The organism is Caenispirillum bisanense, from assembly GCF_900230255.1.
Classification (GTDB): Bacteria; Pseudomonadota; Alphaproteobacteria; order Rhodospirillales; family Rhodospirillaceae; genus Caenispirillum; species Caenispirillum bisanense_A.
In genome coordinates, this window is sequence record NZ_OCNJ01000010.1 from 1 (window position 1) to 55159 (window position 55159).

Below are 55159 nucleotides of genomic sequence, written 5' to 3' on the forward strand. Positions count from 1 at the left end.
TTCAATCCGGTGCTGAAGATCTTCTACGAGCGCCTGATCACGGAGAACCGCCGGCCCGGACGGGTCGCCCTGACGGCGGTGATGCGCAAGACCCTGGTCATCCTCAACGCCATGGCCCGCGACGACCAGCCGTGGAGGTACGCCGCGCCCTCGTGAGGCCGTCCCGTCGAAGGCCGACGCTCGGCGCTCCGCGCCGACGTCATGGCCGGCCCCCGAACCGGGCGCGCGGACGCGTCAAGGCCGAAGCCGCCCGCAGGGCGGGCGCGCCCGCCGCGCGCCTTGACGCGGAGCACGCCCGGTTCACTCCGACGCCGGCCACCCAGCGACTGCCCTTGACGCTGAACACGGAAGATGCCCGGATCAAGTCCGGGCATGACAAGGTATTGATATATCAAGATGAATTGTCATGGCCGGGCTCGACCCGGCCATCCACGGGCGTCTCCAGCGGCAGGCATGGGCGGCGTCCTCCACGGCGGGTGTCGTGCACGCCGTGGATGCCCGGCTGGGAGGCTGGGCATGACAACCTATTGATAAGAAAGCCAAAATTGTCATGGCCGCGCTCGACCCGGCCATCCACGGCGTCCTCGGAGGTCGCCGCTGGCTCTGTCCTCTTGGTGCCCCTTGGTGTCCTTGGTGCCTTGGTGGTTACTCACCACCACCACCGCCGCCGCCTCAGCCGCGCCGCAGCACGAACACCGCCTGCTCGGCGAACAGGTTGGCGAGCCGGTGCGTCGCCGTCAGGCGGCTGCGGCGGCCGGCGGAGTCGAGGGCAAAGCTGGTTTCCACCGTCACGCCCATCTCGCGGCACAGCATCTCGAAGTCGCGGATGGTGCACAGGTGGATGTTGGGCGTGTCCCACCACTGCGCCGGCAGGCAGGGCGTCACCGGCATGCGGCCCTTCACCACCAGGTGCAGGCGGCTGCGCCAGAAGCCGAAGTTGGGGAACGACACGATGGCCCGCCGCCCGATGCGCAGCAGTTCCGTCAGCACGCCGCGCGGCTCGCGGGTCGCCTGCAGGGTCTGCGACAGGATGGCGTAGTCGAAGGCGTGGGCCGGGAAGTCCTTGAGGTCGGTGTCGGCGTCGCCCTGGATCACCGACAGGCCCTGCGCCACCGCCGCCTGCACGCCGTCCATGGACAGTTCGATGCCGCGGCCGTCCACCCGCTTGAAGTGCCACAGGTAGCTGAGCAGCGTGCCGTCGCCGCAGCCGACATCGAGCACCCGCGCCCCCGGCTCCACCAGATCGGCGATGATCTGCAGGTCGACGCGAATGCTGCTGGCGGCGGTGCTGCTGCCGACGGTCGCCGCGGCAGCCGGCGGCGGAGCCTGGTGGGTCATCGGGCTCATCCCTCCACCCGGCGCGGCAGGCCGCGGTGCTCGGCGGCGCCGTCGAGGAAGCCGGCGAGCGTTTCGTGGAACTCCGGCTCGTCGAGCAGGAAGGCGTCGTGCCCCTTGTCGGACTGCACCTCGACGAAGGACACGTTGGCCGCCACCGCGTTCAGCGCATGCACGATGGCACGGCTTTCCGAGGTCGGGAACAGCCAGTCCGACGAGAAGCTGATGAGGCAGATGCGCGTCTTCACGTCCGTGAAGGCGTCGGCCAGCCGCCCGCCGTGCTCCTCGGCGAGGTCGAAGTAGTCCATGGCGCGGGTGATGTAGAGGTAGGAATTGGCGTCGAAGCGGTCGACGAAGCTGGAGCCCTGGTAGCGCAGGTAGCTCTCCACCTGGAAGTCGGCCTCGAAGCCGTAGGTGATGGCGGCGCGGTTCTGCAGCTTGCGGCCGAACTTGCGGTGCAGCGCCTGTTCCGACAGGTAGGTGATGTGGGCCGCCATGCGGGCGACGGCGAGGCCGCGCTCCGGCCGGCGGTCGTGCTTCAGGTAGTCGCCGCCGCACCAGTCGGGATCGGCGGTGATGGCCTGCCGGCCGACCTCGTTGAAGGCGATGTTCTGCGCCGAGTGGCGGTAGCTGGTGGCGATGGGCACGGCGGCGAACACGCGGTTCGGGAAGGCGTGGACCCATTCCAGCACCTGCATGCCGCCCATGGAGCCGCCGATCACCGCGAACAGCGTGTCGATGCCCAGGTGGTCGAGCAGCCGCGCCTGCGCCTGCACCATGTCGCCGATGGTGATGACGGGAAAGCGCAGGCCCCAGGGCTCGCCGGTGGCGGGGTCGATCTCCTTCGGTCCGGTCGAGCCCATGCAGCTGCCGATGACGTTGGAGCAGACGACGAAGTAGCGGTCGGTGTCGATGATCCGCCCGGGGCCGACCACCTCGTGCCACCAGCCGGGCTTGCCGGTCACCGGGTGCGGGTCGGCCACGTAGTGGTCGCCGGTGAGCGCGTGGCACACCAGGATGGCGTTGGACTTGTCGGCGTTGAGGCGGCCGTAGGTGGTGTAGGCCAGCGTGAAGGGGCCGAGGTCGACGCCGCAGTCGAGGCGCAGCGGTACGTCGTGGCCGAGCGTGACCGTCAGCCCCTTGCCGCGCGGCAGGGCGGCGGGAGCGGCGGAGGCGGCGTCGTGCGGCCGGCTGTCGACCTGGTTGGGCACCGGCAGGATCCCTTCCCACGGCAGGAACCGAACGCCGCCGCCGGCACCCGGAAAGGGGCCGGCGGCGGGGACCTCGAAACCTATGGCCCGGCGCGTCGACTTTCAACGTTTTCTTTGCTTTCGCAGGGGCGCACCGGTAAGACTATGCGGCATTTTTTGGAACGCCGACCACACGCCATGACCGACGACGTCCAGTCCCTCGACACGCTCCGCCAGGAGATCGACCGCATCGACGATGCCATCCATGACCTCATCATGGAGCGCACCGCCATCGTCGAAGGCATCCGGGCGGCCAAGCGCAACGGCGTGATCCTGCGCCCGGGGCGGGAGGCGTCGATCATCCGCCGCCTGCTCGCCCGCCACGACGGCCATTTCCCGGCCGCCAGCGTCGTGCGCATCTGGCGCGAGATGATCTCGGCGCTGACCAACTTCCAGGCGCCGCTGACGCTGGCCGTCTACATGCCCGAGCGCGGCGCCGGCTACCTGGCGCTCGCCCGCGACCAGTACGGCGCCTATACCCCGTCGCAGGCCTATGCCAGCGCCGGCCAGGTGGCCCGTGCGGTGATGGACGGCGAGGCCAGCATCGGCATCCTGCCGGTGCCGCACCTGGACGACGATCAGGCCTGGTGGACCATGCTGGTGGGCACGAGCCCCGACCTGCCGCGCGTCGTCGCCCGCCTGCCGTTCCACGGCCCCGGCCCCGGCCGCGGCGACGGGCTGGAGGCCATGGCCGTCGGCAAGCTGCCGCTGGAGCCCACCGGCGACGACCGCACCATGCTGGCCGTAGAATGCTCCAACGCGCTCAGCCGCGCCGGCCTGCGGTCGCACCTGGAGGCGGTGGGCCTCAAGCCCAACCACCTGTGGGATACCCGCGAGAACGGTCCCGACGCCCGCATCGACCTGATCGCCGTGGAAGACTTCGTCGCCGCCGACGACCCGCGCCTGACCGCCGCCCTGAACCGGCCGGAGGGTGAGGTCGCCCATCTGCACGTGATCGGCGCCTACGCGACGCCCTATCCGGTCTGACCGGACGGGCGCCGCCGCCGGCGCCCGCCGTTCCCGGACCCCTCGGCCGCCGCGGCGGCCGCCCGCGTTCCCCCCGCGTATCGCACATCATCCAGGAAGAGAGCCATGAGCAGCCTCACGCCGCGCCCCGGCATCCTCGACATCGCTCCCTACAAGGGCGGCGAGTCCAAGCTCCAGGGCGTTTCCCGGGTCATCAAGCTGTCCTCCAACGAGGGCGCCCTCGGGGCCAGCCCCAAGGCGCAGGAGGCCTACCGACACGCGGCGGCGGAGCTGTATCGCTATCCCGACGGCGGCGCCACCCGCCTGCGCGCCGCCATCGGCGCCCGCCACGGCCTCGACCCCGAGCGCATCGTCTGCGGCTGCGGCTCCGACGAGCTGATCGGCCTGCTGTGCCGGGCCTACGCCGGGCCGGGCGACGAGGTGCTGTACTCGCAGCACGGCTTCCTCATGTACTCCATCTACGCCAAGGGCGTGGGCGCGACGCCGGTGACGGCGGCGGAGGTCGACCTGCGCGGCTCCGTCGACAACCTGCTGGCGGCGGTGACCGAGAAGACGCGCATCGTCTTCATCGCCAACCCCAACAATCCGACCGGCACCTACATGACCGACGCCGAGGTCAAGCGCCTGCGCGCCGGCCTGCGCCCGGACATTCTGCTGGTGGTCGATGCCGCTTATGCGGAATACGTCAGCCGCAACGACTACACCGACGGCCGCGAGCTGGTGGACGCCCACGACAACGTGGTGATGACGCGCACCTTCTCGAAGATCCACGGCCTCGGCGGCGTGCGGCTCGGCTGGGCCTACGGGCCGGAGGGCATCATCGACGTGCTCAACCGCCTGCGCAGCCCGTTCAACGTGGCGAGCCCGGCGCTGGCCGCCGGCGAGGCCGCCATCGCCGACGCCGAGTTCACCGACCTGGCGCGCCGCCACAACGACTATTGGCTGCCGTGGGTGACGGGCAAGCTGCGTGACCTCGGGCTCGAGGCGACCGACTCGGTCGGCAACTTCGTGCTGGTGAAGGTGCCGGACGCCGCCAAATGCGACGCCTTCCTGCGCGGCGAAGGCATCATCGTGCGCGCCATGGGCGGCTACGGCCTGCCCGACTGGCTGCGCGTGACCATCGGCCGCGAGGACGAGAACCAGGCCTTCGTCGAGGCGCTGGGCCGCTTCATGGAGCAGCAGCGATGACCGCCGACAGCGCCCCAGCGGCCGGCGGCGCCCCGCTGTTCGGCCGCATCGCCTTCATCGGCATCGGCCTCATCGGCTCGTCGCTCGCCCGGCTGGTGGCGGAGCAGGGCCTGGCGGGCAGCACCGTCTGCACCGCCAGCGACCCGCAGCACCTGGCCGAGGCCGCCGAACTGGGCCTGACGACGGAGACGGCGCCCACCATCGCCCAGGCGGTGGCGGGGGCGGACCTGGTGATCGTCGCCACGCCGGTCGGCGCCTACGAGGCCGTCGGCGCCGCCATGGGGCCGCACCTGAAGCCGGGCGCCATCGTCACGGACGTCGGCTCGGTCAAGCAGGCGACCGTGCGCGATCTCGGCCCCTTCATCCCCGAAGGCGTCCATTTCGTGCCCGGCCACCCCATCGCCGGCACCGAGCATTCCGGTCCGCGCGCCGGCTTCGCCGACTTGTTCCGCGACCGCTGGTGCATCCTGACCCCGCCGCCCGCCACCGATCCGGCGGCGGTGGACAAGGTGGCGGCGCTGTGGAAAGCGGGTGGCTCCATGATCGAGATCATGGACCCCGGCCACCACGACCGGGTGCTGGCCATCACCTCGCACCTGCCGCACCTCATCGCCTATACCATCGTCGGCACGGCAACGGACCTGGAGGAGCACCTGAAGCAGGAGGTCATCAAGTTCTCGGCCTCGGGCTTCCGCGACTTCACCCGCATCGCCGCCTCCGATCCGGTGATGTGGCGCGACGTCTTCCTCAACAACCGCGAGGCGGTGCTGGAGATCATCCAGCGCTTCACCGAGGACCTGACCGCCCTGCAGCGCGCCATCCGGTGGGGCGAGGGCGACAAGCTGGAAGACCTGTTCACCCGCACGCGCACCATCCGCCGCGCCATCATCGACGCCCGCCAGGCGTGAGGGCCGGTGGGGCGGGGGCGAAGGCGGCCGGTGCGGTTCGACCGTCCGGCGTGACGCGGCTGTGACGCAGGGCCGGTGGCCTCGCCTCAGAACACCACCGTGCCCCGCATCCAGGTGTCGATGAGCCGGCCCTGGTAGAGCGTGACGTCGTTGGCGCGGCCGAAGGCCACCGCGTCGTCGCTGTCGCAGCGGGCCAGGATCAGGCGGCCGGGCGGGATGGCGCGCATGGCGTCGAGCGCCGGCTTGCCCTGGGGGCTCGCCAGGATGCGCGGCAGGTCCGGCGTCCACGACAGCTTCACCAGTTCCACGCCGAGGCGCTTGGGGTCCACGTAGGGCAGCGAGCGCCACGTCACGCCGTCCAGGCACACGCGGTAGCCGCGCTGGCGGACGAAGTCGCGGGCGAAGGTATAGGCCGCCAGGTCGGCGAAGATGTCCTCCGCCCGCAGCTCGATCACCACCGTACCGTGGCTGCCGGCCGCCAGTTCGTCGTCGAAGGCGAGGAATTCGTCGGACAGGATGGAGGCGACGTTCAGGTTCAGCGAGAACCCCTTGGCGAGGCTGCCGTCGTCGCGGTGGGTGAGCAGCGCCAGCACACGGCGGTCGAGCGTCTGGGTCAGGCGCTGGAACAGCCACGGGTTGGAGGCGAGGTCCACGGTCGGCAGCAGCGTCTCGCGCAGGTCGCCGATGGAGACGAAGACTTCCGTGAACATGACGCTCGGCCGGCCTTCGCCGACCATCACCGCCACCGCCTGACGGCGCACGTGGCTCGCCAGGTTGGCGTTGGCGAGCATGCTCTCGATCTTGCCGAGCAGGCCGGCGGTCAGCGGCTCGCCGCGCGGCCGGCGGTCGAGCCCGCCGCCGAAGCCGCCGCGGGCGCCCGGGCCGGCGGTCGGGTCGTCGGCCTGGCGGATGACGCGCTCCTCGGCCTCCTGCAGCAGGTCGGCGTAGTGGTCGGCGAAGGGGCGCCGCGCCGTCAGGTCGGGCGAATCGGCCAGCGGGTCGGTGCCGAGCACGAAGCGCAGGCGCACCACCGCCGCCTCGAAGTCGTCGGCGGTCTTGTCGGCATAGAGGGCGAGCAGATCGCCGGTGCGCGTCCAGTAGGTCTTCACGCCGGCGTCGAGCGCCTGGGCGAAGGCCTCGTCGATGTCGCGGAACAGGTGCTCGTGCCGCGTATCCGGGTGCAGGGCCGAGAGCCGCAGGGTGGCGAGCGTGCGGCCGCGGGTGTCGCCCTCCAGGCGCCGCAGGTCGGCCAGCAGCATGCGCTCGTGCGAGGCGCCGAGAGGGTGTTCGATGGGGCTGCTCACCGTCTGCCCTCCTGCTTCTGCTTGCGGCGACCGGGGGCGGCGAAGCTCTGCACCGCGTCGAGGCCGGGCGGGTTGGGGCAGGCGGCGCGGCCCGGCCCGGCGACCGCCGAGCGGCGGCCGGCGCACTGGCTGAGGCTGCACTGGGCGGAGGCCTTGCAGGCATCCATGGTGACGGTGCCGAGCACGGCGTCGATGAAGCGGCCCTGGAAGACGCGGATGCCGTTCTCCAGCCCCCACAGCACCGCCGCCTCGGTGTCGCAGCGGGCGAGCACCACGCGCTCGGGCCCGACCGCCTTGACCTCGGCGGCGAAGGCGGCGGACTTGTCGGCCGTCTGCTCGCTGGCGAGGTCGGCGTTCCACAGCACCTTGGCGTAGTCGGGGTCGAGCCGGCGGACGTCGAGCAGGCGCAGGGTGACCGGGCTGAGGCCGTCGATGAGAACCTTGTGGCCGGCCTCGCGCAGGGCGTCGCGCGCCGCCTCGTAGCCGGCGATGTCGGCGAAGACGTCGATGACCTGCACCTCGACCACCATGCCCTGCTTGCGCCCGAGCGAGGCGACGAAGCGCTCGAAGAAGGGGTCGCGGGTGCTTTCCAGGTTGAGGTTGAGGCTGATGGTCCCCGGCCTGCGGGCCAGCGGCTGGGTGGTCAGCACCTGCAGCATGCGGCGGTCGAGGGCGCGCGAGAAATCCTGGAACAGCCAGCGGTCGGCGGTCAGCACCACGTCGGGCGCGAGGCCGCGCTGCAGGTGGCCGATGGAGACGAAGAACTCCTCGAAGGCGATCTCGGCGACGCGCGCCTCCGTGATGCGCACCGCCGGCTGGCGGCGCATGTGGGCGGTGATGTCGAAGCCTTCGAAGGCGGTCAGCACACGGTCGAGGGCGCGCGGGTCGATGGGCTCGGGCCCCGCATCCTTGGGCGCCGACCAGCTGAAGGGGCTGACCGGACCGCCCGACCCCTGGCGCTGCAGGGCGGCGAGGCGGGCCTCCTCCAGCCGCGCGATCTCGTCCGACAGGGCGCGCCAGTCGGTCATCAGGTCGAACCACGAGACGAAGGGGTCGTTCGGATCGTTCCACCCGCGTCCCGCGTAGGTGACGGGATCATGTTCGAACAGGGATCGCACGCGGTGGACGATGGTATCGATCTCGTTGACGGGCAGCGCCCGGCCGAGGATCACCAGATCGTCGTTGGACAGGCGATAGACGTTGGCGCCGTGGCCGGTTTCCAGCGACTTGAACATGCGCGCCACCACGCGGATGCGCACCGGCAACCGGTTGACCGGCAGCAGACGGGACAGGTGCAGGTGGACGGCACGGCCGCCGCCGGCCTTGCGGCGCAGGCGGTCGATGGCGTCGAGCAGCAGCCGTTCCGCCTGGATTCCCTCACGTGCGCGCATGTGCGCAGCCATCCCCCGAGCCATCCCCCAAAAGTACCGCTATTATAAAGATCTTTCGCGTTCGCGGAAGCATCGTCGGTGGCGACCGTTCGACAAGGAGACGACCTGCATGCCTTCAAGCCTTCGCATCCTGGTGACCGGCGGGGCCGGATTCATCGGCTCCCACCTGTGCGAGCGGCTGCTCGACGCCGGGCACGAGGTGCTCTGCGTCGACAATTTCTACACCGGCCGGCGCATGAACGTGGCGCACCTGATGGACGACCCGCGCTTCGAACTGATGCGTCACGACGTGACCTTCCCGCTCTACGTGGAGGTCGACCAGGTCTTCAACCTCGCCTGCCCGGCCAGCCCCGTCCACTACCAGACCGACCCGGTGCAGACGCTGAAGACCAGCGTCCACGGCGCCATCAACATGCTCGGCCTCGCCAAGCGCAAGCGGGCGAAGATCCTGCAGGCCTCCACCAGCGAGGTCTACGGCGACCCGGAGGTGCATCCGCAGCCCGAGGGCTACTGGGGCAACGTCAATCCCATCGGCACACGCGCCTGCTACGACGAAGGCAAGCGGGCGGCGGAGACGCTGTTCTTCGACTACAACCGCCAGTACGGCGTGCGGGTGAAGGTGGCGCGCATCTTCAACACCTACGGCCCGCGCATGCACCCCGACGACGGGCGCGTCGTCTCCAACTTCGTCTGCCAGGCCCTGCGCGGGCAGGACATCACCGTCTACGGCGACGGCCTGCAGACGCGCTCGTTCTGCTACGTCGACGATCTGGTCGACGGCCTGCTCGGTCTGATGGACACCGACGACACGGTCGTCGGGCCGCTCAACCTCGGCAACCCGGGCGAATACACCATGCTGCAACTGGCGGAGGCGGTGATCCGCCTGACCGGTTCGCGTTCGCGCCTCGTCCACAAGCCGCTGCCGGCCGACGATCCCAGGCAGCGCCAGCCCGACATCACCCGCGCCCGCGACCTGCTGGGGTGGGAGCCGCGGGTGGCGCTGGACGAGGGCTTGCGCAAGACCATCGACTACTTCCGCGGCGTGGTCGACTGACGGCAGTGCGACGGGGACTGAAAAGCGCCATGTTTTCCGTTATACCGTCGGCACCGACCGCTCATCCGGAACCAGCGACCCCATGACCGACCAGTCCGTCCTCGCCGCTCGTGCCGCCGCCCTGCACACTGCCACCGTGCTGTGTGCCGGCGACGTCATGCTCGACCGCTTCGTCTACGGCGACGTCGACCGCATCTCGCCGGAAGGGCCGATCCCGGTCCTCCGCATCCGGCGCGAGGCGGCCATGCTGGGCGGCGCCGGCAACGTGGTGCGCAATCTGGTCGGCCTGGGTGCGGCCGCCACCTTCCTCACCTGCGTCGGCGACGATGCGCCGGGGCGCGAGGTGGCGGGGCTCATCGCCGCGCTGCCGGGGGTCGATCCGGTGCTGCAGGTGGCGCCCGGCCGCCAGACCACCATCAAGACCCGCTTCGTCGCCGGCAACCAGCAGCTGCTGCGCGCCGACGAGGAGACGCTGGCCCCCGTCGCCGACCTCGCCCTCGACCGCCTGCTGAGCGAGGCGGCCGGGCAGATGGCGCGCAGCGGCGCGCTGGTGCTGTCCGACTACGGCAAGGGCGTGTTGCCGCCGCGCGTCACCCGCGGCCTGATCGAGGCGGCGCGCGCCGCCGGCGTGCCGGTGGTGGTCGACCCCAAGGGCGCCGACTGTGACCGCTACCGCGGCGCCACGGTGGTCACGCCCAACCGCAAGGAACTGGCGGAAGCCGCCGGCCTGCCCACGGGCTCCGACGCCGAGATCATCGCCGCCGCCCGCGCCCTCATCGACCGCTGCGGCCTCGACACCATCCTGGTCACCCGCAGCCAGGAAGGCATGACGCTCGTGCCGCGCGACGGCGAGCCGCGCCATCTGGCGGCCCAGGCGCGCGAGGTCTACGACGTCTCCGGCGCCGGCGACACGGTGGTGGCAACGGTCGCCGCCGCGCTCGCCTGCGGGGCGGACCTCGAGGAGGCGGCGCGGCTCGCCAACGTCGCCGCCGGCATCGTCGTCGGCAAGGTCGGCACCGCCGCCGTGGCCGTCGAGGAACTGCTCCACACCCTGCGCCGCCAGGACCTGGAGGAAGACGAGGCCAAGGTGCTGCAACTGGCCGCCGCGCAGGAGAAGGTGGCCCAGTGGCGCGCCCGCGGCCTGTCGGTCGGCTTCACCAACGGCTGCTTCGACCTGCTGCACCCCGGCCACGTCTCGCTGCTGGCCCAGGCCAAGGCGTCGTGCGACCGGCTGGTGGTGGGGCTCAATTCCGACGCCTCGGTGAAGCGCCTGAAGGGCGAGACCCGCCCGGTGCAGAGCGAGGCGGCGCGGGCGACGGTGCTCGGCTCGCTCGCCAGCGTCGACATGGTGGTGATCTTCGGCGAGGACACGCCGCTGTCCCTGATCCAGGCGCTGCGCCCCGACGTTCTGGTCAAGGGCGCCGACTACACGGTGGAAACCGTGGTCGGCGCCGACATCGTGCAGGGCTACGGCGGCCGTGTCATGCTGGCGAAGCTGGAAGACGGCTTCTCCACCACCGCCACCATCGCCCGCATGAACCGCTGAGGATCCACAGCCGCAGGAGACACCGCCCATGCGCCGCGCGCCGACCGCCACCGTCCTCGCCGCCGCCCTGACGCTGGCGGCCTGCGCCTCGGAGCCGCCGCCGCCACCCGAGCCGCCGCTGGAACGGCCGCCGGCCACCGCCAGCGCCGAAAGCCTGGAGGCCTGCGGTGCCGGCGATCTGGCGGGCGCCATCGGCGGGCGGCTGGTGCCGGGCGAGGCGGCGGCCGGGGAACTGTCCGTCGCCGACCTGCCGCGGCCCTATCGCGTCATCGCGCCGGGCACGCCGACCGACCTGTCGTTCCGCCCCGACCGCCTGACGGTGACCCTCACCGGCGACGGCACCATCCGCCAAATGACCTGCGGCTGACCGGGAGACCCGCCATGCGATTTCTCGTCCCCCTCGCGCTCACCCTCGCCCTGGCCGCCTGCGCCGAGGCGCCGCGGCAGGAGACCGCCACCCCCGAGCCCGCCGCGGCGGCGGAGGGGACACCGGACGACCTCTCGTCCTGCGGCGCCTCGGCCCTCGCGGGCTCGGTCGGCGACTTCCTGGTCGCCGGCACCGCCGGGCCGGGCGAGGTGAACGTCGACGACCTGCCGCAGCCCAACCGCATCATCGGTCCCGGCATGGCCATGACCATGGACTACCGCCGCGACCGCCTGACGGTGGAAGTGGACGGTCGCGGGCGCATCCTGTCGCTGCGCTGCGTGTGAGGCGGCGGCCGTGGACGCCTGGGGCGCCCACCTGCTCTACGCGCTGGCCTGTGCGAGCTTCGGCGCCGGTCACAGCCTGTTCGCCGGCAGCGGCCTGCGGCGCCTGTTCGGGCGGGCCGACCGCCTCGCCTTCAACCTGATCGCCGTCGTTCACCTGCTGGCGGTGCTGGCGGTCGGCGTGGTGCTGCTGGGCGGCCGGCCCGATTTCGGCCTGCCGTCGGCGGTGGCGGCGGTGATGACGGGCGTCAGCCTGCTCGGCGCCGTGCTGCTGCTGTGGTTCCTGCGCTGGTACGACCTCGGCCGGTTCTCCGGCCTGACGCAGTTGCGCGCGCCGGCCGTCGCCGCCGAGCCCGAACCCCTGTCGACCACGGGGCCGCACGCCTGGGTCCGCCACCCGCTCTATGCCGCCGGCTTCCTGCTGCTGTGGGGGCGAGCCGTCGATCCGCTGCACCTGGCGACGGCGGTGTGGGCGAGCCTCTACCTTGTCGTCGGCGCCCGGATTGAGGAACGCCGCCTGCTCGCGCTCTACGGCGAGGCCTATGCCGCCTACCGCCGCCGCGTCCCCGCCTTCGTGCCGTGGCGGGGACGGGCGGCCTGAGGATCACGCCCGGATGTGGGCGAGGAAGGTCTGCGAGCGGTCGCCCATCTGGCGCGCCTGATCGGCCAGATCGCGCGCCCCCGACAGCACGGCGGCGGCGGCGGAGCGTTCGGCGCCGGTGGAGGCGGTGACCGCGTCCACCTGCCGCGCCGCCTCGCGCACGCCGTCGGCCGCCCGCTGGACGCCGCGGCTGATGTCCATGGTGGCGGCGTTCTGCTGCTCCACGGCGGCGGCGATGGACTGGGCGATCTCGTCCAGTTCCTGGATGGTGCCGCGGATGCGGTGGATGGAGTCCACCGTCTCCGCCGTCACCTGCTGGATGCTGCCGACCTGCGCGGCGATTTCCTCCGTCGCCCGCGCCGTCTGGCCGGCGAGGTTCTTCACTTCGCTGGCGACCACGGCGAAGCCCTTGCCCGCTTCGCCGGCGCGGGCCGCCTCGATGGTGGCGTTCAGGGCGAGCAGGTTGGTCTGGTCGGCGATGTCGGTGATGAGGGTCACCACCTCGCCCACCCGGTCGGCGGCGGTCTTCAGGCCTTCCACGGTGGTGGCGCTGTGGTCGGCGTCGGCGACGGCACGCGCCGCCATCTCGGCCGAGCGGGCGGCGGCGCGGCCGATCTCGCCGATGGAGGCGGACAGTTCCTCCGCCACCGAGGCGACACCGTCGACCTCCACGCTGGCGCCGGCGGCGGCTTCGGCGACGCCGGTCATCTCGCCCTGGATGGCCTCGGCGAGGCGGGTGAGGTCGCCGGCCCCCTGCTGCAGGTCCGTCGCCGCGACGCCCACCGAGTCCACCACCGCCCGCACGTCGGCCTCGAATTCGTCGGCGAGCGCCGCCATGGCGGTGCGGCGGTCCTCGGCGGCGCGCTGCTTCAGGGCCTCCTGCTCCGCTTGCAGGAGACGGTTGTCGCGCGCCTGGTCGCGGAAGCGGCGCAGTGCCTCGGCCATCTGGCGCAGTTCCTCGACCCGCCCGCCGGCCGGCGGATCGCTGTCGAGGTCGCCGCCGGCCAGGGCGCGGGTGGCGCCGCACAGGCGATCGAGCGGCCGCACGATGCTGCGTGCCACCACCGCCAGCGTCAGGCCGAGCACCACGACGACGGCCGCCCCGCCGAGCAGGACGACGGTGGTCATGCCGCTGCGGGCCTGGGCGGCGAAGGCGCTCATGTCCTTGGCGACCAGGACGGCGGCGACGACCTCGCCGCGCACGTCGGTCAGCGGCCGCAGCACCCAGCGCCACGGGGCGCCGTTCAGCGTGCCGTCGCCGTTCACCTCGGTTCCGGTCAGGGCGCTCCGCACGGCCTCGGCCGGGGCCAGCGCCGCCACCGGACCCGTCGCCACCGCCGCCGCGCCGGGCGTCAGGAACACCGCCGCCTGCACGTCGGGCGGCACCGCCTCGGCCAGCACCTTCGGCGTCAGCGGAATGCCGAACTCGACGATGCCGACCATGCCGGGGCGGCCGTCGGGCTGCAGCACCGGCGCCGCGCCGCGCACCACCAGCCCGCCGCCCGCCTCGTGCTCGAGGCCGCGGTGGGCGTGGCCGTCGCGGGCCACCGCCGTCAACAGCGGCCGCGACTCGCCCAGCGCGTCGCCGCGCCGCTCCGGCGCGTGCCAGCGGTACAGGCTGACGAGGTCGGGGGTCACCGCCTGCATGTGGGTGATGCCGTAATCGCGCGAAAATTCCGTGAAAGGCTGCTCCAGGGTCGCGCGGATCTTCGCCGGATCGGCCGATACGATGCGCTGCTGGAAGCCCGGCAGCATGCCGGTGAAGCGCGCCATGGTCTCGGCCGCCTCGGCATGGGCGGCGAGCGCCTCGTCGAAGGCCTGGCCGGCCTGGGTCACGGCGTCGCTGCCGCTGCGCTCGATGACCGAGAACAGCACCGTCGCCAGCACGGCGGCGACGGCGAGGGTGGCGACGGCGACGGCTATGACCGTCTGCCCCATGATCTGCCGCCCGATGGTGATCCGCATGGTCTGAATTCCCCTCCTCTGGTGAAGGGCGCGCGTCCGTAGGTTGTGCGTATACCCTCCTTTTCTCGTGGTTACCACCGACGAAGGTCGCAGACAATCGCGGGAAACCCTGATGCGCATGGGGAGAGGGGCGCCGCGGCGCCGACGGTGTTATGGTGGCGCCACGACGATTTCGGGAGGGGTACGATGCGTAGGGGTGTGACGGCTTTCGCGGTGGCCGCAGGCTTGGTGCTGGCGGCGGGTCAGGGGGCGGCCGCGGCGGGCGGTGAGCCGGCGGTGCCGCCGGTGCTGCAGATCGACGGCAAGCCCATCGACCCCTACTGCTTCCAGCAGGTGGAGGACCGCTTCGTGCCGCGCGACTGCCTGGACGAGGGCATGGCGGTCAAGGAAACGCAGCCCGACTACGCCGCCGACGGCCAGTGGGTGGAACGCATCTACCGCTTCACCGACATCCCGGCGGACGAGCCGGGGGGCGAGTCCTCGGCCGGCTACCGCCATGTCGGCGAGACGCCGCAGGGAACGGTCATCGAGACGCACTTCTGGGGCGGCGGCACGGGCCAGTTCTCCAGCGTCCTGGTGCTGCGCCGCGACGGCGAGGCGGTGGAGGTGGTCGACACGCCCTTCGGCGGCGACCGCTGCAACGGCGGCGTCCAGTCGGTGGCGGTGCGCGACGGCGTGCTGACCGCCTCGGCCGCCATCACCCCCTACGACCTGCTCGCCATCGCGCTCGACGACGAGCCGCCGGTGGAAGCCTACGACGACATCGCCGCCTGCGCCATCTGCTGCGTCGGCACCGTCGCCTTCACCGGCGACACGCTGGACGGCGTTACGCTCGGCATGGAGGGCGGCCCGACCCAGCCCTTCAGCGAACCGGGCGACACCTCGCCGCAGGGCTGCCTGGACGCGCTGATCAAGGACCGCGGCGCCTGGGACAAGTCGATCACGCTCGACCGCGCGGCCCTGTCCGACCTCGGCCAGGCCTTCCTCGCCCGTTGCCTGCCGAAGCAGTAGCGGCGGGCGGGCGCTGCCGGCGGCCTCAGCGGCGGCGGAAGATCACCGACAGGTTGTTGGCCGGCATCTGCACCGTCTCCGGCGCGGCGAAGCCGAGCATGGCGGCCAGTTCGGCGACGTCTTCCAGGTTGCGCAGGCCGTAGTCGGGGTCCTGCTCCTTCAGCCAGGCCTCGAAGGCCATGTTGCTGTCGGCGGTGTGGAAGCCGCCCACCTTGAAGGGACCGTAGAGGTAGAGCGGCGCGCCTTCGGGCAGCACCGCCGCGGCCCCGCGCAGCAGGCCTTCGGTCGCCGCCGGCGGGGCGATGTGGATCATGTTGATGCACACCACCGCGTCGGCGCGCGCGAGCGGCCAGGGTTGCGCCGTCACGTCGAGCGCGAGCGCCGGCCGCAGGTTGGCGGCGCCGGCCTCGGCGGCCCAGGCGTCGATGCTGGCGAGCGCCTCCGGCCCGCGGTCGGTCGGCTGCCACGTCAGGTCCGGCAGGCCGGTCGCGAAGTGCACGGCGTGCTCGCCGGTACCGCTGGCGATTTCGAGCACGAGACCGCGCTCGGGCAGCACGCGTTGCAGGACGGTGAGGATCGGGTCGCGGTTGCGCGCCACCGCCGGCGCTGACCGCTTGGCGTCTTGCGTGGGGCTGGTCATGGTGGTTAATTGACGCATCCCGCCGCCGAAGGCAAGCCGCTCGCGGCCCGTCACGACCGGCGCTTGACCGCGCCCCGGCTCAACATCACGTGAAACGGGACCATGCTGCAGAAACTCAAATCCCTCCTGTTCGACGGCGACACCTCCGCCGCCCGCTCTGCCGGCCGCGACGACGTGGCGCTGGCCGCCGCCGCCGTGATGGTGGAGGCCGCGACCCTGGACGGCACCTTCGACGACACGGAACGCGCCAGCATCCTGCGCCTGCTCGGCCGGCGCTTCTCGCTGTCGGACGCCGACGCCCGCGCGCTGCTCGCCGAAGCCGAGGCGGAAGTGGCGGAAACCACCGAGCTTTACGCCTATACCCGCGCCATCAAGGACCGCTTCGACCACGAGCAGCGCATCGAGATGGTGGAAATGTTGTGGGAGGTCGTGTACGCCGACGGGCAGGTGCACGACTACGAGGCCAACCTGATGCGCCGCATCTGCGGTCTGCTTTATGTGGAAGACGCCGAGAGCGGTGACGCCCGCAAGCGGGTGATGCAGCGACTCGGGCTTTCCTCCTGACCCCGCCGGCCGTGCCCGCCGCAGCTTTTGATCACACGACCGCAAAACCGGAGTTGACCGCGAAATGACCTACGTCGTCACCGAGAACTGCATCAAGTGCAAGTACACCGACTGCGTCGAGGTGTGCCCGGTGGACTGTTTCTACGAAGGCGAGAACATGCTCGTCATCAACCCCGACGAATGCATCGACTGCGGCGTGTGCGAGCCCGAATGCCCGGCCGAGGCCATCTTCCCCGACTCCGAGGACATCGCCCAGAAGTGGGCCGAGAAGAACCGCGAGCTGGCGGGCGTGTGGCCCAACATCACCCGCAAGAAGGACTCGCTGCCCGACGCCGACGAGTGGAAGGACAAGCCCGGCAAGGCCGACATGCTGTCCGAGACGGCGGGCTCTGGCGACTGAACCCGAGTCGCCCTATATGGCGCTTCAGCGAGGATGGGGGCGGCCCGCACGGGCCGCCCTCGCCGTTTCCGCCAAGCCCTTGGCAAGCCCTTGGAATGGTGGGACGGCAGGGGGCCGAGCCCGTTTGAAGCTTTTTTTACCTGTCTCGGACCCTCTTTTCGTGGTATAGAATAGCTCTGTCCGCTCGGTTCTACCGGCGGAACTTTTTTTGGGACTGGCCCTCATGGGGTGCCGCCTTTCGCCGGTCCCGAAAGACACTCAGCAGCCGAGACGGGCCTGGACCCGAACCGGAACGAGACATCGCCATGCCACGCTCGTCGGTCGGATGCGTGGCGGTGGGCGCCACAGATTTCGCCCACTTTCGTAACCGGCCCCCAAACGGCCCCGCGATCGTCGTCGACGCTTTCCCCCGGCGTGGCGGATCGTCCTGGTGTGACTTGACGGGAAGAGAAGAAAAGAACATGAGCAACGTGCCCTTCACCGCTGGTGACTTCGTCGTCTATCCCGCTCACGGCGTCGGCAAGGTGATGGAAATCGAGAAGCAGACCATCGCCGGCATGGACCTGGAGCTGTTCGTCATCAGCTTCGAGCGCGAGCGCATGACGCTGCGCATCCCCGTGGCCAAGGCCAAGACGTCGGGTCTGCGCAAGCTGGCGACCAAGAAGATCATGGACACGGCGCTGACCACGCTGAAGGGCCGCGCCCGCGTGAAGCGCGCCATGTGGAGCCGCCGCGCCCAGGAATACGAAGCCAAGATCAACTCGGGCGACCCGGTTTCCATCGCCGAAGTGGTGCGCGACCTGCACCGCTCCGCCACCCAGCCGGAGCAGTCCTTCAGCGAGCGCCAGATCTATGAACAGGCGCTGGAGCGTCTGGCCTGCGAGCTGGCCGCCGTCGAGCAGATCGACGACGCCGCCGCGACCGAGAAGCTGGAAAAGCTGCTGCGCGCCGCCTGATCGGCCGCATCCGCGACACGACGACGCCCGCCGGTGGAGCCTCCACCGGCGGGCGTTGTTGTTTTGCCCTCGCCGGGCGGGCGCTGGCACGCCCTTGGCCGCTCGCTCAATGCGAGCTTCTTGCCCTCGCCGGGCGGGCGCTGACCGCGCCCTTGGCTGCTCGCGCAATGCTCGCTTGTGGGCGCGCCGTCCTCGTGGTCGGTTATAGCCCGATGCGGGCGCGCAGCAGGGCTTCCGTCATCTCCTCGGCCAGCGCATCGGTGCCGCCGCGCAGCAGGCGGGCGAGCAGCGGCCTGCGCGGGGCCTGGATCACGCGCAGGCGGGCCTGCGGATAGCGCTGCTTGACGTAGGCGTGCGGCAGCTCGACGCCGTCCACGAGACCCAGTTCCAGCCCCTTCTGCGCCAGGAAGACGTCGCCGTTGAACAGGGTGTCGTCGTCGCCCTTCAGGCGGCCGGCGCGGCGCCCCTTCACGTAGGCGATGAAGGCGGCGTGGATGTCGGCCTGCAGGCCGGCCAGCCATTCGCGGTCCTTGTCCTGCTGCGGCTGGAACGGGTCGAGGCGCATCTTGTTGGTGCCCTGGGTCAGCACCCGGCGCTCCACCCCCAGGCGGTCGAGCAGGCCGACGAAGCCGAAGCCCGCCGAGACGACGCCGATGGAGCCGACGATGCTCATGGGGCTCATGGCGAAGATCTCGTCGGCGGCACAGGCGAGCCAGTAGCCACCGGAGGCGCCCACCTGCTCCACGAAGGCGATGACGGGCACCTTCTTCTCGTCGGCGCGGCGGCGGATCTCGCGGGCGATGACGTCGGATTCCATGGGGCTGCCGCCCGGCGAGTTGACCACCAGCAGCACGGCGCGCGGCGGCCGGCGCCCGCCGAAGGCGCGATCGAAGGCCGGGCGCACCTTCTCCCACTTGAGGCCGCGCCCGCCGATGACGCCTTCCAGGCGCACCAGGGCGACGTGCTCGCGCTGCCAGAACTTCAGCTTCACAAGGGCTCTCCTGCAGGATGCATGACCAGCGCATCATGTAGGTGCGGCAACGGTCGGACGCCAGCGCGCCCGGCCTTCAACGGCAAAGGGCGGCACGCTGGCCGCCCTTCCCGGTCGTCAGTCCTGCGTTGCCTCACTCGGCGGCGCGGGCGGCCTTGATGTAATCGCGGTACCAGGCGTAGGACGCCTTGGCGGTGCGCTTCTGGGTCTCGTAGTCCACATGCACCAGACCGAAGCGGTTCTGGTAGCCGGTGCCCCATTCGAAGTTGTCGAGCAGCGACCACACGTAGTACCCGCGCACGTCGGCGCCGGCGGCGATGGCCTCCTTCATGGCGTCGGTGTAGAGGGTCAGGTAGCGGATGCGGGTGGCGTCGTTGACTTCGCCCTTGTCGTCCACCTTGTCGTTGCCGCCCATGCCGTTCTCGGTGACGTAGATGGGCAGCTTGTAGGTCTTGGTCAGGCCGATCAGCTCGTCGCGGAAGGCCGCCGGCCAGATGGGCCAGCCGATGTCGGACTTGTCGGCGTCGTCGGGCGCCGCGCCCCAGTGGAAGCCCCAGGTGGCGTTGGGGTCGTCCTTGGCGAAGATGGGGCCGTAGTGGTTGAGGCCGAACCAGTCGGTGCGGCGGCAGATCTGCGCCATGTCGCCGGCCTTCACGTAGGGCGCGATGCTCTCGGCGATGAGGTCGGGGTAGTGGCCGAGCAGCTGCGGGTCGGGGAAGGCCTTGTTCCAGTGCGCGTCGAGCAGGGCGGCGGCGCGGCGGTCGGCGTCGGTGTCCTTCTCCGGCCACACGACCTGGCGGTTGTGGACCGCACCGACCACGGCGCCGGGCACCAGGTCGCGGATGACGTCGACGCCCATGCCGTGGGCCAGGTTGACGTGGTGGATGGCCTTCAGGTGCGCCTCGCGGTCGGTGATGCCAGGGGCCGACCAGTCGATGCAGTAGCCGAACAGGGTGAACACGGCGAACTCGTTGAAGGTCGCCCAGTGCTTCACGCGGTCGCCGTAACGCTGGCAGCACAGCGCGGCGTAGTCGGCGAACCAGCCGGCGCTGTCGCGGGCCGGCCAGCCGCCCAGGTCGTCGAGCGCCTGCGGCAGATCCCAGTGGTACAGGCAGAGCCACGGCTCGATGCCCGCCTCCAGCACGCCGTCGATGAGGCGGTCGTAGAAGTCGAGGCCCTTCTGGTTCACCCGCCCCTTGCCCTTGGGCAGCACGCGCGGCCAGGCGACCGAGAAGCGGTAGACGTCGAGGCCGAGGCCCTTCATCAGGGCGATGTCCTCGGGGTAGCGGTGGTAGTGGTCGCAGGCGACGTCGCCGGTGTCGCCGTTGGCGATCTTGCCCTGCATGCGGCAGCGGGTGTCCCAGATGGACGGCAGGCGTCCGTCGGCGTCGTGGCCGCCCTCGATCTGGTAACTGGACGTCGAGACGCCCCACTTGAAGCCGCGCGGATAGCCGGCGGCGGTGAGCGGACGCGATGGGGCGATGGTAGTCATGATGGGGCCTCGTGGACGGACGCCGGCAGGGACGGCGCGTCGGCTCGGGGCGGGCGCGGGATTGCCGCGCGGCGGGCCGGGTCGAGGCTCTGTCCCCGCCCGCAAGGGGTAGGAACGCCTCCCACTTTATGCCTGTTGCATGCATCGTCAAGCGGTCCTGCCGGACCTATGACGAAGGGCAGGGGTATCCGGTCAGGCCGCCGCCAGGGTCGCCAGGAACTGGGCGTCGGGCGCCTCGCGCAGAGCCCGCGTCGGGCGGCCGTCGGCGGTGAGGAAGCCGTGGGCGGCCAGGTGGTCGACGATCTTCACGAAGTGGCGGCGGTTGTGGGCGCTGGCGCCGCCTTCCAGCCAGTTCTGCTCCAGGAAGGCGCAGATGGCGGGCTGCTCCAGCTCCGCCTCCCACAGGATGCCGAGGAGGGAGGCGAGGCTTTCCTCCAGCTCGCGCTCGACGCCGAACACGCTCATGGCGGCGTCGGCCTCGGTGCGCAGACCCGTCTCCGGCCCGGCGCCGAGGCCGAAGTCGGGGGCGGTCCGGCGCTCGGGCGCGCAGACCTGCAGGTGGGCGACGTCGTGGACGATGACCGACGGCTCCATGCGCACCCGCAGGGCATGGCCGTCCCAGGTGTAGCCGGCGGTCGGCGGCTCGTCGAGGATCGCCATGCCGAAGCCGCGCGCAAACTCCACCGCCTGGGCGTGGTGGTCCGGGTCCTGCGACAGCTCCAGGTTCCCGTCGCGCACCAGGGCGAGCGTTGCGGCGATGCGGCGGAAGGCGGCCTGCGCCGTCGGCGCGTCGGCCAGCGCGTCGTCGAAGGCATCCAGCACGGTCGGCAGGTCGGGCAGCGGGACGGGCGTCAGGATCATCGGTCGGCGGCTCGGGCAGCGCGTGGGGCGGCGAAGGCGCCAGACCTACACCACACGGGGAATGAGGGCAATCGCTTCAGCGTCGGCCGCGGCGGTGGCGGTCCATGAACTCGGGCGGCTTGCGGGCGACCCAGCGCAGGAAGCGGGCGATTTCCGGGTGGCTGCGCAAGGACTCGGGCGTCGCGTAGTCGCGGGCGAGCGCGCGTTCGTCCAGCACGCTGTGGATCTTGCGGTGGCAGATGCGGTGCATGAGCGTCTGCTCGCGCCCGCCTTCCGAGCGCGGCACCCAGTGGTGGCGGTCGAGGCTCGGCCCCGCCACCATGGGCCGGCCGCACAGCGGGCAGGGGCCGAGCGGGTCGTCGCCCCCGCGCGGTCGCGACGGCAGCAGGTCGGCGGGGTCGTCGGGCAGCGGAAACAGGCGACGCATCGTTCCGTGAAAAGTTCGCTTTGCCATTGTGCTGGACCGGGGCCGATGGCACACCCATATGGTCCGCAGACAAGGTGGGGCGATGGCCCGCCGTCCGGCAAGGGGAGAACAGCCCGTGACCCGCATCCGCATGCCGCGCCGCCGGACGCTCGCGTCCTTGACGACGGCGGCGGTGCGCCGGGTGGCGACCTTGCTCGCGGCGCTGCTGGCGCTGCTGGCGCTGCTTTCGGCCGCCGTCCCGGCAGCGGCGCAGGACGAGCCGGCGGAGCCGCATTTCTCGCGCATCGGCACCGGCCCGACGGGCGGCACCTATTTTCCCATGGGCGGGCTGATCGCCAACGCCATTTCCAATCCGCCCGGCTCGCGCCCCTGCGACCGCGGCGGCAGCTGCGGCGTGCCGGGCCTGATCGCCGCCGCCGTCTCCACCAACGGCTCCGTCGCCAACGTCGAGGCGCTGGCCGCCGGCGCCATGGACTTGGCGCTGGTGCAGGCCGACGTCGCCTTCTGGGCGTGGAAGGGCGACGGCATCTTCAGCAAGCGCGAGCCCATGGAGACGTTGCGCGCCCTCGGCTACCTCTACCCCGAGAGCATCCATCTGGTGGCGCGCGTCGAGTCGGGCATCGAGACGGTCGCCGACCTGAAGGGCAAGCGGGTGTCGCTCGGCGAGGAGAAGTCGGGGACGCTGGTGGAAAGCCGCCTCATCCTCAACGCCTTCGGCCTCAAGACCAGCGAGTTGAAGCCCGTCTACCTGCGGCCCGGCCCATCCGCCGACCGCCTGGCGGCAGGCGATCTGGACGCCTTCTTCTACGTCGGCGGTGCCCCCGTGCAGGCCATCGCCGACATGGCGGTGGAGACGCCGGTGCGTCTGATCCCCATCGACGGACCGACCGGCGAGAAGCTGGTCGACGTCTTCCCCTATCTCTCGGCCAACGTCATCCCGGCCCGCACCTATCCGGGGCAGGAGACGGACGTGCCGACGCTCGCCGTCGGCGCCGTGCTGGTCACCACCTCGGCCATGCCCGAGGCGCTGGCCTACGGCATCACCCGCGCCCTGTGGCACCCGGTGAGCCTCGACCTCTACAAGCGCGGCCATGCCGCCGGGGCGCGGCTGTATCCGTCGCGCGCCATGGACAACACCGGCGTCCCCCTGCACGACGGCGCCGCCCGGTACTACACCGAGGCGGAGGAACTGGCCGCGCGGGAAAAGGCCTCGCCGCCCGCCCCCTGACGCCGAATAGCCGTGGACCTGCCCGCGACGCCTCGGCACAATGCGTCGCGGACCTGATCATCGCCTGCAACAACGAAACCCTGGAGCACCGCCCTTGCCTGCGCACACCAGCCCGACCGCCCTGCTCGTCGACACCGCCCCGGCCGCCGCCGTGCCGCTGACCGCGGTGACCCAGGCGGGGCTGGAGGCGTGGCGGAGCGAGCAGGAGGCGGCGACCCTGCGCTGGGTGGACGCCGCCGGCTTCAAGGCCGATGCCGGCGCCTTCGTGCTGCTGCCCGATGCCGAGGGCGGCCTCGGCCGCGTCGTCGCCGGGCTCGGCGACGGCTCCGACCCCTGGGCGCTGGCCGGCCTGCCGGCGGCAATGCCCAAGGGCTGCTACCGCCTCGACCCCGAGCCGGAGCCGGCGGTCGCCACCTGGGCGGCCTTCGCGTGGGAGATGGGCGGTTATTCCTTCACCCGCTACAAGTCCGGCCCGGCCCCGACCCTCGCCACCCTGGTGTGGCCGGAGGGCGCCGACCGCGCCCACGTGGAGCGCACGGTGGCCGGCACCACGCTGGTGCGTGACCTCATCAACACCCCGGCCGCCGACATGGGGCCGGAGGAACTGGCCGCCGCCGCCGGCGCCCTGGCCGACGCCCACGGCGCGACGCTCGACGTCATCGTCGGCGAGGATCTGGAGCGCCGCGACTACCCGGCCGTCTACGCCGTCGGCAAGGGCAGCAGCCGGCCACCGCGCCTCATCGACCTGCACTGGGGCGATCCGTCGCACCCCAAGGTGACGCTGGTCGGCAAGGGCGTGTGCTTCGACTCGGGCGGCTACGACCTCAAGCCCTCGGGCGGCATGAAGCTGATGAAGAAGGACATGGGCGGCGCCGCCAACGTGCTCGGCCTCGCCCGCATGATCATGATGGCCGGCCTGCCGGTGCGCCTGCGGGTGCTCATCCCGGCCGTCGAGAACATGGTGTCGGGCCACGCCATGCGGCCGCTGGACGTGCTGCGCACCCGCAAGGGCCTGACCGTCGAGGTCGGCAACACCGATGCCGAGGGGCGCCTCGTGCTGTGCGACGCCCTGGCCGAGGCCGACGCCGAGCAGCCGGCGCTGCTGATCGACTGCGCCACCCTGACGGGTGCTGCCCGCGTCGCCATGGGGCCGGAGGTGGTGCCCTTCTTCACCAACGACGACGCGCTGGCCGCCGACCTGGAACGCCACGGCGCCGCCGCCGCCGATCCGCTGTGGCGCCTGCCGCTGTGGAAGGGCTACCGCAAGCAGCTCGACAGCAAGGTCGCCGACATCTCCAACATGTCCGACAGCCCGTTCGGCGGGGCCATCACGGCGGCGCTGTTCCTCAACGAGTTCGTGGCGCCGTCCACGTCCTGGGTGCACATCGACATGTACGGCTGGAACCCCGGCAACCGGCCGGGCCGGCCCATGGGCGGCGAGGCCTTCGCCCTGCGCGCGCTCTTTGCCGTCATCGCCGACCGCTTCGGTTGAACGTTGCCGAAGGAACCGATTGGCGTTGCCGCAGGACGCGGGCTCCGCTAAACAGGTTCCGCTCACGGAACAAGCGGATGGAGCGAGGGGACAGCGTGGACATCAAACCCGTCGAGGCCCTGGACCTGTGGCGCGGCGCCATCGTCGAGAGCGTTCGGCGGGACGGCCCCGACCTGTCGGCGCGCCAGATGGCGCTGCTCCTCACCGTCTACATCACGCCGCCGCCGCACACGGTGCGGGGGCTCGCCGAGACGTTGAAAGTCTCCAAGCCCGCCGTCACCCGCGCCGTCGACCGCCTGGCGGAATACGGCCTAGTGAAGCGCAAGGTGGACGAGAAGGACCGCCGCAGCGTGCTCATCCAGCGCACCGTCAAGGGCTCTGTCTACCTGCGGGAATTCGGGGAAATGGTGGCCGCCGCCGCGCAGGCCTGCCGCGTCCCCGAGACCGAGGACGCTGCGTCGGGCGGTTGAGCCGGGTGCCGTCGCGCCACCGGAAATAAAGTATACCGCCGACGGCGCGCTTTGCCGCGATAGTGCGGTTGCGCCATCATCGTCCCCGTCGAGACCTGCGCCGAAAGGCGGAACCGGATCGTCCGCCGCGCGGCGGACCGTCGCACGGGAGGACGGGATGGGTGAGGGATTGGCCGCCGTGTGGCGGGCGGTGACGGGCGACGGCCAGTTCACCCCGCACGGGATGTGCCTGTTGTGGGATCCCGCCCTGGTGTGGACCATGGTGGCGTCGGACCTGCTGATCTTCCTCAGCTACTATTCCATCCCCATGGCCCTGTTCATCTTCCTGCGGCGGCGCCAGGATCTGCGGTTCCGCGGCATCTTCTATCTGGCCGGCTTCTTCGTGCTGGCCTGCGGCACCACCCACCTGATCTCCGTCCTCACCCTGTGGCAGCCGGCCTATTGGATCGCCGCCGCGGCCAAGCTGCTGACGGCCGCCGTGTCGGTGGCGACGGCGGTGGTCGCCTGGCCGCTGCTGCCCAAGGCCGTCGCCCTGCCGTCGCCGCAGCACCTGCAGGAGACGCGCCGCGCTCTGCTGGAAGCACGCGAGATGGCCGGCAAGGACCCGCTCACCGACCTGCCCAACCGCCGCGCCCTGCCGCAGGTGGCGGCGGTGCTGCGCCGCTCGCCGGCCAACCGGCCGGTGGCGGTCGCCATGGTGGACATCGACCTGTTCAAGTCGGTGAACGACACCTTCGGCCACGGCATGGGGGATGCGCTGCTGCGCCACGTCGCCGACGTCATGCGGCGGTGCCTCGGGCCGTCGGATACGGTGGTGCGGTTCGGCGGCGACGAGTTCGTGCTGGTGCTGCCCGATGCCGATGCCGAAGCCGGCGAGGCGGCCGTCGCCGCCCTGTGCCGGGCGGTCGCCGTGTCGCCCATCTGGTACGAGGGGCAGACGGTGCGCCTGACCGCCAGCGCCGGCGTCGCCGCCGGACGGGCGGGCGGCCTCGACCTCGAGGCGCTGATCCGCGAGGCGGACCGCGCATGCTACCGCGCCAAGGCGGCCGGGCGGGACCGGGTGATGCTGGCGGGGGCCGAGGACGTGAGCGGCTGGATGGCCGGCGGCGACGCCTCCACCCCCGCCCCGACACCGGCCGGCGGCTGAAGCACGGCGGGGCGCGTCGGGCGCCCCCGGCGGATCGTCAGCGGGTGTAGATGGACTTGACCAGTTCGGTCAGGGTGACGCCGATGCGGTCGCCTTCGGTGATGACCACCTCGCCGCGCGCCACCAGGATTTCGTTGGCGAAGATCTCGACCGGCTGGTTGGTGCGCTGGTCCAGTTCCACCACGGCGCCGCGGCCCAGCTTCAGCAGCTGGTTGACGCGCAGCGACGACTTGCCGAGCACCACGGAGATCTCGACCGGCACCTTGTAGATGGCATCGAGAGCGCCGCTCTCGCCGAGGGTCATGTCGTCGCTCATGGGGACCGCGCGCATTCCGGGGGTGACAGGCTTGCGCCCAATATGACCCCCGGCGCGGTTAAAGGGAAGTAAAGGGTGCGACGGATCGCCTCATTGCGCCGCGAACAGGCTGTAGGTGGCGGTCGCCGAGCCGCTGGCGAGCACGTGCCCGGCCATGGCCGCCGTCACCGCCGCCACATCGGCCTCGGCCGGCAGGTCGAGGCGGGCGACGTCGAGGGCGGAGACCGTCACCACGTAGCGGTGCGTCCGGGCGTCGTTGGCGGGCGGGCAGGGCCCGTCCCAGCCGCCGTGGGCGCCGTCGCCGAAGAAGCCACCGAAGTCGTTGGCGTGGCGCGTGCCGTGGCCCACCGGGCCGACGTCCTTGCGGGTCGGCGCGGCGACGTCGCCTTCCGCCCCCTCGGCCAGCGTGGTCACGGTCGCCGGCACGTCGGCCAGCACCCAGTGGTGGGCCGTCACCCGCGGCGCATCGGCGGCGATGACGACGCCCGGCACGTTGGCCTTCTCGGCGAACTCGGCCGGCACGTCGGGATCGTGGGCGAGAACCACGAAGGACTGCGTGCCCGCCGGCGCCCCCGACCACGACAGCGCCGGGCTGACGTTGGCGCCGTAGCCGTCGGCGATGCAGAAGGCGTGGCGGGAGTCGAGCACCCCGTCGGCACCGACGCCGCCGAGCCGCACCGCGAGGTCGGCGGCGGCGGCCGGGGTCGCGGTGGCGGCGACGGTCAGGGCCAGGGAGAGGGCCAGGGAAACGCGGCGGAGGATCATGATCGTCTGCTCCTGCTGGATTGATCCGATGCCAGGAGCCTAGCCGGGCCGGGGCTGGACCGGCGTGCCGATCCGGTCAACAATGGTGCGAAGACGATCATCCTGCCGAGGCGCCGCATGGACCTGCTGCCCGCCCTGCGCCCGCTCGCCGAGCGCCTGCCCACGACGCCCGCCTGGCTCGGCCACGGCGCCGCCTTCAGCCGCATCGTGACCCGGCGGTGGGAGCGGGTGGGGGTGGTCGCGCCCGCCAATCCCTGCCTCATCGCCGTGCTGTCGGGCACCAAGAGCGTCGTGCGCGACGGCGTCGATCATCGCCTGACGGCGCCCAGCCTGCTCCTGCTGGCGCCCGACGAGGCGGTGACCGTGGTCAACGAGCCCGACCCGGCGAGCGGCCTCTATCTGGCGGTGGCGGTGGAGTTCGGGCCCGACACCCTGCGCCGCATCGCCACGCGGCGGCTCGCGGCCCCGGCCCGCGGCGCCGACGACCTGCGGGTGCGGCCCGACCGGGCGGTGGTGGAGGCGCTGGTGCACGCCCTGGACGGTCTGACGGCGCCGGACGGCCTGTCCGAGTCGGTGCTGGAGGCGCGGGTGGTGGAACTGCTGACGGCCCTGGTGGAGGCCGGCCACGGCCGGCGCCTGTTCGCCCGCACCCTGGGCGACGTGGCGGCGCGGGTGCGCTCCGTGCTCGCCGTCGATCCGGCGGCGCCGGCGACGGCCGCGACGGTGGCCGCCGCCCTGCACATGAGCGTCGCCACCCTGCACCGCCGCCTGCGGGCGCAGAAGACCGGCTTCCAGGCCCTGCGCGACGCGGTACGCCTCGACCTCGCAACCGACCGGCTGGCCGCCGGCGCGCCGGTGAAGGACGTGGCGGCGGCCTGCGGCTTCGCCTCCGCCGGGCGCTTCGCCGCCTGGTTCCGCAGCCGCACCGGCCGCGTGCCGTCGGCCGTCCGCCGCCCCGCCGCGTGATCCACCGCAAGAAGGGGTGAACCGGTGCGGGGTTCGGGCGTATCCTGCCGGTCTGACTCAACCGCGGGAGGCACCCGTCCATGAGCATCATTCAGGAATTCAAGGAATTCGCCATCAAGGGCAACGTGGTGGAGCTGGCCGTGGCGGTGGTGATCGGCACCGCCTTCGGCGCCATCACCAACTCGCTGGTGCGCGACGTCATCATGCCGCCCATCGGCTGGGCCACCGGCGGCATCGACTTCTCCGACCTGTTCATCGCCCTGGACGGCGCCACCTACGCCTCGCTGGCCGAGGCGACGGCGGCCGGCGCGCCCACCGTCAACTACGGCGTCTTCATCAACACGGTGCTGAACTTCCTCATCGTCGCCTGGGCGCTGTTCCTGGTGGTGCGCACCATGAACCGCCTGAAGCGCCAGAAGGAGGAGGTGCCCGCCGCCGCGCCCGAACCGCCGCCGCGCCCGCACGCCGAAGTGCTGCTGGAGGAGATCCGCGATCTGCTGAAGGAGCGCGCCGGGCGACCTTGAGCCGCCCCTCCCGCGTTCCCAGGTGAGAGCCTCCGCTCGTCGCCGACCCATCACCGCCAGGGAGATCTGCCCATGACCACCGTCGCCGCTCCTGCCACCCGCACCGAACGCGACAGCATGGGCGCCCTGGAGGTGCCGGCCGACCGCTACTGGGGCGCCCAGACGCAGCGCTCGCTCAACAATTTCCGCATCGGCGTCGAAACCATGCCGGAGCCGCTGATCCGCGCCTTCGGCCTGCAGAAGCGGGCGGCGGCGCGCGCCAACCATGCCCTCGGCGCGCTGCCCGACGCCGTCTTCCCGGCCGTCGACCAGGCCGCCGGCGAGGTGGCGGAGGGCAAGCTGTCGGCGCACTTCCCGCTGAAGGTGTGGCAGACCGGCTCGGGCACCCAGACCAACATGAACGCCAACGAGGTCATCGCCAACCGCGCCATCGAGATCCTCGGCGGCGAGATGGGCTCGAAAAGCCCGGTCCACCCCAACGACCACGTCAACCGCGGCCAGTCCACCAACGACAGCTTCCCGACCGTCATGCACATCGCCGCGGCGCGCGAGGTGACGGAGCTGCTCATCCCGGCGCTGGACGGCCTGCGCAACGCCCTGTCGGAGCGCGCGGCGGCCTTCGCCGACATCGTCAAGATCGGCCGCACCCACCTGCAGGACGCCACGCCCCTGACGCTGGGGCAGGAGTTCTCCGGCTACGTGCGGCAGGTGGAACTGTCGGTGGAGCGCCTGCGGGCGACCCTGCCGCGCGTGTTCCAGCTGGCCCAGGGCGGCACGGCGGTGGGCACCGGGCTGAACACGGCGCCGGGCTTCCGCGAGCGGTTCTGCGAGGAGCTGCGCACCCTGACGGGCCTGCCCTTCGAGCCGGCGCCCAACACCTTCGAGGCCATGGCGGCCCACGATGCGCTGGTGGAACTGTCGGGGATGCTGAACACCATCGCGACCTCGCTCATGAAGATCGCCAACGACATCCGCCTGCTCGGCTCCGGCCCGCGCTGCGGCCTGGGCGAGCTGCGGCTGCCGGAGAACGAGCCCGGCTCCTCCATCATGCCCGGCAAGGTGAACCCGACCCAGGCGGAGGCCCTGACCATGGTGTGCTGCCAGGTGATGGGCAACCACGTCGCCGTCACCATGGCCGGCGCGCAAGGGCACATGGAGCTGAACGCCTTCAAGCCGGTGATCGCCTATGCGGTGCTGCAGAGCATCCGCCTGCTCGGCGACGCCACCGCCAGCTTCACCGAACACTGCGCCGCCGGCATCGAAGCCGACCGCGCCCGCATCGACGAGCTGCTGCACAAGTCGCTCATGCTGGTGACGGCGCTCAACCCCCATATCGGCTACGACAAGGCCGCCGAGGTGGCGAAGCGGGCGCACAAGGAGGGCACGACCCTGAAACAGGCGGCGGCCGACCTCGGCTACGTGACGCCGGAGGACTTCGACCGCCTGGTGCGACCGGAGGACATGGTGGGGCGGTGAGGGGGAGCGTGGTGCGCCCGGCGGGATTCGAACCCACGGCCCCCGGATTAGGAATCCGGTGCTCTATCCGGCTGAGCTACGGGCGCAGTGGGGTGGACCTTACCGACTCCCGGCGCCTGCGGCAAGACCGTCAGGCGGCGGGGCCTGCGTGATCCCCGGCGGCGAGGCAGGCGGCGGGCCAATCGGCGGCGGTGGTGCACCCGTTGATGATCGCAATCAACGGAGCGAGAGCCGGGCAATGGGTCCGACAGGATACCACGGCCAGTGCCGCCTCCGTCGCCGCGTCGAGCAGATTGAGGCGTGGCAGCCCGCCCTGTACCGCCACGAGAGGTGCCGCGACCTCGCCGCAGCATGGCTGACAATGCTCGCGCGCCCGCTCCAACTCTCCTAGAAGACTCGCAATGCGGTCGCTGGTCATCCCTCGATCCCCGGCCGTAAGGTGGCTGTTGTCGACAGCATACGGTGTCGGTGGTATGGACACCATTGGGGGATAATCCCCACCGGGACGGGTGGAGAGGGGGAAACGAGCTTGCGCTCGGTCGCTACACGCAGGCATCTCGACGAGTTGGACGACGCCGTGCTGCGGGAGGCGACCAGCCGGTGGCTTGCTTGCGGCGGCGCTGCGGAACCGACGCGGGAAGCCCTGCGGGCGCTCGATCTGCCGGCGGACGGTCTGACCAACCTCTACGGGCTGGACCTGACGGCCGAAAACCCCCTCGGTTTCGCTGCCCGCATCGTCGAGCAGAGCTTCGACATGCAGGGCTCGCTGGAGACACTCGGCGACTATCCCGATCGCGAGTACATCCTGGATAGCGTCGCTCCGCATTATGCCGCCGCACGCGACGAGGCGACTGCCGCCCTTTGGCGGGTGCGGACCATGATCCAGCGCCGTTACGCCGTGTACGATCGCCTCATCCTGCCGAGCCCCGACGGTCGTGCCTGTCTGTCGGTCTCGCGGGTGCGGCTGCTGGTGGAGGATGCCGTCATGCCCGATGCTCCCGACCTGACGGCGCGGGAGCGCCAGTGCCTCGGACTGCTGGCCTCGGGCCTCACCGTCAAGGAGATGGCCCACGCCCTCGGGCTGTCGCCCCGAACCGTGGAGAAACACGTAGAAAGCCTGAAGCGCCGCTTCGGCGCACGCACCACCGCTCAGGCCGTGGCGCGCGCGCTGTTGGCCGACATGGCGTGTGCCGACGAGGGACGGTGAGCCAGCCCTCTCCACCCCCTCCGATTTCCACCTTTTTCCAAACATCGTATCCGGAGTCGCCGTTGCCGCGGCGGCTCCCCATGGGCCACCCTGGCAGTCGGAGGGGGACAGTCGGATGCCAGGAGATCGCCCATGTCCATCGTCGTGTCCCTCGACAGCCACCCCGTCTTCCAGCGGCGGCGGCTCGCCCGGCAGGCCCGCGACCTCGCCGCGGATTGCCGTGCCATGGGCCGCACCCTCGACGAGATGCACGCCGCTCTGGTCGACTTCGACCACTGCCTGGATGCCTGCGTCCGGACCCTCGCTCCCACCCGTGCCGAGACCCGCCGGACGCTGGCGGCGCTCGACAGCGGCGACGTCGCGGCCATGGAGGCGGTGCGCGACGGCATCCTGCGGCGCCGCGCCGCCTGCCGCTGAGGGCGCTTGACACGCAACCGGCACGGGCGCACCATCGCCGCCATGAGCACGCACCGCGCCCATACCGCCCGCCGCCTGGCCGGGCTCTGGTGGCGCCCCGTCTGACGGGGCGAGCCTCAGCGCGTGTGTGAACGCCGGCCGCCTCGGGGACGAGGCGGCTGTCGTGTTTTCGGACATCTCAGACGACCGCACTGCCGGCCCGCGCGGCCGCCTCTCCCCGGATCCCCTCGCAAGACCCCGGAGAGAGAGCGAACCCCATGTCCGACTCCACCCCCAGCCAGACCACCACGTACCTCACCCGCGGCGGCATCACCGTGCGCCGCACCGTCGAGCCGCTGCCCTACGCGGGCGCCACCGATCCGCTGGTGGCGGCGCTCGATCGCCGCCGCGGCATCCTGCTCGCCTCCAGCTACGAGGTGCCGGGACGCTACAGCCGGTGGGACCTGGGCTTCGTCGATCCGCCGCTGATGCTGACGGCGACGGGGCGCGAGGTGCGGGTGGCGGCCCTGAACGCGCGCGGCGCCGTGCTGCTGCCGGCGGTGGCGGCGGCCTTCGCGGCGCATCCGCACCTCGCGTCGTCGGCCGGGGAGGGCTGCGTCACCGCCCGCGTCAAGCCGGCGCCCGAGGTCTTCCCCGAGGAGGAGCGCAGCCGCCAGCCGTCGGCCTTCTCGGCGGTGCGGGCGGTGGTGGACCTGTTCGCCAGCGAGGCCGACGGGCGGCTCGGGCTCTACGGCGCCTTCGGCTACGACATCGCGCTCGCCTTCGAGCGCATCGCCCTGTCCCAGCCTCGCCCGGCCGATCACCGCGACGTGGTGCTCTACCTGCCCGATGCAGTGGTGGCGGTGGATCATGCGGCGCAGCGGGCGGAGCGGGTGCTGTTCGACTTCACCACGGCGGCCGGCGCCACCGACGGCCTGCCGCGCACGACGCCCGAGGCCCCGCACGCAGCCGCGCCCGCCAACGATGCGGCGGACGACATGGCGGCGGGCGTCTATGCCGGTCTGGTCGCCGCCACCATCCCCAAGTTCGCCGCCGGCGACCTGTTCGAGGCGGTGCCGAGCCGCGTCTTCCGCCGTCCCTCGGCCGCCGCGCCCTCGGCCCTGTTCCGCCGCCTGCAGGCGCGCAACCCGGCCCCCTACGGCTTCCTCGCCAACCTGGGCGAGGGCGAGCATCTGGTGGGCGCGAGCCCGGAGATGTACGTCCGCGTCACCGGCCGGCGGGTGGAAACCTGCCCCATCTCGGGCACCATCCGGCGCGGCCGCGATGCGCTGGAGGACGCCGACAACATCCGCACCCTGCTCAATTCCGCCAAGGACGAAGCGGAGCTGACCATGTGCACCGACGTCGACCGCAACGACAAGTCGCGGGTGTGCGAGCCGGGCAGCGTGCGCATCCTGGCGCGGCGGCAGATCGAGCTGTACTCGCGCCTCATCCACACCGTCGACCATGTGGAGGGCATGCTGCGTCCCGGCATGGACGCGCTCGACGCCTTCCTCACCCACTGCTGGGCGGTGACGGTGACGGGCGCACCGAAGCGCGCCGCCATGGCCTACCTGGAGGGCGTGGAGCGCAGCCCGCGCGCCTGGTACGGGGGCGCCGTCGGCATGATCGGCTTCGACGGCGGGCTCAACACCGGCCTGACGCTGCGCACCATCCGCCTGAAGCAGGGCGTCGCCGAGGTGCGGGCCGGCGCGACGCTGCTGTTCGACAGCGATCCGGCGGCGGAAGAGGCGGAAACGGTGCTCAAGGCCTCGGCCCTGCTCGACGTGCTCGACCGCCCGCAGGAGGCGCCGGCCGTGCCCGCGCCGGCGCTGCCGGGCAAGGGGCTGAAGGTGCTGCTGGTTGACCACGAGGACAGCTTCGTCCACACGCTCGCCGGCTACCTGCGGGCGGCGGGGGCGCAGGCCGTCACCTACCGCAGCGGCTTCGACGGCACCCTGCTCGACCGCGAGGCGCCGGACCTGGTGGTGCTGTCGCCGGGGCCGGGCACGCCGGGGCAGTTCGGCGTGGCGCGCACGCTGGCCCTGGCGCTGGAGCGGGGTCTGCCGGTGTTCGGCGTGTGCCTCGGCCTGCAGGGGATCGTGGAGCACTTCGGCGGCCGCCTCGGCCGGCTGGCGGAGCCCATGCACGGCAAGCCGTCGGAGATCACCGTCGACCCCGCCGACCCGCTGTTCGCCGGACTGCCGCCGCGGCTGACGGTCGGGCGCTACCACTCGCTGCACGCCCTCGACCTGCCGCCCTGCCTGCGAGCGACGGCGCGCAGCGACGACGGCGTGGTGATGGCGCTGCGCCATGCCTCCCTGCCGGTGGCGGCGGTGCAGTTCCACCCGGAAAGCCTGCTGACGCTGAAGGACGCCGCCGGCGCCCGCATGATCGGCAACCTGTTCCGCGACCTGGTACGGCGCCGGGCGCGGGTGGGGGAGGTGGTGGGGGTGTGAGGACGCGGGCGGGGTGGCCGTGTCTGACCCGCCAAGTGCTTGAACCGCCATCAGAACTTGTCATGGCCGGGCCTCGACCCGGCCATCCACGGCGTCCCCAGCAGTGGACCCGGAGCGCCGTCCGCCACGGCAGGCGGCGTGCACGCCGTGGATGCCCGGCTCGGTGGCCGGGCATGACAAGGGGTTGATATACCGAAGAAAAGTGTCATGGCCGGACTTGATCCGGCCATCCACGGCGCCACAGGCGGTGGCCGTGAGCGCCACTCTCCACGGCAGGTGCCGTGCACGCCGTGGATGTCCGGCTCGGAGGTCGGGCACGACAAGCGGTTGATATATCGCCACAAAGTATCATGGCCGGGCATGACGACGTGGGGAAGCGTCGTCGGAAACTGCCGCGGCCGGAGCGGACCCGGACCCGCCCCGCCCGCGGCGGCGCCTCAGCGCGCCTTCACGGCGTTGAGGATCGCCGCCCGGGCCTGCGGCGGCGGTGCGGCCTTGCGTGTGGGGGCCTGCGCCGGCTGCGGCTTCGGCGGGGCGCCTTCGATGGGCAGGGCGAAGCCGCCGCGGGTGGTGCGGAAGATCGCGCGCTGGTACTGGCGGATGAAGTCCAGCGTCTGCTGGTCCGTCGCCATGGCCTTCAACTGGTCGCCGAGTTCGGTCAGGCGGGCCTTCAGCGCCTCGTCGTAGTCGGCACTCGCCGGGTTGGGCAGGGTGCGGCGGAACAGGCTCTCGGCGGGGGCGCGGTTGGTCAGCAGCGTCAGCACGTCGATGCCGATCACCGTCGTCACCCCGTAGGCGATGTGGACGCAGTTGTCGGTCACGCACAGGGCGTCGTGATAGAAGCCGCGCGGCACGTAGAGCAGGTCGCCCGGCTTCAGCACCACCGTCTGCACCACCCGGCCGGCCCGGGCGCGGCGCTGCTCCACCGGGTGGCGGCGGAACAGGGGGTGGTGGATGGGGTTGTCCTCCACCGTCTCGTAGAGGTGCCACTCCTTCTCGCCCTCGCAATGCAGGGCGAAGACGTCGTGGGTGTCGAAGTGGACGTCGAAGGCCTGCGTCTCCTTGCGCGAGCAATAGAGGTTGGCCTGCGCCCGGCCCGCCAGCGCCTCCTCCAGCGCCGCCCCCACGGCACGCATGCCGGCGTCGAAGGTGTCGATGCGGTTGAGCCCGAAGGAGGCGCCGCGACGGATGAGGTCCATCACCTTGGCCGGGTCGGGCTGCAGCGCCTGCTGGTCGCGGCGGTCGGTCACCTGCGTCGAATAGGCCTGCGGCGGGATGGTCTGGGTGTCGTGCTTGAGCACGATGGTCTCCTGCGACCACAGCGCCGTCATGTCGAGCAGGCGGTTCAGGTGGTCCCAGGTCATGACGTCGGCGAACTTGTCGGCGGCGCCCGGAATGTGCAGGGGCTTGCGGCCGTAGTAATCGCGAAAGAACTCCTCCGGCGTCACCGGGGCGATGAGGTCGGCGAAGGTGGCGATGGTCATGGCGGAGCCTCCTGGCGGAACGTCCTCCGTTTGTAGACCGCTGAGCCCGAGCGTCAACCCCCGGTTCCCAAACCCCGGTTCCAACCGGCGGCGCGGGCGGCTACACTGCGCCGCCCAGCCGGTTCCACAGACGGAGTTTCCCCGACCATGGCCAAAGGCCGCAACGCCCTGCACCGCGACCTTCTCGCCCGCATGGAGCAGTGCCCCGATTTCGACAGCCTGAACGATGAGGTGATCCTGCCCTTCGTCACCGCGCTGGAAAAGGTGTGCGCCGATCGCGGCTACCTGCTCAACATCTACGGCACGGCGTCCAACCTGGCCGTCACCGACGAGATTTCCGCCCCGGCGCTCTACGAGATGATCGAAGAGTACCTGGACTCCTCCGACGCGCCGCCGCAGGATGAGGGCGCCTGACGGGGTCTGCCCGCCGGGTGCCGTTGAACGCCGGCCGGCGGCGGCCCATATCCGGGCCACCCCGCCCACCGCGCCCCGACCGCCGCGGTGACCGCCGACACCCGCAGCCCCGCCGCCCAGGCGGGGCCTTGCGCGAACCGACCATGGTGCGATGACGACGACCGATCCCTGCACGACCCCGATCCCGACCGACCTGGTGCCCTACCGCATCACCATCTGCGGCCTGCGGGAGCTGATGATCCACGCGGAAAAGGGGGTGAGCCACGTCGTCACCATCCTCGACCCCAGCCATCCCGACCCCGAGGTCTTCGAGATCTACCCGGCGCACCAGCGCGTGGTGTGGCGCTTCGACGACCACGTGACGCCGGTGGACGGCGCCGTGATGCCCGACGAGCAGACCGTCGACCGCATCCTGGACCTGGGCGAGACCTTCCGCACCACCACGGTCGAGCACCTGCTCATCCACTGCCATGCCGGCGTGTCGCGCTCGACGGCGACGGCCGCCATCCTCATGGCCCAGTTCAACCCCGGCCGCGAGGAGGAGGTGTTCGAGCACATCCGCCGCATCCGCCCGCGCGCCTGGCCCAACAGCCTGCTGGTCACCATGGCCGACGAGAAACTGGGGCGCAACGGCGCCCTGGTCGCCGCCATGGCCAAGCTGCACGACATGACCGCCCGGGACTACCCCGAGCTGGCCGAATACCTGCGCATCCACGGCCGCGCCCACGAGGTCCGCTCGCCCTGACGCAGGCGCTCCCTCCGGTCCGCGGCGCGAAGGAGAGGGCGCCGCCGCAGGTCGGTCTCCACAACTCCCAGGAGAACACCCCATGACCCAGACCCGTGACGTCGTCATCCTCAGCGGCGCCCGCACCGCCATCGGCGACTACGGCGGCAGCCTCAAGGACGTTCCGGCCATCGACCTCGGCGCCCTCGTCATCAAGGAAGCCATCTCGCGCGCCGGCATCGAGGCGACCGAGGTGCAGCACACGGTGCTCGGCAACGTCATCCACGGCGAGCCGCGCGACATGTACATCTCCCGCGTCGCCGCCGTGAAGGCGGGCGTGCCGGTGGAAGCGCCGGCCATGACCCTGAACCGCCTGTGCGGCTCGGGCGTGCAGGCCATCGTCTCGGCCGCCCAGACCATCATGCTGGGCGACGCCGACATCGCCGTCGCCGGCGGCGCCGAAAGCATGAGCCGCAGCGCCTACATGGTGCCCGCCGCCCGCTGGGGCCAGAAGATGGGCAACGTGTCCATGGTCGACTCCATGGTCGGCGCGCTGACCGATCCGTTCGGCCACGGCCACATGGGCATCACCGCCGAGAACGTCGCCGACCGCCTCGGCATCTCGCGCGAGGAGCAGGACGCCTTCGCGGTGGAAAGCCACCGCCGCGCCGCCGCCGCCATCGACGCCGGCTACTTCAAGGACCAGATCGTTCCGGTGGAGATCGCCGGCCGCAAGGGCACGGTGGTGTTCGACACCGACGAACACGTCCGCCGCGACGCCTCCATCGAGGGCATGGCCAAGCTGAAGACGGTGTTCAAGAAGGACGGGTCGGTCACCGCCGGCAACGCCTCGGGCATCAACGACGGCGCCGCCGCCCTGGTGCTGATGGAGGCCGCCGCCGCCGAGGCGCGCGGGCTGAAGCCCATGGGGCGCATCGTCTCCTACGGCCACGCCGGCGTGGCGCCCGAGGTCATGGGCCTCGGCCCGATCCACGCCGTGCCGGTGGCGCTGAAGAAGGCCGGGCTGACCGTCGACGACCTCGACGTCATCGAGAGCAACGAGGCCTTCGCCGCCCAGGCCTGCGCCGTCTCCAAGGAGCTCGGCCTGTCGGCGGCCAAGGTGAACCCCAACGGCGGCGCCGTGGCGCTCGGCCACCCCGTCGGTGCGACGGGCGCCATCATCACCGTGAAGGCGCTGTACGAGCTGCACCGCACGGGCGGCCGCTACGGCCTCGTCACCATGTGCATCGGCGGCGGCCAGGGCATCGCGCTCGTGGTCGAACGCCTGTAACCGCCGGGCCATCCCGGAGCCCATGGTCGGACGTCCCGCCGGACCGCCGCAGCACACCCTGCCCCGCCGCCGCATCTTCACGCGCGGCGGCGGTGGCGGTGCGCGCGGCGGTGGCGGGCGCTCCGGCGGGCTCTGGCGCCGGATCCTGCTGGCCCTGCTGGTGCTGCTGTTCGTGCTGCCGGCGGTGCAGATGGCGCTGCACCGCTTCGTGCCCGTCTGGCTGACGCCGCTGCAGGCGCTGCGCGTCGGCCAGGGCTACGGCCTGACGCGCGACTGGACCGCCATCGAATCCATCAGCCCCGAGCTGATTCGCGCCGTCGTCGCCAGCGAAGACGCCCAGTTCTGCACCCACTGGGGCTTCGACTTCCGCGAGATCCGCCGCGCTTGGCGCGACTATCAGGCGGAAGGCGACATCCGCGGCGCCTCCACCATCTCCATGCAGACGGCCCGCAACGTGTTCCTGTGGCCCGGCCGCGACCCGCTGCGCAAGGCGCAGGAAATCTACCTGACGCCGTGGATGGAGGCCGGCTGGCCGAAGAAGCGGATCCTGGAGGTCTACCTCAACGTCGCCGAGTGGGGCCCGGGCGTCTATGGCGCCGAGGCCGCGGCGCAGCGCTATTTCGGCAAGGCGGCGGCCGACCTGACGCGGCGCGAGGCCTCGCTCATGGCGGCGGTGCTGCCCGGACCCTTGCGCTGGTCGCCGGCCGAGCCGACCGCCTACATCCAGCGCCGCGCCGGCACCATCCGCGCCCGCATCCCCGCCACCCCGGCGCCGGTGGACGGCGATCCCTGCCCGGTGAAGTGACGGGGGCGATTGACCGGCCGCTCGCCCGCCTCATATTCTGCTCATGATCCAGGGCAATCCGTGAGGCATCCGGGATGGCCGCCAGTTTCCTGAGCACCGCCTTCGACGGCGACGGCCGCATCGCGGTCGACGCCGTGACCGACCAGCTGCACCTGACGCGCAAGGAGCTGGCCGTCGCGGCGGGTCTGTCGCGCGATGCCGTGTCCAAGCGCGACCGCCTGCATGCGGCAGCGACGCAGAAGCGCCTGCGCGACGTGGTGGAGATCGTCAATCACGTCCTGCCGTGGGCGGGGTCGGTGCAGCAGGCCTTCGCCTGGTACCGGTCGCAGCCCCTGCCGTCGTTCGGTGACGTGACGGCGGAGGATCTGGTCAAGTCCGGCCGGGCGGAAGACGTGAAGACCTACCTCGACCGCATCGGAAGCGGCGGCTACGCATGAAGCTGGTGACGACGGTCTACCGCGCCCATCACCCGCGGTGGTCCTTCGCGCCGCTGTCGGGAGAGGGAGCGGCCCGCCACGGCGGCCGCTTCAACCCGCCCGGCGTGCCGGCCCTCTACACCGCCCGGCGCATGGAAACGGCGTGGCTGGAGGCGCAGCAGGGGCTCCCCTTCAAGGCCCAGCCCATGACGCTGGTCGCTCACGACGTGGCGTGCGACGACGTGCTCGACCTCACCGATGCCGCCACGCCGGCGGCGGCCGGTGTCGATCCGGCAGACCTGAGCTGCTCGTGGGAGGATCTGGCGCGGCGGGGCGTGGAGCCGCCGTCGTGGCGCCTCGCGCGCCGGCTCCTGGGCGACGGTGTCGCCGCCGTGGTGGTGCCGAGCTTCGCGCCCGGCGCCGACGCGGATCACGTGAACGTCGTGTTCTGGCGTTGGGGGCCGGAGGCGCCCCATGCGGTGCGGGTGATCGACGATCACGGGCGCCTGCCGCACGACGACGCCTCGTGGCGGTGAAGGGCGGGGCGCCAGTTCCGGCACCCGCCGCCCCTCGGCCAGCCTCAGCCCTTGTACAGGCCTTCGTAATCCTGGCGCAGCAGGTTCTTCTGCACCTTGCCCATGGTGTTGCGCGGCAGGTCGGTCACGAAACGGGCCGCCTTCGGCACCTTGTAGTTGGCGAGGTGCTGCTTGACGTGGGCGAGCACGCTCTCTTCCGTCAGGTCGGCGTCGGCCTTCTTCACGATGACGGCCACGCCCACTTCGCCGAAGTCGGGGTGGGGGATGCCGACGACGGCGCTTTCCACCACGCCCGGCAGATCGTCGATGACGCCCTCGATCTCTTTCGGGTAGACGTTGTAGCCGCCCGAGATGATCATGTCCTTGGCGCGGCCGACGATGTAGATGTAGCCGCGGTCGTCCACCTTGCCCTGGTCGCCGGTCTTGAACCAGCCGTCGTCGGTGAACTCTTCCTTCGTCTTTTCGGGCAGCTTCCAGTAGCCCTTCATGACGTTGGCGCCGCGCACCTGGATGGCACCGACCTCGTTGACCGGCAGCGGGCGGTTTTCCTCGTCCACCACGCGCGCCTCCACCCCCGGCAGCGGGAAGCCGACGGAGCCCGGCACGCGGTCGCCCTCGTAGGGGTTGGAGGTGTTCATGCCCGTCTCGGTCATGCCGTAGCGTTCGAGGATCATGTGCCCGGTGCGGGCGCTGAACTCGCGGTGGGTCTCGGCCAGCAGCGGCGCCGAGCCGGAGACGAACAGGCGGATGTTGCGCGTCTGGGTGCGGCCGAACTCGGGCGCCGCCAGCAGGCGGGTGTAGAAGGTGGGCACGCCCATGAAGACGGTGGCCTGCGGCAGCCGCTCCATCACCGTCTCGCGGTTGTAGCCGGGCAGCCAGATCATGCGGGCGCCGGACAGCAGCGTGCAGTGGCAGGCCACGAACAGGCCGTGGGCGTGGAAGATGGGCAGGGCGTGCAGCAGCACGTCGTCGGCGGTGAAGCGCCAGCTCTCCACCAGCGCGAGGCCGTTGGAGCCCAGGTTGCGGTGGGTCAGCATGGCGCCCTTGGGCTTGCCCGTGGTGCCCGAGGTATAGAGCATGGCCGCCAGGTCGTCGGGGTCGCAGGCCACCGTGTCGAAGTCGGCGGAGGCGTTCTCGGCGCGATCGGTGAAGCTGCCCGAGCCGTCGGCGTCCAGGGTGAAGACGTGCGGCGTGCCGTGCTTGTCGGCGATGGCGCGGGCGGTCTTCTCGAAATCGGGGCGGCACAGGAAGGCCGCGGGCTCGGCGTTGCCGACCAGATAGTCGACCTCGTCCTCGCGGTAGGCGGTGTTCATGGGCAGGAACACGAAGCCGCCGCGCAGGCACGCGAGGTAGACGAACAGCGCCTGCGGCGACTTCTCCACCTGCACGGCGACGCGGTCGCCCTTCTTCACCCCCATGTCGGAGAGGAAGCGGGCGTAACGGCCGGCCGCAGCATGGGCGTCGGCGTAGGACCAGCGGGTGCCGTCCTCCGTCTCCAGCAGCGTCTCGTTGGCGTCACGCGGGAAGCGGCTCTCGATCAGCGCATAGAGCGACTGGTCGGCGCCGCTGGCGGGCGTGTGGGAGGGGTCGGCGGTGACGGCGGTCATGGACGGATCCCTGTTGCGGTTCGTGTTCTTGGCCGATTGGAGCGTTTGTATACAAAAACGTTCTCCAATGGATAAACCGAAACCGCACCGGAACGCAAATGTCGCGCCGTCTGCCCCGCGTTCGCGCAGCGCGAGGCAGCAAAAGCAAGGCGTTAGCTATCGCCCCTGCGCGGCGGGGACGGGGCGCGGGGCGTCGCGACCGTCTCGCCGGGCTGCGGCGCCGCCTCGGGCGCCGACTCCGGGCGGGTGTCCGCCCCCTTGCCGGGCGCACCGCGATGGGGCGACAGCACCGCCAGCAGGTGGGCGGGCTTCAGGTTGCGCCACAGGTACACGGCAGTCTCCCTGAAATTTTTGCTGCGGATGCGACTCGTTCGCTTGCTCCGCCTGTGGTTCTGGATTATATCGGAGAAGACGGCGACGGAAAATGAGAATTAGTCGCATAGCGGCGCCGTCGGGTATTCCGGCCACCAGGGGACGGCGACATGTACGTCTGCATCTGCAACGCCCTGACCGACAAGGACTTTACCCGCGCCGCCCAGGCCGGGGCAAAGACCGTAGGCCAGGCTTTCGCCGCCCTCGACGCCCGCCCCCAGTGCGGGCGTTGCTTCGACTGCGCCCGCCAGTGCATCGCCGACGCCCGCCTCGAGATGGCGCAGCGCGACATGCCGATGGCCGCGGAATAGGCCGGTCAGCCGAACAGATCGTCGAGATCCAGGCCCAGGGCATCGGCCAGGGCCTTCGCCGCCGGCAGGGACGGCGTCTTCTTCCCGTTTTCGATTTCACTCAGCATGGCCGGCGACAGCCCCGCAGCGGCGGCCAGTGCCCGCTGGCTGAGGCCGCGTTCCTCGCGCCACAGCAGCACCGCGGACTCGCCCGCCAGCAGACGCCCCACGCGCTCGACGGACAGGGTCGGATCGTCGCGCCGGGCCGCGATGACGGCCCGGTCCTCGGCGTCTGCTTCATGGAGTTGGTATTGTGTTTGATACGGCAAGGGAAGTGCGGCCCCTGGGAGGAAACCCGAACCTATTTGCAGCGGAACGTCACTGCCGACCTATTTCCGAAGTCTTCCATGGATTGCATTGTGTGCCCTGCAAAACCCCTCGCCTTGCAATAGGCCGAGGCGTTTGCGGAAGCTTCCGGCATGTTATTGTTTATGATGCCGGTTCTTACGAAATAGGTCACTGTGTCGTCTGTCCCCGCCGCCATGCGTGGCGCGCAGGCTGAAACCACGATCAGCAGGCCCAATGCAAGCGGTATTCTCATTGCCCCTCCCCTTCACAGTTACCTTGGGAAAGATAAGGCCGTAGGGGGTAGGTGTCATCAGATTGTTGTTCGGCTGCGATCTCTGGTGGATCAGCGGATGGCAGACTTGGCGGCCGTGCATGAAGCGCTTGCTTTCCCGGACCTGTGCCCCGCCCCTCCGTCCTCCGACGTACGCCGGGAGGGTTCGAACCGGCGGCGGAAAGGGGCTATAGTCGCTGCACCGACGGAGAAACCACCGCAAGGAGACCCGACGTGCAGTTGCAGCATCCCTACCTCCTCTTCCTCGGCGATGCAGCCGACGACCTCGCGGCCAAGACCGCGGCCGGGGTCGCCCAGTGGCGGCCGGAGTGGTGCGTCGGCCAGCTGCGGCTGCCGGGCTGCAACACCAGCCTCGACCTGCCCGACATGACCCTGGAAGAGGCGCGCGAGGCCGGCGCCCGCACCCTGGTGGTCGGCGTCGCCAACCGCGGCGGCGTGATTTCCGAGGCCTGGCAGCAGACCTTCCTCGACGCCATCGCCCTCGGCTACGACGTCGCCGCCGGCCTGCACCAGCGGCTGGTCGACATCCCCGCCCTGCGCGCCGCCGCCGACCGCGAGGGCCGGCTGCTGGCCGACGTGCGCCACCCGCGCGACCGCTTCGGCGTCGGCACCGGCGAGCCGCGCACCGGCCGCCGCCTGCTCGCCGTCGGCACCGACTGCTCGGTCGGCAAGATGTACACGACCCTCGCCCTCGAGGCGGAGATGAAGCGCCGCGGCCTGAAGGCCGACTTCCGCGCCACCGGCCAGACGGGCATCTTCATCGCCGGCAGCGGCATTTCCGTCGACGCCGTCATCGCCGACTTCATCTCGGGCGCCGTCGAAACCCTGTGCCCGGCCAACGACGACGACCACTGGGACATCATCGAGGGCCAGGGCTCGCTGTTCCACCCGAGCTTCGCCGGCGTCTCCCTCGGGCTGCTGCACGGCGCCCAGGCCGAGTCGCTGGTGCTCTGCCACGAGCCGGAGCGCCTGCACATGCGCGGCCTGCCCAACCAGGCGCTGCCCGGCTTGCAGGAGTGCATGGACCTCAACCTCGCCTGCGCCCGCCTGACGGTGCCGCAGCCGCGCTTCGTCGGCATCGCCCTCAACACCAAGCGCCTGTCGCCCGAGCAGGCCGAGCGCGTGCTGAAGGAGACCGAGGACCGCTTCGGCCTGCCGACGGTGGACCCGGTGCGCACCGGCGTCGCGCCCATCGTCGACCGGCTGGCGTGAGGGGCGGCATGGTGGTGGATACCCGCCCGCTCGCCCTCACCGTGGCCCACGAAAGCTGGCCCATCACCGGCAGTTTCACCATCGCCCGCGGCTCCAAGACCTCGGCCGAGGTGGTGGTGGTCGGCCTCTCGCGCGGGCCCGAGGGGCCGGGCGGGCGGGGCGAATGCGTGCCCTACCCGCGCTACGGCGAGACGGTGGAAGGCGTCATGGCCGCCATCGAGGCCCTGCGCGGCCGCATCGCCGAGCCCGGGTTCGACCGGGCGGCGCTGCAGGGCGCCATGAAGGCCGGCGCGGCGCGCAATGCGCTGGACTGCGCCCTGTGGGACCTGGAAGCGAAGGAGACCGGCGTCCCCGCGTGGCGGACGGCCGGCGTGCCCGAGCCCAAGCCCCTGGTGACCGCCGAGACCATCGGCATCGGCACCCCCGACGAGATGGCGGCGAAGGCCGCCCGCCTCGCCGCGCGGCCGCTGCTCAAGGTGAAGGTGGGCGCCGACCTGGTGGTCGAGCGGGTGCGGGCGGTGCGCGCGGCGGCCCCGACGGCGCGCATGATCGTCGACGCCAACGAAGGATGGACGCCGGCTCTCATGGAGGCGGTCATGCCGACGCTGGCCGACCTCGCCGTCGACCTGATCGAGCAGCCGCTGCCGGCCGGGCAGGACGACTGGCTGCGCGGCTACACGAGCCCGGTGCCCCTGTGCGCCGACGAAAGCCTGCACACCACCGCCGACGTCGGCGCGCTCGCCGACCGCTACCAGGTGGTCAACATCAAGCTCGACAAGACCGGCGGCCTGACCGAGGCGCTGCGCCTGCGGGCGGCGGCGCGCGAGGCCGGGCTCGGCATCATGGTCGGCTGCATGGTCGGCACGTCGCTCGCCATGGCGCCCGCCGCCCTGGTCGCCCACGACGCCGAGTTCGTCGACCTGGACGGGCCGCTGCTGCTGGCACGGGATCGGCCGGGCGGCATCTCCTTCGACAACGGCACGTTGTTTCCCCCTGCCGCCACGTTGTGGGGCTGAACCCCGCCCCGGCACCCCCGGAATCGCGGGGGCGCCGGGGCATTTTCCTTGCAAAGCGCCGCGCGCCGTTCTATTCCCCTCAAAAGTGGTATGGGGGATTGCGATGCGGGATGAGAGTGTGGATCCCCGCGACCTGAAGTCCGGGACGGCGCGGCGCGGTACGAGTGCGTACTTCGACGGGGCGTTGGCGCGGTTCTCGCGGGAAGTCAGTCGCGCCATCCTGCACGACCTGGCCGTGCCCGGCGCCCATTCGCCGCTGGTTCAGCGCCGCCGCGCCGGCCTCATCGTCTCCCGCGTCCGCTGGGTGGCCGCCGTCTTCGCGGTGCTGACGCCGCTGTGGATCGGCGTCGACCTGTCCATCTTCCCCGAGCCCCTGGCGTGGTGGCTGGCCGGACTGCGCGTCCTGGCCTCGGCGGCCTTCGCCGCGGTGGCGCTCGCCTTCCGCAATACCGAGGACATGAAGGTGGCGAACCTGGCGCTGGGGGCGCTGCTCGCCATTCCGACGGTGTTCTTCCTGATCTCCGACCCGCTGGTGTCGGGCTATCCCATCGAGGGCATGGCCCAGGCGCTGGCGGCGGGTTACGCCTTCCTGCCCTTCGTCATGGTGGCGGGCCTGTCGGTCTTCCCCATCACGGCGCTGGAGGGGGCGGTGTTCTCGGCGCCGCTGGTGCTGGCCACCATCGGCATCGTCGCCGGGGATTTCGAGCTGCTGCCCTTCCGCACCTACCTGGGCGCCCTGTGGCTGCTCGGCCTCATCGCCGTGGTGGCGACGCTGGCCGGCATGAGCCAGCTGCACTTCATGATCCAGCTGGTGAACCAGGCCAGCCACGACGCCCTGACCAAGGTCTATACCCGCCGCGTCGGCGAGGAACTGCTCGACGTGCAGTTCTCCACCGCCATGCGCTCGGGCTCGACCCTGTCGCTCGCCTTCGTCGACCTCGACAACTTCAAGTCGGTGAACGACCGCTACGGTCACGAGGAAGGCGACAACACCCTGCGCAAGGCCACCGACCAGCTGCGCAAGGTGCTGCGCCGCGGCGACATCCTCATCCGCTGGGGCGGCGAGGAGTTCCTGGTGGTCATGCCCGGCACCGACGAGAAGGGCGCCCGCGTCGCCATCGAGCGCCTGCGCGCCGAGGGCCTCGGCCAGCGCCCCGACGGCACCGAGCAGACCGCCTCCATCGGCGTCGCCGAGCGCACCGCCGACAACGCCGCCGACTGGGCCGACCTGGTGGAAAAGGCCGACCAGCGCATGTACGTGGCGAAGAAGAGCGGCAAGGACCGCGTCGTCACCATCGGCGACGAAACCTTCTTCTGATCCGCCGCCGCCCGCCCGTTTTCCTCGGCCGGCCCGCCCCCCGCCCGCGCCCCGTCACACCCGGGGCGGGACGGCGGGGGTACCCTTTTCCCGCCCCGCCTGTTACGATTACCGGCAAGCACGTGTCACCGCTTTGATTCTGCTGAGGAACCCGTGATCGGCGCCAGCCGTTCGCAGGGGAGTCGGAAGCAACGGGACCGCGCGCGCCGTTCGTGCGTGTTCGCCCGCTGCCGCCGCCCAAGGAAAGGCAAAGGGATGAACCGCGCACTGCCCCGGCCGACGGAGCTGGGACTCGTTGCCGTCGTCTTCGATCTGGACGGCGTCATCACGCGCACCGCCCGCCTGCACGCCGCCGCGTGGAAGCAACTCTTCGACGGCTTCCTGGAGGCGCGCGCCCGCCGCACCGGCGAGCCCTTCGTGCCCTTCGACGCGGTCGGCGACTACACCGCCACCGTCGACGGCAAGCCGCGCTACGACGGCGTCGCCTCGTTCCTGCAGTCGCGCGGGATCGACCTGCCGTGGGGCTCGCCCGAGGACGATCCCGACGCCGAGACGGTCTGCGGTCTCGGCAACCGCAAGAACGGCCTGTTTCGCGCGGTGGTGGAGCGCGACGGGGTGGAGGTCTTCCCGGGCGCCGTGCGCTTCCTGGAAGGCTGCCGCGCCGCCGGCATCGCCTGCGCCCTGTGCTCGTCGTCCAAGAACGCCCGCATGATCGTCGACATCGCCGGGCTGACGCACTTCTTCGCCGCCATCGTCGACGGCGTCACCGCCGTCCGCGACGGTATGCCCGGCAAGCCCGCCCCCGACACCTTCATCGCCGCCGCCCGCCAGGTGGGCGCCGATCCCGCCCGTGCCGCCGTGGTGGAGGACGCCGTGGTCGGCGTCGAGGCCGGCCGCGCCGGCGGCTTCGCACTGGTCATCGGCATCGACCGCGGCGCCGGCGTGGCCGCCCTCCTGGAGCACGGCGCCCACGTCGTCGTCTCGGATCTCGGAGAATACGACCGTGTCTGACACCTTCACCCACCGCCGCGTCGCCGACGTGCCGCACGCCCTGGACGACCCGCAGGCCCTCGCCGCCGCATTGGGCGGCCGCACGCCGGCCCTGTTCCTCGACTACGACGGCACCCTGACGCCCATCGTCCCGCGCCCCGAGGACGCGGTGCTGAGCGACGCCGCCCGCGCCGTGGTGCGGCGGGTGGCCGCGGTGCTGCCGGTCGCCGTCGTCTCGGGCCGCGACCGGCCGGACGTGGAGCGGCTGGTGGCCATCGACGGGCTCATCTACGCCGGCAGCCACGGCTTCGACGTCGAGGTGCCGGGCGGCGGCACCCTGGAGAATCCCGTCTCCGGCGATTGGTCGCAGACGCTCGACGCCGCCGAACGGGCGCTGCACGCGGGCCTGGACGCCATCGACGGCGCCCAGGTGGAGCGCAAGAAGTTCTCCATCGCCGCCCACTACCGCCGCATCGCCGACGCCGACTACCCGGCCTTCCGCGCCGTGCTGGACGAGGTGGGAGGCCGCTTCCCCGACCTCAAGGAAAAGCCGGGCAAGAAGGTCTTCGAGCTGCAGCCCGCCATCGACTGGCACAAGGGCAAGTGCGTGCTGTGGCTGTTGCAGGCGCTGGACCTGGACCGGCCGGACGTGGCGCCGCTGTTCCTCGGCGACGACGTGACCGACGAGGACGCCTTCCGCGCCTTGCAGACCGTCGACGGCGGCCTCGGCATCCTGTGCGCCGACCCGGCGGAGGACCCGGCGCGCGAGACCGCCGCCGCTTTCCGCGTCGACGACCCCGACCAGATCCTGACGCTGCTGGCCCGCCTCGCCGGGCTGGCGGAGGCGGGCGGCGAGGAGGACGCGCCATGACCGGCCGCACCGCCACCCACTCCGCCGTCCAGTCCGCCGACGGCTGGACGCTCGCCTACGACGCCTTCGTGCCCGAACAACAGGGCCTGCGCGAGGCGCTGTGCGCCCTCGGCAACGGCTATTGCGTCAGCCGCGGCGCCTTTCCCTGGGCGCATGCCGACGAGGTGCACTATCCCGGCACCTACCTCGCCGGCGGCTACAACCGCCTGACGACCGAGATCGCCGGCCGCGGCATCGTCAACGAGGATCTGGTCAACCTGCCCGACTGGACCACCATCGGCTTTCGTCCCGACGGCGGCGACTGGTTCACGCTGGCCGCCTGCGAGGTGCTGTCGTTCCGGCAGGAGCTGGACCTGCGCGGGGGCGTGCTCACCCTCTGCGTCGGCGTGCGCGACCGCGACGGCCGCGAGACCGAAGTGGCGGCGCGCCGCTTCGTCCACATGGAATACCCGCACCTCATGGCGCAGGAGCTGTCGGTGCGGCCGAAGAACTGGTCGGGCGGCGTCGAGATCCGCTCCACCCTGGACGGCCGCGTCATCAACGCCGGCGTCAAGCGCTACGCCAGCCTCGCCAGCACGCACCTGGACCTGATCGACGCCGCGGCCTGCACCGGCGAGGTCTGCGGCGACGAGATGATGACCCTGGTCACCGCCTTCACCCAGAGCCGCCAGCGCATCGGCCAGGCGGCGCGCACCCGGCTGGTGCGCGGCGGCCAGCGGCTGAAGATCCCCGGCCGCATCGCCGCCGCCGAGGGCTGCGTCACCCACTCCTTCCACCTGGAGGTGGGGCCCGACGCGCCGGTGACGGTGGAGAAGGTGGCCGCGCTCCACACCGGGCGCGACGTCGCCATCTCCGAGCCTGGCCTGGCGGCGCGCGAGGCGGTGGACTGCGCCCCCGTTCTCGGCGACCTGGAGGCCACCCACCGGCGGGCGTGGGAACGGCTGTGGCGGCGCAGCGACATCACCGTCAACGGCGATGCCCGCACGCAGATGATCCTGCGGCTGCACGTCTTCCACCTGTTGCAGACCCTGTCGCCCAATACGGTCGACCTCGACGTCGGCGTGCCGGCGCGCGGCTGGCACGGCGAGGCCTATCGCGGCCATGTGTTCTGGGACGAGCTGTTCATCCTGCCGTTCCTCAAGTTCCGCCTGCCGGCCATCGCCAAGGCCATGATCCGCTACCGCCACCACCGCCTCGGCAAGGCGCGGGCGGCGGCGCAGGCGGCGGGCCTGCGCGGCGCCATGTTCCCGTGGCAGTCGGGCAGCGACGGGCGGGAGGAAAGCCAGGTGGTCCACCTCAACCCTCGCTCGGGGCGCTGGGTGCCCGACTTCACGTGGCAGCAGCGGCACGTGTCGCTGGCGGTCGCCTACAACGCCTGGACCCACTACACCGCCACCGGCGACCGCGCCTTCCTGGAAAGCCGCGGCGCCGAGCTGATCCTGGAGATCGCCCGCTTCTTCGCCAGCATCACCCACTACAACCCGACGCGCGAGCGCTACGAGATCCACCGGGTCATGGGGCCGGACGAGTACCACGACGCCTATCCCGACGCCGAGGAACCGGGGCTGAACAACAACGCCTATACCAACGTCTTCACCGCCTGGCTCATGGCGACGACCGAGACGCTGCTGGCCGAGATCGACCCCGAAAGCCGCGCCGAGTTGTGCGCCAAGCTGCAGATCACGCCGGAGGAGACGGCGCAGTGGGCCGACATGGGCCGGCGCATGTTCGTGCCCTTCCACGACGACGGCATCCTCAGCCAGTTCGAGGGTTACGAGCGGCTGAAGGAATTCGACTGGGAGGGCTACCGCGCCCGCTACGGCGACATCCACCGCCTCGACCGCATCCTGGAGGCCGAGGGCGACAGCGCCAACCGCTACAAGCTGTCCAAGCAGGCCGACGTGCTGATGCTGTTCTACCTGTTCCCGGAGCGGGTGCTGGAAGGCCTGCTGGCGCGCCTCGGCTACGACTTCGGGCCGGAGCAGTGGCAGCGCACCATCGACTACTACCTCGCCCGCACCAGCCACGGCTCCACCCTGTCCTACCTGGTGCACACCTGGGTCATGGCGCGCAGCCGGCCCGAACAGGCGTGGGAGCTGTTCCGCACCGCGCTCGAAAGCGACGTGTCCGACATCCAGGGCGGCACCACGGCGGAAGGCATCCACCTTGGCGCCATGGCGGGCACGGTGGACCTGGTGCAGCGCTGCTTCACGGGCCTCGACGTGCACGACGGGGCGCTCTGCCTCGACCCGGTCATGCCGCACCACCTGCGCGACGTCTCGCTGCGCGTGCGCTTTCGCGAGAAGTGGCTGCAGGTGGCCGTGGTGGGAGACACGCTCACCCTTTCCGCCGCCCCCGACTGGACCGAGCCCCTGCGGGTGCGGGTGGCCGGCGAGGCGGCGTCCCTCAACGCCGGTGAGAGCCGCGCGTTCACCTTGCGGCAGCCGCCGGCCTCGCCGTCCGGCGCGTGACCGCACAAGACCAAGGAGAACGACCCGTGTCGAGACTGGTGGTGGTATCCAATCGCGTGGCGGTGCCCGACGACGGCCCGGCCAGGGCGGGCGGCCTCGCCGTCGCCCTGCGCGAGGCCCTGCAGGAAAACGGCGGCATCTGGTTCGGCTGGAGCGGCAAGACGGCGGTCCGCCCGGCCGAGGAGCCCGCCGTCACCGAGGCGCCGCCGGTGACCTACGCCACCCTCGACCTGTCGCGCTGCGACCATCAGGAATACTACAACGGCTTCGCCAACCGCACCCTGTGGCCGCTGTTCCACTACCGCCTCGACCTCGCCGACTTCAACCGGCAGGACTACACCGGCTACCTGCGCGTCAACACCCACTTCGCCGAAAAGCTGCAGCCGCTGCTGCGCGCCACCGACGACATCTGGGTGCACGACTACCACCTGATCCCCTTCGCCAGCGAACTGCGGCGCCTGGGTGTGGCCAACCGCATCGGCTTCTTCCTGCACACCCCCTTCCCGGCCATGGAGGTCTTCCTGGCGCTGCCGAGCCACGAGCGGCTGGCGCGGTCGCTGTGCGCCTACGACGTGGTCGGCTTCCAGACCATGAACGACCTGCGCGCCTTCCAGGACTACATCGTCCACGAGCAGGGCGGCGAGTTTCTGGGCGACAACATGCTGCGCGCCTTCGGCCGCACCCTGCGCGCCGAGGTCTACCCCATCGGCATCGAGGTGGAGGCCATGCAGCGCACCGCCGCCCACGCCATGCAGGAACCGGCGGTGCGGCGCCTCATCAAGCACATGGGCGAGCGGCGGCTGATGATCGGCGTCGACCGTCTCGACTACTCCAAGGGCATCCCCGAGCGGTTCCGGTCCTTCGAGCGCTTCCTCGAGAAGTTCCCGTCGCACCAGGGCAGCGTGTCGCTCATGCAGATCGCGCCGGTCTCGCGCGGCGAAGTGCCGGAGTACAAGGCCATCCGGTCGGAGCTGGAACACCTCGCCGGGCACATCAACGGCGTCTACGGCGAACTGGACTGGATGCCCATCCGCTACCTCAACAAGGGCTTCCCGCGCGAGACCCTGACCGGCTTCTACCGCGCCTGCCGGGTCGGCGTGGTCACCCCTTTGCGCGACGGCATGAACCTGGTCGCCAAGGAATACGTGGCGAGCCAGAACCCGCACGAGCCCGGCGTGCTGGTGCTGTCGCGCTTCGCCGGCGCGGCGCGCGAACTGGACGCCGCCGTGCTGGTCAACCCCTTCGACCACGAGAACGTCGCCGACGCGCTCAACCGGGCGCTCGCCATGTCGCTGGAGGAACGCACCGAGCGGTGGGAGGCCATGATGCAGAAGGTGCACGACAGTTCCCTCGACAAATGGCGCGAACGCTTCCTGTCGGTGCTGCGCGCCGTGCCCGAGGGCGGGTATGGTGCTGCGTGACGCCTTCCACCGCCTGACGGAGCCGCCATGGTGCCGCCGCTCGTTACCCTCGCCCCTTCCGCCGACGGCACCGCTGCCGCCGCCGGCCCCGGCCTGATCGCCGACATCGGCGGCACCAACGCCCGCTTCGCGCTGGTCGGGCCGGACGGGGTGGCGCACGACTCGCGCACCCTCCTGTGCGCCGACTACGAGGGACCGACGGCGGCGGCGCGGGCCTATCTGGCCGAGGTGCGCCCGCCGGCGGCGCCGGTGCGGGGCGCCTTCTGCGTCGCCTGCCCGGTCACCGGCGACGCGGTGGCGCTGACCAACAACCCGTGGCGCTTTTCCGTAGAGGCGACCCGGCAGGCGTTGGGGCTCGACCGCCTGACCGTGGTCAACGACTTCGTCGCCAATGCGCTCGCCGTGCCGCTGCTGACCGATGCCGACCGCGTGCGGGTGGGCGGCGGCGCGTCGGTGCCCGGCATGCCGGTGGCGGTGCTCGGTCCCGGCACCGGGCTCGGCGTGGCCTTGCTGGTGCCGACGGGAGACGGGCGTGTGGTACCCGTCGCCACCGAGGGCGGCCACGTCACCATGCCCGCCACCGACGCCCGCGAGGCGGCGGTGCTGGAGCGCCTCGCCCGTCGCTTCGACCACGTCTCGGCGGAACGGGTGATTTCCGGCGCCGGGCTGGTGAACCTCTACCAGGCGCTGTGCGGCGTCGAGGGCGTGGAACCGGCCGCCGGCGAGGCGGCGGAGATCGGCCGCCGCGCGCTCGACGGCGAGGACGACGTCTGCCTGCGGGCGCTGCACCTCATGTTCGGCATGCTGGGCACGGTGGCCGGCAATCTGGCGCTGTCGTCGGGCGCGCTGGGCGGCGTGACCATCATGGGCGGCATCGTGCCGCGCTACCTGGACCTGTTTCGCGCCAGCCCCTTCCGCGCCAAGTTCGAGGCCAAGGGGCGCTTCCGCGACTACCTGGCGGCCATCCCGGTCGACGTCGTGACCCACCGCTACCCGGCCTTCGTGGGCCTCGCGGGGCTGGTGGTCTAGGCGACGTCCCGGCCGTTCGGCCGGCGGCCGCTACGGGCCGCTGATGCGGCGGAAGTCCTGCGTCGCTTCCACCAGGGCGCGGCGGATGCCCGGCTCCAGGGCGGAGTGCCCGGCGTCGGGCACCACCACGTAGCGGCAGTCGGGCAGGGCGCGGGCGACGGCGTCGGCGGTGGCGATGGGGCACACCATGTCGTAGCGGCCCTGGACGATGGTCACCGGCAGGTCGCGCAGGCGCGGCAGTCCGGCCATGAGCTGGCCGGGGTCGAGGAAGCCGCGGTTGATCATGTAGTGGGCCTCCAGCCGCGCCAGGGCGAGCGCCGGTTCCGGCCGCCCGGACGAGGCGGCGGGCGCGGCGCCGGGATCGGCGGCGGCGAGGCTGCGCGTCGGGATCAGGCGCGAGCACGATTCCTCGTAGGCCGACCACACCCGCGCCGCCGGCCCGTGCACCGCCGGATCGGGATCGGCGAGGCGGCGGTAGTAGGCGCCGAGCAGATCGCAGCGTTCCTCCTCGGGCAGGAAGCCGGCGAAGGCGCGGGCGGCTTCCGGGAAGAAGCGGCCCATGCCGTGCAGGAACCAGTCGATCTCGGGGTCGCTGCACAGGAAGATGCCGCGCAGGATGAGGCCGAGGCAGCGCTCCGGGTGCGCCTCGGCATAGGCGAGCGCCAGCGTCGAGCCCCACGAGCCGCCGAACACCAGCCAGCGGTCGACGCCCAGGTGGGTGCGCAGGGCCTCGATGTCCTCCACCAGATGCCCGGTGGTGTTGTTGCGCAGGTCGGCGAAGGGGGTGGAGCGGCCGCTGCCGCGCTGGTCGAACAGCACGATGCGGTAGAACGTCGGGTCGAAGAAGCGGCGGAACTGCGGCCCGACGCCGCCGCCCGGTCCGCCGTGCAGGAACACCACCGGCACGCCGTCGGGATTGCCGCTCTCCTCCCAGTACAGGCGGTGGACGGCATCCACGGCCAGATGCCCGGAGGCGCGGGCTTCGACGGGCGGGAACAGGCTGTCTTCGGCGGCGGCGGCTGAGCGCACGATGGCGGTGTCCTTGCTCACGGATCCTCCTGCCCCGGGCGGACGAGGGCCGGGTCGGCCGTCAGCTGCTCGGGATGGGTGACTTCGATCATGGGGCCGTTGCGGGAGCGAATCCAGCCCCTTACGAGGAGTTCCCGACCTTCCAGCGCGGCAAGGTCGAGGCCCGCCGCCTGGAACGACCGGCGGGCGGCGGAGTCGAGGCTGACGGTGAAATCCGTCCGCCAGTCGGCTCCGAAGTTGAGGTAGGTCGTTCCGCGCACCTCCGCCACGTCGCGCACCACGCCGCGCACCAGTTGGAAGCCGCCCTCGGCGTCGGCGTCCTCCGGCAGGCGCCCGGCGTCGCGGACGCGGTAGTGGGGCAGCGCCCAGAGGCCGCGGCGGGCGGCGCGGGCCTCGGCCTCGGCGGCCATAAGGTCGGCTGCGAGGCGGCGGTTGTCGGGGAAGGTGTAGACGCGCGCCATTCCCCGGCGCAGCAGTTCGCCCTGCACCCACAGGCCGTCGTCGGCGCGGAACAGGTGGGCGAGCACGCGGCCGTGGCGGTCGCGGCCCGTCTCGCCGGGGCGCACGGCGACGACGCGACCGCCGATCAGCTCTTCCACCACCGCCTTGGCCTCGGGCGCCAGCGGCCATTCCGGGAAGTTGGGCCGGCCGAGCGGCAGCTTGGGCGCCTGGATGCCGACGAAGCGCACCTCGCGCCCGTCGTCGAGTACCACCGTGTCGCCGTCGATCACCTCGGTCACCCGCCCCTGGCCGGCCTCGGCGAGGGCGGTGCCGAGATCGTCGAGCTCCGTCGCCTGCGCCGGCGCGGCCAGCAGGGCCAGCGCGAGGAGCAGCGCCTTGATCGAGCCCCAATCCGCCCGTACCATGCGGATCGTCCGGAATTTCAAAGGGATCGGCAGTGTCATGCGCGCGGTTTTCGTGATGATCAAATGCGAACTCGGCAAGGCCTATCAGGTCGCCGACCAGGCCGTCGAGGACATCGAGCAGATTTCCGAGATCTATTCCACCTCCGGCCAGTACGACCTGCTCGCCAAGTTCTACGTCGACGACGACGTCGACGTCGGCCGCTTCGTGACAGAGAAGGTGCAGACGCTGACCGGCGTCAAGGATACCTTCACGCTCATCACTTTCAACGCCTTCACGCCCGACAAGAGCCCGGGCGGCACGCGCATCGCGTGACCCGCCGGCCGCTCGCCGC

General features: G+C 71.5%; 56 protein-coding genes and 1 tRNA gene. 38 read left to right on the plus strand and 19 right to left on the minus strand.

All coding sequences use genetic code 11. The features are described from left to right. Positions 1-672: 672 nt before the first annotated feature. Complete coding sequence (gene metW / locus CRP50_RS19390; protein WP_097280847.1) at positions 673-1338, minus strand: methionine biosynthesis protein MetW; 666 nt, start codon at positions 1336-1338, stop codon at positions 673-675. 5 nt (positions 1339-1343) lie between these two features. Continuing rightward, positions 1344-2546, minus strand: coding sequence for a homoserine O-acetyltransferase MetX (gene metX, locus CRP50_RS19395; protein WP_097280848.1), 1203 nt, complete (start codon positions 2544-2546; stop codon positions 1344-1346). Positions 2547-2723: 177 nt separating this feature from the next. Here metX and CRP50_RS19400 point away from each other — a divergent pair, with 177 nt between their 5' ends. The 3 genes from CRP50_RS19400 to CRP50_RS19410 all read left to right on the plus strand — a co-directional run bounded on the left by CRP50_RS19400 (position 2724) and on the right by CRP50_RS19410 (position 5668). After that, entirely contained in the window at positions 2724-3572 is an 849-nt protein-coding gene (locus CRP50_RS19400) for a chorismate mutase (RefSeq protein WP_097280849.1), read from the plus strand. Positions 3573-3677: 105 nt separating this feature from the next. Then, a complete protein-coding gene (gene hisC, locus CRP50_RS19405; protein WP_097280850.1) occupies positions 3678-4760 on the plus strand; it encodes a histidinol-phosphate transaminase in 1083 nt (360 codons plus the stop codon). Then, entirely contained in the window at positions 4757-5668 is a 912-nt protein-coding gene (locus tag CRP50_RS19410) for a prephenate/arogenate dehydrogenase family protein (protein ID WP_097280851.1), read from the plus strand. Before hisC ends, CRP50_RS19410 begins: the two co-directional genes overlap by 4 nt. Positions 5669-5754: 86 nt before the next feature. Here CRP50_RS19410 and CRP50_RS19415 read toward each other — a convergent pair whose 3' ends face one another. Beyond that, a complete protein-coding gene (locus CRP50_RS19415) occupies positions 5755-6972 on the minus strand; it encodes a hypothetical protein (RefSeq protein WP_097280852.1) in 1218 nt (405 codons plus the stop codon). Next, a complete protein-coding gene (locus tag CRP50_RS19420; RefSeq protein WP_176525267.1) occupies positions 6969-8363 on the minus strand; it encodes an EAL domain-containing protein in 1395 nt (464 codons plus the stop codon). Before CRP50_RS19420 ends, CRP50_RS19415 begins: the two co-directional genes overlap by 4 nt. A 109-nt stretch (positions 8364-8472) precedes the next feature. Between CRP50_RS19420 and CRP50_RS19425 the strand changes: the two genes are divergently transcribed. The 5 genes from CRP50_RS19425 (at position 8473) to CRP50_RS19445 (ending at position 12272) form a co-directional block, all read left to right on the plus strand. Continuing rightward, positions 8473-9417 carry a UDP-glucuronic acid decarboxylase family protein gene (locus CRP50_RS19425; protein WP_097280854.1) on the plus strand — a complete coding sequence of 315 codons (945 nt, stop codon included), beginning with the start codon at positions 8473-8475 and terminating at the stop codon, positions 9415-9417. 82 nt (positions 9418-9499) lie between these two features. Beyond that, positions 9500-10963, plus strand: coding sequence for a D-glycero-beta-D-manno-heptose-7-phosphate kinase (rfaE1, locus tag CRP50_RS19430; protein ID WP_097280855.1), 1464 nt, complete (start codon positions 9500-9502; stop codon positions 10961-10963). 28 nt (positions 10964-10991) lie between these two features. Further along, entirely contained in the window at positions 10992-11330 is a 339-nt protein-coding gene (locus tag CRP50_RS19435) for an I78 family peptidase inhibitor (RefSeq protein ID WP_097280856.1), read from the plus strand. Between the two features lie 14 nt (positions 11331-11344). After that, positions 11345-11674, plus strand: a complete 330-nt coding sequence (locus CRP50_RS19440) for an I78 family peptidase inhibitor (protein WP_097280857.1) — start codon at positions 11345-11347, stop codon at positions 11672-11674. A 10-nt stretch (positions 11675-11684) separates the two neighbouring features. Next, positions 11685-12272 (plus strand): methyltransferase family protein, encoded by a 588-nt coding sequence (locus tag CRP50_RS19445; protein ID WP_097280858.1) that lies wholly within the window; start codon positions 11685-11687, stop codon positions 12270-12272. A gap of 3 nt (positions 12273-12275) precedes the next feature. Here the strand turns inward: CRP50_RS19445 and CRP50_RS19450 are convergent, their stop codons facing one another. Further along, on the minus strand, positions 12276-14237 hold the full coding sequence (locus tag CRP50_RS19450) for a methyl-accepting chemotaxis protein (RefSeq protein WP_176525268.1): 1962 nt from the start codon (positions 14235-14237) through the stop codon (positions 12276-12278). A 186-nt stretch (positions 14238-14423) separates the two neighbouring features. On the opposite strand from CRP50_RS19450, the gene CRP50_RS19455 reads away from it, so the two are divergent. Further along, positions 14424-15248: a hypothetical protein gene (locus tag CRP50_RS19455; RefSeq protein WP_141415205.1), complete on the plus strand. Its 825-nt coding sequence runs from the start codon at positions 14424-14426 to the stop codon at positions 15246-15248. Positions 15249-15273: 25 nt separating this feature from the next. On the opposite strand, the gene CRP50_RS19460 is transcribed toward CRP50_RS19455, so the two are convergent. Further along, positions 15274-15888, minus strand: coding sequence for a DUF938 domain-containing protein (locus CRP50_RS19460; protein WP_097280861.1), 615 nt, complete (start codon positions 15886-15888; stop codon positions 15274-15276). Between the two features lie 102 nt (positions 15889-15990). On the opposite strand from CRP50_RS19460, the gene CRP50_RS19465 reads away from it, so the two are divergent. The 3 genes from CRP50_RS19465 (at position 15991) to CRP50_RS19475 (ending at position 17808) form a co-directional block, all read left to right on the plus strand. After that, on the plus strand, positions 15991-16452 hold the full coding sequence (locus CRP50_RS19465) for a TerB family tellurite resistance protein (protein WP_097280862.1): 462 nt from the start codon (positions 15991-15993) through the stop codon (positions 16450-16452). A gap of 64 nt (positions 16453-16516) precedes the next feature. Continuing rightward, the gene (gene fdxA, locus CRP50_RS19470; protein WP_097280863.1) at positions 16517-16852 is read left to right on the plus strand and encodes a ferredoxin FdxA; all 336 of its coding nucleotides are present in this window, start codon (positions 16517-16519) and stop codon (positions 16850-16852) included. A 461-nt stretch (positions 16853-17313) separates the two neighbouring features. After that, positions 17314-17808: a CarD family transcriptional regulator gene (locus tag CRP50_RS19475; RefSeq protein ID WP_097280864.1), complete on the plus strand. Its 495-nt coding sequence runs from the start codon at positions 17314-17316 to the stop codon at positions 17806-17808. A 202-nt stretch (positions 17809-18010) separates the two neighbouring features. Here the strand turns inward: CRP50_RS19475 and CRP50_RS19480 are convergent, their stop codons facing one another. From CRP50_RS19480 to CRP50_RS19495, 4 genes are all read right to left on the minus strand, one after another. Continuing rightward, on the minus strand, positions 18011-18799 hold the full coding sequence (locus tag CRP50_RS19480; protein ID WP_097280865.1) for a S49 family peptidase: 789 nt from the start codon (positions 18797-18799) through the stop codon (positions 18011-18013). A 133-nt stretch (positions 18800-18932) separates the two neighbouring features. Next, on the minus strand, positions 18933-20291 hold the full coding sequence (locus tag CRP50_RS19485) for a GH1 family beta-glucosidase (protein ID WP_097280866.1): 1359 nt from the start codon (positions 20289-20291) through the stop codon (positions 18933-18935). Positions 20292-20483: 192 nt separating this feature from the next. Further along, complete coding sequence (locus CRP50_RS19490) at positions 20484-21152, minus strand: hypothetical protein (protein WP_097280867.1); 669 nt, start codon at positions 21150-21152, stop codon at positions 20484-20486. Between the two features lie 76 nt (positions 21153-21228). After that, complete coding sequence (locus CRP50_RS19495) at positions 21229-21579, minus strand: HNH endonuclease (protein WP_245913547.1); 351 nt, start codon at positions 21577-21579, stop codon at positions 21229-21231. Between the two features lie 115 nt (positions 21580-21694). On the opposite strand from CRP50_RS19495, the gene CRP50_RS19500 reads away from it, so the two are divergent. From CRP50_RS19500 to CRP50_RS19515, 4 genes are all read left to right on the plus strand, one after another. Next, positions 21695-22807, plus strand: a complete 1113-nt coding sequence (locus tag CRP50_RS19500; RefSeq protein ID WP_245913548.1) for a TAXI family TRAP transporter solute-binding subunit — start codon at positions 21695-21697, stop codon at positions 22805-22807. A gap of 94 nt (positions 22808-22901) precedes the next feature. Further along, positions 22902-24299: a leucyl aminopeptidase family protein gene (locus tag CRP50_RS19505; RefSeq protein ID WP_245913549.1), complete on the plus strand. Its 1398-nt coding sequence runs from the start codon at positions 22902-22904 to the stop codon at positions 24297-24299. A gap of 77 nt (positions 24300-24376) precedes the next feature. Then, the gene (locus tag CRP50_RS19510; RefSeq protein WP_097280869.1) at positions 24377-24769 is read left to right on the plus strand and encodes a MarR family transcriptional regulator; all 393 of its coding nucleotides are present in this window, start codon (positions 24377-24379) and stop codon (positions 24767-24769) included. Positions 24770-24926: 157 nt separating this feature from the next. Beyond that, complete coding sequence (locus tag CRP50_RS19515) at positions 24927-25916, plus strand: GGDEF domain-containing protein (RefSeq protein WP_097280870.1); 990 nt, start codon at positions 24927-24929, stop codon at positions 25914-25916. Positions 25917-25953: 37 nt separating this feature from the next. Here CRP50_RS19515 and CRP50_RS19520 read toward each other — a convergent pair whose 3' ends face one another. Both CRP50_RS19520 and CRP50_RS19525 read right to left on the minus strand, forming a co-directional pair. Next, positions 25954-26232 (minus strand): FliM/FliN family flagellar motor switch protein, encoded by a 279-nt coding sequence (locus tag CRP50_RS19520; RefSeq protein WP_176525269.1) that lies wholly within the window; start codon positions 26230-26232, stop codon positions 25954-25956. Positions 26233-26322: 90 nt separating this feature from the next. After that, on the minus strand, positions 26323-26997 hold the full coding sequence (locus tag CRP50_RS19525; protein WP_097280871.1) for a YbhB/YbcL family Raf kinase inhibitor-like protein: 675 nt from the start codon (positions 26995-26997) through the stop codon (positions 26323-26325). 117 nt (positions 26998-27114) lie between these two features. On the opposite strand from CRP50_RS19525, the gene CRP50_RS26380 reads away from it, so the two are divergent. From CRP50_RS26380 to fumC, 3 genes are all read left to right on the plus strand, one after another. After that, a complete protein-coding gene (locus tag CRP50_RS26380; RefSeq protein ID WP_097280872.1) occupies positions 27115-27963 on the plus strand; it encodes a helix-turn-helix domain-containing protein in 849 nt (282 codons plus the stop codon). Between the two features lie 80 nt (positions 27964-28043). Beyond that, complete coding sequence (gene mscL / locus CRP50_RS19535; protein ID WP_097280873.1) at positions 28044-28487, plus strand: large conductance mechanosensitive channel protein MscL; 444 nt, start codon at positions 28044-28046, stop codon at positions 28485-28487. Positions 28488-28559: 72 nt separating this feature from the next. Continuing rightward, on the plus strand, positions 28560-29963 hold the full coding sequence (gene fumC, locus CRP50_RS19540; protein WP_097280874.1) for a class II fumarate hydratase: 1404 nt from the start codon (positions 28560-28562) through the stop codon (positions 29961-29963). Between the two features lie 9 nt (positions 29964-29972). Here the strand turns inward: fumC and CRP50_RS19545 are convergent. After that, positions 29973-30049: transfer RNA gene (locus CRP50_RS19545), tRNA-Arg, on the minus strand. 443 nt (positions 30050-30492) lie between these two features. Between CRP50_RS19545 and CRP50_RS26195 the strand changes: the two genes are divergently transcribed. The 3 genes from CRP50_RS26195 (at position 30493) to CRP50_RS19560 (ending at position 34025) form a co-directional block, all read left to right on the plus strand. Beyond that, entirely contained in the window at positions 30493-31170 is a 678-nt protein-coding gene (locus tag CRP50_RS26195; RefSeq protein WP_141415206.1) for a response regulator transcription factor, read from the plus strand. A gap of 132 nt (positions 31171-31302) precedes the next feature. Then, positions 31303-31587 (plus strand): hypothetical protein, encoded by a 285-nt coding sequence (locus tag CRP50_RS19555; RefSeq protein ID WP_097280876.1) that lies wholly within the window; start codon positions 31303-31305, stop codon positions 31585-31587. 257 nt (positions 31588-31844) lie between these two features. After that, positions 31845-34025 (plus strand): anthranilate synthase component I, encoded by a 2181-nt coding sequence (locus CRP50_RS19560; RefSeq protein ID WP_097280877.1) that lies wholly within the window; start codon positions 31845-31847, stop codon positions 34023-34025. A gap of 437 nt (positions 34026-34462) precedes the next feature. On the opposite strand, the gene CRP50_RS19565 is transcribed toward CRP50_RS19560, so the two are convergent. Continuing rightward, positions 34463-35509: a cupin domain-containing protein gene (locus tag CRP50_RS19565; RefSeq protein ID WP_097280878.1), complete on the minus strand. Its 1047-nt coding sequence runs from the start codon at positions 35507-35509 to the stop codon at positions 34463-34465. Positions 35510-35656: 147 nt separating this feature from the next. Between CRP50_RS19565 and CRP50_RS19570 the strand changes: the two genes are divergently transcribed. The 6 genes from CRP50_RS19570 (at position 35657) to CRP50_RS19595 (ending at position 39695) form a co-directional block, all read left to right on the plus strand. Next, entirely contained in the window at positions 35657-35923 is a 267-nt protein-coding gene (locus CRP50_RS19570) for a hypothetical protein (protein ID WP_097280879.1), read from the plus strand. A 151-nt stretch (positions 35924-36074) separates the two neighbouring features. Then, complete coding sequence (locus CRP50_RS19575; RefSeq protein WP_097280880.1) at positions 36075-36668, plus strand: tyrosine phosphatase family protein; 594 nt, start codon at positions 36075-36077, stop codon at positions 36666-36668. An 82-nt stretch (positions 36669-36750) separates the two neighbouring features. Beyond that, positions 36751-37938 carry an acetyl-CoA C-acyltransferase family protein gene (locus tag CRP50_RS19580; RefSeq protein WP_097280881.1) on the plus strand — a complete coding sequence of 396 codons (1188 nt, stop codon included), beginning with the start codon at positions 36751-36753 and terminating at the stop codon, positions 37936-37938. A gap of 22 nt (positions 37939-37960) precedes the next feature. Then, complete coding sequence (mtgA, locus tag CRP50_RS19585) at positions 37961-38743, plus strand: monofunctional biosynthetic peptidoglycan transglycosylase (protein ID WP_097280882.1); 783 nt, start codon at positions 37961-37963, stop codon at positions 38741-38743. 74 nt (positions 38744-38817) lie between these two features. After that, positions 38818-39180, plus strand: coding sequence for an antitoxin Xre/MbcA/ParS toxin-binding domain-containing protein (locus tag CRP50_RS19590; RefSeq protein ID WP_097280883.1), 363 nt, complete (start codon positions 38818-38820; stop codon positions 39178-39180). Beyond that, complete coding sequence (locus tag CRP50_RS19595) at positions 39177-39695, plus strand: RES family NAD+ phosphorylase (RefSeq protein ID WP_097280884.1); 519 nt, start codon at positions 39177-39179, stop codon at positions 39693-39695. Before CRP50_RS19590 ends, CRP50_RS19595 begins: the two co-directional genes overlap by 4 nt. A gap of 44 nt (positions 39696-39739) precedes the next feature. On the opposite strand, the gene CRP50_RS19600 is transcribed toward CRP50_RS19595, so the two are convergent. Next, on the minus strand, positions 39740-41302 hold the full coding sequence (locus CRP50_RS19600) for a malonate--CoA ligase (RefSeq protein ID WP_097280885.1): 1563 nt from the start codon (positions 41300-41302) through the stop codon (positions 39740-39742). Between the two features lie 152 nt (positions 41303-41454). After that, positions 41455-41634, minus strand: coding sequence for a hypothetical protein (locus tag CRP50_RS19605; RefSeq protein ID WP_097280886.1), 180 nt, complete (start codon positions 41632-41634; stop codon positions 41455-41457). Between the two features lie 150 nt (positions 41635-41784). Here CRP50_RS19605 and CRP50_RS19610 point away from each other — a divergent pair, with 150 nt between their 5' ends. Continuing rightward, positions 41785-41985, plus strand: coding sequence for a bacterioferritin-associated ferredoxin (locus CRP50_RS19610; protein ID WP_097280887.1), 201 nt, complete (start codon positions 41785-41787; stop codon positions 41983-41985). Positions 41986-41990: 5 nt separating this feature from the next. On the opposite strand, the gene CRP50_RS19615 is transcribed toward CRP50_RS19610, so the two are convergent. Continuing rightward, complete coding sequence (locus CRP50_RS19615) at positions 41991-42293, minus strand: helix-turn-helix domain-containing protein (RefSeq protein ID WP_097280888.1); 303 nt, start codon at positions 42291-42293, stop codon at positions 41991-41993. 524 nt (positions 42294-42817) lie between these two features. Between CRP50_RS19615 and dgcN the strand changes: the two genes are divergently transcribed. From dgcN to glk, 8 genes are all read left to right on the plus strand, one after another. Then, a complete protein-coding gene (gene dgcN / locus CRP50_RS19620) occupies positions 42818-43816 on the plus strand; it encodes an N-acetyltransferase DgcN (protein ID WP_097280889.1) in 999 nt (332 codons plus the stop codon). A gap of 8 nt (positions 43817-43824) precedes the next feature. Beyond that, complete coding sequence (dgcA, locus tag CRP50_RS19625) at positions 43825-44832, plus strand: N-acetyl-D-Glu racemase DgcA (RefSeq protein ID WP_097280890.1); 1008 nt, start codon at positions 43825-43827, stop codon at positions 44830-44832. 118 nt (positions 44833-44950) lie between these two features. Continuing rightward, positions 44951-46150 carry a sensor domain-containing diguanylate cyclase gene (locus CRP50_RS19630; protein ID WP_245913550.1) on the plus strand — a complete coding sequence of 400 codons (1200 nt, stop codon included), beginning with the start codon at positions 44951-44953 and terminating at the stop codon, positions 46148-46150. A 255-nt stretch (positions 46151-46405) separates the two neighbouring features. Further along, positions 46406-47161, plus strand: a complete 756-nt coding sequence (locus CRP50_RS19635) for a beta-phosphoglucomutase family hydrolase (RefSeq protein ID WP_097280892.1) — start codon at positions 46406-46408, stop codon at positions 47159-47161. Further along, positions 47154-48011: a trehalose-phosphatase gene (gene otsB / locus CRP50_RS19640; RefSeq protein WP_097280893.1), complete on the plus strand. Its 858-nt coding sequence runs from the start codon at positions 47154-47156 to the stop codon at positions 48009-48011. The genes CRP50_RS19635 and otsB overlap by 8 nt, the downstream gene beginning before the upstream one ends. Continuing rightward, positions 48008-50482, plus strand: a complete 2475-nt coding sequence (locus CRP50_RS19645; protein ID WP_097280894.1) for a glycoside hydrolase family 65 protein — start codon at positions 48008-48010, stop codon at positions 50480-50482. The genes otsB and CRP50_RS19645 overlap by 4 nt, the downstream gene beginning before the upstream one ends. A gap of 26 nt (positions 50483-50508) precedes the next feature. Further along, on the plus strand, positions 50509-51903 hold the full coding sequence (otsA, locus tag CRP50_RS19650) for an alpha,alpha-trehalose-phosphate synthase (UDP-forming) (RefSeq protein ID WP_097280895.1): 1395 nt from the start codon (positions 50509-50511) through the stop codon (positions 51901-51903). A gap of 27 nt (positions 51904-51930) precedes the next feature. Continuing rightward, positions 51931-52932, plus strand: a complete 1002-nt coding sequence (glk, locus tag CRP50_RS19655; protein WP_097280896.1) for a glucokinase — start codon at positions 51931-51933, stop codon at positions 52930-52932. A 30-nt stretch (positions 52933-52962) separates the two neighbouring features. Here glk and pip read toward each other — a convergent pair whose 3' ends face one another. Together pip and CRP50_RS19665 are read right to left on the minus strand one after the other, a co-directional pair. Next, positions 52963-53982, minus strand: coding sequence for a prolyl aminopeptidase (pip, locus tag CRP50_RS19660; protein WP_097280897.1), 1020 nt, complete (start codon positions 53980-53982; stop codon positions 52963-52965). Next, positions 53979-54827, minus strand: a complete 849-nt coding sequence (locus CRP50_RS19665) for a thermonuclease family protein (RefSeq protein ID WP_097280898.1) — start codon at positions 54825-54827, stop codon at positions 53979-53981. Before CRP50_RS19665 ends, pip begins: the two co-directional genes overlap by 4 nt. A gap of 37 nt (positions 54828-54864) precedes the next feature. On the opposite strand from CRP50_RS19665, the gene CRP50_RS19670 reads away from it, so the two are divergent. Next, positions 54865-55140: an Lrp/AsnC family transcriptional regulator gene (locus CRP50_RS19670; protein WP_097280899.1), complete on the plus strand. Its 276-nt coding sequence runs from the start codon at positions 54865-54867 to the stop codon at positions 55138-55140. The last annotated feature ends 19 nt before the right edge of the window (positions 55141-55159 follow it).

Coding starts and splice junctions, on each gene's coding strand:
- CRP50_RS19510 (WP_097280869.1), top strand. CDS start 24,377: ATGGAGCGAGGGGACAGCGTGGACATCAAACCCGTCGAGGCCCTGGAC.
- CRP50_RS19465 (WP_097280862.1), top strand. CDS start 15,991: ATGCTGCAGAAACTCAAATCCCTCCTGTTCGACGGCGACACCTCCGCC.
- CRP50_RS19580 (WP_097280881.1), top strand. CDS start 36,751: ATGACCCAGACCCGTGACGTCGTCATCCTCAGCGGCGCCCGCACCGCC.
- metW (WP_097280847.1), bottom strand. CDS start 1,338: ATGACCCACCAGGCTCCGCCGCCGGCTGCCGCGGCGACCGTCGGCAGC.
- hisC (WP_097280850.1), top strand. CDS start 3,678: ATGAGCAGCCTCACGCCGCGCCCCGGCATCCTCGACATCGCTCCCTAC.
- CRP50_RS19460 (WP_097280861.1), bottom strand. CDS start 15,888: ATGACCAGCCCCACGCAAGACGCCAAGCGGTCAGCGCCGGCGGTGGCG.
- CRP50_RS19635 (WP_097280892.1), top strand. CDS start 46,406: ATGAACCGCGCACTGCCCCGGCCGACGGAGCTGGGACTCGTTGCCGTC.
- CRP50_RS19555 (WP_097280876.1), top strand. CDS start 31,303: ATGTCCATCGTCGTGTCCCTCGACAGCCACCCCGTCTTCCAGCGGCGG.
- CRP50_RS19425 (WP_097280854.1), top strand. CDS start 8,473: ATGCCTTCAAGCCTTCGCATCCTGGTGACCGGCGGGGCCGGATTCATC.
- CRP50_RS19565 (WP_097280878.1), bottom strand. CDS start 35,509: ATGACCATCGCCACCTTCGCCGACCTCATCGCCCCGGTGACGCCGGAG.
- CRP50_RS19435 (WP_097280856.1), top strand. CDS start 10,992: ATGCGCCGCGCGCCGACCGCCACCGTCCTCGCCGCCGCCCTGACGCTG.
- CRP50_RS19410 (WP_097280851.1), top strand. CDS start 4,757: ATGACCGCCGACAGCGCCCCAGCGGCCGGCGGCGCCCCGCTGTTCGGC.
- CRP50_RS19440 (WP_097280857.1), top strand. CDS start 11,345: ATGCGATTTCTCGTCCCCCTCGCGCTCACCCTCGCCCTGGCCGCCTGC.
- dgcA (WP_097280890.1), top strand. CDS start 43,825: ATGGTGGTGGATACCCGCCCGCTCGCCCTCACCGTGGCCCACGAAAGC.
- CRP50_RS19595 (WP_097280884.1), top strand. CDS start 39,177: ATGAAGCTGGTGACGACGGTCTACCGCGCCCATCACCCGCGGTGGTCC.
- CRP50_RS26380 (WP_097280872.1), top strand. CDS start 27,115: ATGGACCTGCTGCCCGCCCTGCGCCCGCTCGCCGAGCGCCTGCCCACG.
- CRP50_RS19450 (WP_176525268.1), bottom strand. CDS start 14,237: ATGCGGATCACCATCGGGCGGCAGATCATGGGGCAGACGGTCATAGCC.
- fdxA (WP_097280863.1), top strand. CDS start 16,517: ATGACCTACGTCGTCACCGAGAACTGCATCAAGTGCAAGTACACCGAC.
- CRP50_RS19610 (WP_097280887.1), top strand. CDS start 41,785: ATGTACGTCTGCATCTGCAACGCCCTGACCGACAAGGACTTTACCCGC.
- CRP50_RS19455 (WP_141415205.1), top strand. CDS start 14,424: ATGCGTAGGGGTGTGACGGCTTTCGCGGTGGCCGCAGGCTTGGTGCTG.
- CRP50_RS19490 (WP_097280867.1), bottom strand. CDS start 21,152: ATGATCCTGACGCCCGTCCCGCTGCCCGACCTGCCGACCGTGCTGGAT.
- CRP50_RS19525 (WP_097280871.1), bottom strand. CDS start 26,997: ATGATCCTCCGCCGCGTTTCCCTGGCCCTCTCCCTGGCCCTGACCGTC.
- CRP50_RS19485 (WP_097280866.1), bottom strand. CDS start 20,291: ATGACTACCATCGCCCCATCGCGTCCGCTCACCGCCGCCGGCTATCCG.
- CRP50_RS19515 (WP_097280870.1), top strand. CDS start 24,927: ATGGGTGAGGGATTGGCCGCCGTGTGGCGGGCGGTGACGGGCGACGGC.
- CRP50_RS19570 (WP_097280879.1), top strand. CDS start 35,657: ATGGCCAAAGGCCGCAACGCCCTGCACCGCGACCTTCTCGCCCGCATG.
- CRP50_RS19475 (WP_097280864.1), top strand. CDS start 17,314: ATGAGCAACGTGCCCTTCACCGCTGGTGACTTCGTCGTCTATCCCGCT.
- mtgA (WP_097280882.1), top strand. CDS start 37,961: ATGGTCGGACGTCCCGCCGGACCGCCGCAGCACACCCTGCCCCGCCGC.
- glk (WP_097280896.1), top strand. CDS start 51,931: ATGGTGCCGCCGCTCGTTACCCTCGCCCCTTCCGCCGACGGCACCGCT.
- CRP50_RS19600 (WP_097280885.1), bottom strand. CDS start 41,302: ATGACCGCCGTCACCGCCGACCCCTCCCACACGCCCGCCAGCGGCGCC.
- CRP50_RS19400 (WP_097280849.1), top strand. CDS start 2,724: ATGACCGACGACGTCCAGTCCCTCGACACGCTCCGCCAGGAGATCGAC.
- CRP50_RS19575 (WP_097280880.1), top strand. CDS start 36,075: ATGACGACGACCGATCCCTGCACGACCCCGATCCCGACCGACCTGGTG.
- CRP50_RS19670 (WP_097280899.1), top strand. CDS start 54,865: ATGCGCGCGGTTTTCGTGATGATCAAATGCGAACTCGGCAAGGCCTAT.
- CRP50_RS19645 (WP_097280894.1), top strand. CDS start 48,008: ATGACCGGCCGCACCGCCACCCACTCCGCCGTCCAGTCCGCCGACGGC.
- CRP50_RS19560 (WP_097280877.1), top strand. CDS start 31,845: ATGTCCGACTCCACCCCCAGCCAGACCACCACGTACCTCACCCGCGGC.
- CRP50_RS19590 (WP_097280883.1), top strand. CDS start 38,818: ATGGCCGCCAGTTTCCTGAGCACCGCCTTCGACGGCGACGGCCGCATC.
- CRP50_RS19495 (WP_245913547.1), bottom strand. CDS start 21,579: ATGCGTCGCCTGTTTCCGCTGCCCGACGACCCCGCCGACCTGCTGCCG.
- CRP50_RS19665 (WP_097280898.1), bottom strand. CDS start 54,827: ATGGTACGGGCGGATTGGGGCTCGATCAAGGCGCTGCTCCTCGCGCTG.
- rfaE1 (WP_097280855.1), top strand. CDS start 9,500: ATGACCGACCAGTCCGTCCTCGCCGCTCGTGCCGCCGCCCTGCACACT.
- CRP50_RS19420 (WP_176525267.1), bottom strand. CDS start 8,363: ATGCGCGCACGTGAGGGAATCCAGGCGGAACGGCTGCTGCTCGACGCC.
- mscL (WP_097280873.1), top strand. CDS start 28,044: ATGAGCATCATTCAGGAATTCAAGGAATTCGCCATCAAGGGCAACGTG.
- fumC (WP_097280874.1), top strand. CDS start 28,560: ATGACCACCGTCGCCGCTCCTGCCACCCGCACCGAACGCGACAGCATG.
- CRP50_RS19520 (WP_176525269.1), bottom strand. CDS start 26,232: ATGAGCGACGACATGACCCTCGGCGAGAGCGGCGCTCTCGATGCCATC.